Raw genomic sequence first — 57,671 nt, forward strand, 5'->3', positions numbered from 1 at the left:
GTTGTATCCGGGATTTCTTACTAATCGCCCGGAAATAACTATTGTATTCATTGGCTTACCCCTCCTATGCTTTCATTGATTTGTAACAGATACCGATACATGGTCCACATTTTCCATAGGCACATCCGTAACATTCATCTTTTTCCAACTCTTCTTGCTTCATTTCATCGGCAAACATTCCTAACAGTGTTGTGTAAATCTTTTTCATTGCCAGGAACTTTTCTTCTGCTTTTTCCATCTTCTCTTTGTAAAATGGGATCAGTTCACGAAGAACTGGATGGAAACGCTCATTTTCATCATCCCAGGCACAGGTTTTCATCATACAGCGTGGCTGTTTCTCATAATTGCCCAGATAATATGGGCAGAAGGTACAGCCTCTTTCTTTAACAATTGCCACCGGAATCACTGGCATCTGACTTTTGATTTCCTTTGTTACATGCTTACTTTCAATTCGCTCTCTCATCTTAAAAATCCTCCAAAAATATATATATTTGCAAAAGGGAATTCCCCTGAATTGCCTGTTTTTAAGCACAAAAAAAGAGGCAGACTTACGATTTTTGTTTTCGCAAGCCTGCCTCTTATCAATTTAATATTCTATTTTCCAATGACATACCGTATAAACACGTATATCGCTCTGATCACATACACTGGAATCATGATACTTCCAATCAATGCTCCAATAATGACACTTAATGCAGCCATCCCAAGCGTTGCTGTGGTATCCATTCCTCTCGGAATCAGAATCAACCGCATTTTATGTATTCCAAATGGTAATCCGGCAATAAATACCCACCAGAACCAATCCGTCTGCCCACTGACTTTCATAATTGTTTTTGTCATCCAAAACCAGAATACCATAAATGCCAGTGGCAGAATTGATTTTTTAATTACATCTTCAATCGTCATCTTTTTTTCTCCCTCTGTCTGATTCCTTCCGCCACCTCCCGATTAAGGTTTGCCAGTATTTCTCTAACCACAGGAGAATCCAATCGAAAGGTTTCCAAATCTTTCTCCGTAAGCTCCCTTCCGTTCGCATCATATCTTCGTACAATTTTTAAAGCCATACTTTCACTTCCTTCCTGCTGATAATCCTAATGTTTTCAACAAATGTTTAAATTTCTCTCTTTTTATCCGTTTAACACGTATCTTTTCTATCTTTTTCAGATAGACTTGTATTCTACTTGCCATATCTTCATTGTTCATTCTTTACCCTCTCTTTCTGCCCACGATGCCAGAAGCATAAATATAATTTCTTCCATCTGAGTCTTTGTATATGTCTCTGGAAAATATTGTTTCAATTTCTTCGCCGGAATCTGCACCTGAACTTTTCCAATACTTTCATTCATGCAAATCTGGTCAATCTCTGAATACGTCAACATCCGTTCTTTTGAAATCTGTTTAAATTCCTTTGCCTGCTTCATGGACGGTACTATATTGTGATTATGCATATACTGAAGTAATATCTGCTGCTCTTCAGTTCTCAAATAGGAAACTTCAACAGCTGTATTAAAGGGAAGCTTCTTCTCGTCTGCCAATTCTAAAAACTCTGCGATCAACTCTGTCAGATGAATATATCGAAGAATCTGTCTGGAACTATCTCCTGTATTCTGACTGACTTCTTCCGCCGCTAACTTCTTGCCAACTTGGCAAGAAGTTAAATCAGATCGTTTTCCCTGACGCTTTAACGCCTCATATTTCATTTTATAAGCAAATGCCTTTTCGCTGATCAGCAGCTCTTCTCGTTGAATGTTGGAATCTACCATAATCACCGTCGCTTCATCATCTGTAAGATCTTTGATGATAACCGGCATTTTCTCTAGTCCAGCAAGTTCACATGCTCGTTTTCGCCGATGACCAGCTACCAGCTCATAACCACCAGACTCTCTCAACCGCACAATACCAGGAACCAACACGCCATATTGTGTAATGCTTTCTGATAATTCTTCCATTTTCTTATCATCTTTTACTTGAAACGGGTGATTTGGAAATGGATGAAGGCTTCCTATTTTTATCTCGCAAATTCCATTGTTTGTTTCTTCGTTTGTTCCAAACAACGCATCAAGTGGCTGTAAGGAAATGGGAGTTGCTCTTTTTTTAGATGGCATCTTCTAGCACCTCCTCCGTCACTCTCCGATAAGCCTCTGTAGCTTTGCCTTTCGGATCATAAGAGAAAATACTCTGTCCTTCTCTGACTGCTTCCTTCATTCTTACAGAAAATGGAATATAATTATCAAAGATATGAATTTGACTTCCATATACATTTCTGAGAAGTTCCATATTATTTCTGGCATCATTTGTATGCGCATCGACCATCGTGAACAGAATCCCACCGACTTGCAACTTCGGATTAATCTGCTTACGAACCTTACCGATCGTTTTTAACAACTGCTGCAAGCCTTTGATTGGCAGGTAGGACGCTTCAACTGGAATGAGGACTTCATCTGATGCAGCCAGCGCATTGATCGTAATCATTCCCAATGATGGCATACAGTCAATAATGACTGCATCATATTGATCCTTGATACCATATAAAATCTGTTTCAATACATATTCCCTGCTCATTGCATTTACCAACTGTACTTCCGTACCTGCCAGTCCAATGTTAGAACAGATAATATCTATTCCCTCTGCCTGATGTCTGATATAACAGTCTGAAGGAATATCTTCATCTTTCATTACTGCATCCATAAGAGCTGTAAGTGTTTCATTACTGTCATCACAATCACGATATCCAAATCCTGCGGATACATCAGACTGTGGATCGGCATCTACAATCAACACTTTCATATTCTTTTGTGCTAATCCTACTGCTAAATTAGCTGTACATGCGGATTTTCCAGTTCCCCCTTTTTGGTTTACAATAGAAATAATTCTAGCCATTTTTCATCACCTTTCATCGTCGTCAATCAAAAAGAGGACTGAATTAGACAACCGGAATCTATATTCCATGCGAGCTAATTCAGTCCTATAATTACAATAATTCTGTTGTTTTTACTCTTGTCTTACACAAATCCATTTCCAGTCTGGATCTGTAATAATTCATATTCTGGAATGACAGCGCTGCCTTATTTTTCCCTTTTTCAGGGAGTTAAAAATAAGGACTAAATTAGTGCAACCCCTTGTATTTACTGGAGTTTTCTAACTTGTCCTTATTATAACTCGACCATGAGCTGTGATATTGGGAAGCTGCAGTTTGTAGATCCCATTATACTTCTTCACCACATGATTGAAGTAGTGCTGCCAGTGCATGGCAAGGGTCCTTTACCAAAGATGGCTGTTGGAAGTGATGTCCGGTAAAGAAGGTTTGCTTCTTCCAGAGCGGGCTCACCACAGTTGATCTCTCCGACAGCATCTACCTGTTCCGAATCAACCAGGATCTTATCCAGTTCCCGGACAGATACCTTTCCATCCTGATAACGGATCAGTCCCTGCCTGTCCATGGCTACGAGATAGGTGTAAGCGGTGCTACGCACAACCTCCATCGCATTGGCAATCTGCGTGATTGTCGGCATCGCACCAGCATTCTCCAGATAATATTCACTGATATACTGCTTTATCCTGTTCATTAGCTCCGGGTCCTTATGTCTCATAAAAGGATCCTCTCTTTCTAAGTTCTAATGCGAACAATTTGTTTTCGATAGGATTATTATAGAACATATGTTCTGTTGCTGCAACATGTTTTTTGCAAAAAGAAAGGAGGTGTCGCCGTATGGCAACACCTCACACATCTTACTTCTCATTTTCAGGGAAAACACAAAACTTTTTTTGAATAGAATCTATCTTATCTAAGGAAAGACATTCTACTGCATCGCCAAGGATCTGCTGAACATCAGGATCTGAAATAGAGTAACCAATAAATATGATGGAATATTCGAGGACACGACCTTGATAGAGAACTCTTAGATTTCAATTCCATAAATTCGTTAGTCTTATGACTTCCACTGTTTCTTCTATTCCCTCCAAGTCAACTGGAGATTTTGAAACAAACACATATTTATAGCAATTCATTCCTGTTGCCTTTACCTGTTCGATTTCTTCTCGAACAATTGCCGTCGGAATCGTTTCTTTTCGGAATTTTACTTCATAAAAAACATATCCGTTTTCGTCCTCTGTTACAACATCAAATTCTCCGTTTCTTTTCTCTGCCGGAAGGTCATAGTAGTATTTTCCAATTTTCTCAATCACCGGAGAAATCTCTCCTGCCCTGTTCTTTCGGATCAAGTACTGCTTACAAATTTCTTCGAAATAATGCGGAACATAGAAGGATTCAAAATCCTCGCGGATATATTTCTCATAAAAAATCGACGGATCCATGATCTTTCTTTGCGAAGCATACCGAAAAATATACCGGTAATAAAATGCTGAAAGCGGATCACTGATATGGTAGCTTGCTTTTCTTTTATTTCCCTCATCATTAATCGGCGTTCTTTTCTCGACCACCTCCATCTTAGAGAGTTTATCAAGTACATCCACTAATGTCGGACCACTGGATACATGAGATTGATCGAGAATATCTTTATACTTGGTATATCCCCTGGACAAAGCTTCAAATACCTCGTTTGCGTTTGTAATTTTGGAGATTTCTGCGTTTAAGTACATGGAAACCTCATTTTCCAAACGCGCCTCTGGAACCACCAAAAGTTCCAGCAGGTTCTCTTCAACAGAAATGGAATCATCCACTAAACGATTGTAATATGGGATACCTCCAAATACAGAATAAATCTTTATTCGGTCCTCTTCGGAAAATGCCGGATAAAACTCGGCAGACTCATAATAATCCATAGGCTTTAGGTTGATCGTAAGATCAATACGGCCATACAAAGGATTAGAGGGTTCCATCAGATTTCTCATGATTTCTACAAATGATCCCAAAATAATAAATGTGAGTTTTGCAGAGTCTCTGTATTTATCAATCATCGCCTGCAGAATGCTGTCCATTCCCTTGATGTTTTCTCTCAGATAAGGATATTCATCCAGAACAAAAATCATATTCTCTTCGCATGATCTTTGAAAGATGTACTCAAGAACCTCCTCTATGGATTGATATCCAAGTTTTGGAAGATGTAACTCTTCCGATAAAATATTGCAGATTCCCTGTGCGTTGCTTTCTTCTGCCACCTGCTTGCACTCATAATAAATGCTTTGGCACGTTGTACTTTTGAGAAGCTGCTTCACCAGCTCACTTTTTCCCACCCGTCTTCGACCATAGATCAAGACGGTTTGCATCGCTTCCTCTTTATTAGTGTTGGCAATTGCTCGATTAAGCTTTCTCAGCTGTTCCTTTCTCCCAATGAATTTCATTTTATTCGGTCACCTCCGACTCGGTTTCGTTCGAATATATTATAACATGTTTTTGTGTTTTTTCAATTCTTATTCGGTTTGTTCCGACTCGATTTTATTCGAATAACTATTTTCGGATATAACGAACCATACACAACTATGAGCTATCTTTCAGATATGCGAAGGCACATGCCTAATATCTGGATACTTCTCTAATTTTCTCCTGCTTTCTATAGTTGATTAAGTGCCTTTTGAAGCATTTCACTATATTCATTACGTGTTTCAATTGGACTCTCGATCAGGATTTTCCCACCGGCTCCAAACACCCAGCGATAAAATGTAGGACCTGCACAGACCTTAAGAAGTATGTATATGCAGCAGCGGACCGGTTCCTTTAAGGAAGGTTTTTCAAAGAACACTTTTTACCGGTTCCTTAATTCGGTAAAAACAAACTGGCTCCGTTTTACTTCTCTTCTTGCTGCGGATATCGTTAATAATGATCTCAAAGCTCTAACAGATGATAACAGGAAAAATGTGTTCATCATTGATGATAGCCTTTTTAGTCGAACCAGTTGTAAGAAAACAGAACTGGGATCAAAAGTATTTGACCATACCGATATGCATTTCAAAAAAGGGTTTCGGATGCTTACTTTAAGCTGGAGTGATGGAAACACATTGATTCCGGTAAACAGCTGCCTCTTAGCATCTGCAAAAGAAACAAATATTATCGGTCCGGTAAAGAACTTTGATAATAGGACTATTGCAGGAAAAAGGCGTAAGCTTGCTCAGACAAAAGCACCAGAAGCAATGATGACTTTGTTGGATACTGCCCTCAGTGCAGGACTAAAGGCTGATTATGTCCTTTTTGATTCCTGGTTTTCCAACCCGGCACAGATCACAGCCATCCATTCAAAAGATATGGATGTGATCGCTATGATTAAGAAAAGCAGCCGCATCAAGTATTCGTACTGTGGTGAACAGTTGAACATCAAAGAGGTCTATTCCAGGAACAAAAAACGCCGTGGCCGATCAAAGTATCTGCTTTCTGTTGACGTCATGGTAGGAAAAGAGAATCCTATTCCGGCGAAAATCGTTTGCGTAAGGAATAAAGCAAATCGCAAGGACTGGCTTGCTTTTATCTGTACAGATACGACCCTTTCCGAAGAAGAGATTATCCGTATTTATGGAAAGCGCTGGCAGATTGAGGTTTTCTTCAAGACCTGCAAATCTATGCTGAACCTGATTGGAGAATGCCGTAGCTTATCCTATGATGCACTGACAGCTCACGTGGCTATCGTGTTTACCAGATATATGTTACTTGCAATGGAACAGCGCCAAAATGTAGATCAGAGAACTCTTGGGGAATTGTTCTTTTTTCTTGTTGATGAAATGGCAGACATTACTTTTAGCAGATCACTAGGCATCCTGATGGATGCCTTAATGGCAAGTCTTCAGGAAATCTTAAAGCTCAGCGATGAGCAATTGACAGCTTTTACTGCTGATTTTGAAGCAAGACTACCGAAATATCTGCGTAACGCACTCCATCCAGAGTCTATAGGAGCATAAATCACTATTTTGTTAGCTGAAATATTGAATTTTCAAGGTGCAAAGCCCATTTTAAGTATGGGAAGTCTTAGTTAGATATATCTGAATTTCCACTCGTGGAAAAACCAGAAACACACTATCTTGTAACTGTACCTATATCGCATGACACACCTTTTGAGCAAGAGATAGAATTGGTGGTAACAGAAACAAAGAAATACCAGTTGAGGCGTTTGCATGACGCTTCTTATGGCGCCATACTGCCGGTAGAAAACCTGTATTGCGGAAATCTTAACGGCTATTCGGCCCTTTATATTGAGTTACCGTTTCCTACACACCGAAAGGGGCTTCATGTTCAACCAAAAGGAAAATATCTAAGGGCTTTTTGCAAAGGAGATTGGAACAATTTACCCGGACGTTATACGGAAATTCTCGCCTATGCAAAGGAAAACAATCTGCAATTTTGCGGTTCTGCATATGAAAAAGGTATCAACGAGCTTGTCATTGATACCTAAGACGATTATATCACTCAAATTGAGATACCCATTAAAACGGAATAGTGCGGGCTACTGTCTTTCCAGCAATGTTTCCCGAGCATACGACAGGCAAAATTAAAGTCCTTGCTCTCAAGATATTGAACGGCCTCTTCTGCTGTTTTGACAAAATGGGCGCCTTCTTCTGCTTCTTTGAAGCTCAGCACAACAACCTCCAGGTTTTCAAATACATCTTTCATAAAAAGAACCTTTGGAAAGCATGGCATCCATGGCAGTAACCCTTATTTGTTCCGGTGTGTCCGGAATGCTCGACTCCCCTCGTTGATATTGACAACCCTCCCCTTAAATGCTAATATTTTTCTGGTAAAAATGCCTCTAAAAAGGGGCGTGGTTCTCCGCGCCGGAAAGGATCAATTGTCATGAATACTCTAAAGAAAATATATTGCAGGACGTTTCAGACCGGATTAAAGATTGCCCTTCCGTTCCTGCCTTACCGGACACCAAAGGTCGTTGGAAGCGTGACTGTCCTGCCGGAAGTGATCCGCAGAAAAAACTGCAGTAAAGTCCTGATCATCACAGATGCGGGCATCCGTAAGCTTGGCCTGACGGTACGTCTGGAAAAGGCGCTGGATCGTGATGGGATTCCCTACTGTATCTACGATAAAACCGTAGCCAATCCTACTACTGTGAATGTGTCCGAGGCCATCGATCTTTATAAAACAGAAGGCTGTGACTGTATTATCGGGTTCGGCGGTGGTTCCAGTATGGACTGCGCCAAGGCAGTCGGAGCCTGCATCGCCAAACCAAAGCAGACGCTTGCAAAAATGAAGGGAATTCTGAAAGTCCACAAAAAGCTGCCGCTTCTGATGGCTGTTCCGACTACTGCCGGTACCGGAAGTGAGACGACGCTGGCCGCAGTAATCACAGACGCCCAGACTCGCCACAAATATGCGATCAACGATTTTCCGCTGATCCCGCGGTATGCGGTTCTGGATCCGAAAGTCACGTTAAGTCTGCCTCCATTTATCACCGCAACTACCGGTATGGATGCTCTGACCCACGCTGTGGAAGCATACATCGGCAATTCCACTACTTACGGAACACGCAAAGACGCTCTTATGGCTGTTAAACTGATTTTTGAAAACATTGATACGGTATATGAAGATGGAAGCAACGTGGAGGCACGGCGTAACATGCTGCGGGCTTCTTTCTATGCCGGATGTGCATTTACCAAATCCTATGTAGGATATGTCCATGCCATTGCCCATTCTCTTGGCGGGGAATACAATGTACCACATGGTCTTGCAAATGCAGTCATTCTTCCAATGGTGTTAAAGGCCTATGGCGAAACGATTCATAAGAAACTTGCACGTCTGGCTGTCGCCGCCGGTCTGGCCGACAAGGACACGCCTTGTGACGAGGCCGCCGAACGCTTTATTTCGGCCATTCAGGATATGAAAAAGAGATTTGGCATCGGTGATTATATTCCGGAAATCCGGGAAACCGATGTTCCTAAGCTGGCGCATTACGCCGACAAGGAGGCCAATCCGCTCTATCCGGTTCCGGTACTGATGAATGCGGCAGAGCTTGAGACCTTTTACTATATGCTGATGCCTGAGCCGGCAGATTCAGCAGAAGATTTTGAAGAATCAAATGAACCTGTTGTTGAGGAAGGAGTGACAAAACATGACGGAACAGGAAATTAAAGACCTTGTTACCAGACAGAGGAAATACTTTCAAACCGGAGCGACACTTCCGGTCAGTGCGCGGACTGCTGCACTTCGCAAACTATATGCTGCCATCTCTTCCAATGAAAAAGAAATTCATAACGCACTGAAAAAAGATCTTGGAAAAAGCGCGTTTGAAAGCTACATGTGTGAAACCGGACTCGTTCTGGAGGAAATCAGCTACATGCTGAAACATGTACAACGGTTTGCAGGCGAAAAGAGAGTTCGTACTCCGCTGGCTCAGTTTCATTCCAGAAGTTATCAGAAACCGTCACCTTACGGTGTTGTACTCATTATGAGCCCATGGAATTATCCGTTTATGCTGACGCTGTCCCCGCTGGTGGATGCCCTTGCTGCAGGAAATACCGCTGTCGTAAAACCAAGCGCCTATTCTCCGTACACCAGTGAGGTGCTTCAGAAAATCCTTTCACAGTGTTTTGATCCTCAGTATGTGGCTGTTGTAACCGGAGGCCGGGCTGAGAATACCTGTCTTTTGAAGGAACACTTTGACTACATTTTCTTTACCGGCAGCCAGGCCGTTGGAAAAGAGGTTATGCGAAACGCGGCAGAACATCTGACGCCTGTCACGTTAGAGCTGGGTGGAAAGAGCCCGTGTATTGTAGACAAGACTGCCGATATCAAACTGGCAGCAAGACGAATTGTCTTCGGAAAATATCTGAACTGTGGACAGACCTGTGTTGCACCGGACTATATTTACTGCCACCGTGCCGTTAAGGACAGACTGATCAAAGAAGTGCAAAAGCAGATTCAAAAGCAGTATGGAAAACAGCCGCTTCGGAATCCAAATTACGGTAAAATCATCAACGAAAAACATTTTGACCGGATTCTTGGGCTGATTGACGAGAAAAAGGTTGTGCATGGTGGAAACTTCGATCGGAAAACACTCCGCATCGAGCCTACGGTTCTGGATCATGTGACCTTTCAGGATGCAGTCATGCAGGAGGAAATCTTCGGACCTCTCATGCCGGTTCTGACATTTGACAACCTGGATGACGTGATCCGTAAAATCAATTCCATGCCTCATCCACTGGCGCTGTACTTCTTTACTTCCGACAAAGCGGCGGCAAAAAAAGTGACTTCCCGCTGCGGATTCGGCGGTGGCTGCATCAATGATACGATCATCCATCTTGCCACTACAGAAATGGGATTTGGAGGATTTGGTGAAAGCGGCATGGGCGCTTATCATGGAAAAATCGGCTTTGATACTTTCTCCCACTACAAGAGTATCGTAGATAAGAAAACCTGGATTGACCTGCCGATACGTTATCAGCCATACCAGAAGCTGCATGAAAAAATGGTACGCTTCTTCCTGAAATAGTCTTTTGGGAAACAAGATTTGAAATCACAAAACTTTTTCTATATTCAAAAACCTGCCGCACGCTATGCTGTGCGACAGGTTTTTTCATCATCCGGACACTCTTCGGGTATGTTTATTTTACCTCAACCAGTTCGATCCGGAAATTCAGTTCTTTTCCTGCCATCTCATGGTTGGCGTCAAATGTGATGGATGTCTCATCTTTTTCAACGACAGTCACCGGGATTGGCTGTCCATACTGACCGCTAAGGTAAACTTTCTCACCCGGTTCCAGATCTTCTGATCCCGGCAGCTGTGCCATTTCAATCATGAAAATGGCATTTGGATCCGGCATGCCGTATGCTTCTTCCGGCATCAGATGAATATCTACAATCTCTCCCACTTCCATATTAGCGACAGCGGCATCAAATCCACGGATCATCTGTCCTGCACCGCAGATAAATTCCAGCGGTTCTCCACGATCGTAAGAAGAATCAAACTGGGTGCCGTCGTTAAAGGTTCCTCTATAATGTGTTTTACAGATTTTACCCGCATTGCGTCCGGTAATCGGAGGCTGGTGGGATCCGCATCCGGCACAGCTTCCGCAGCTGCCGCCGCAGGAATGTTCTTCGTCATGCTGACCGCAGTCATGTTCTTCTCCGTGATGTCCGCAGCTGTGTTCCTCGTCATGGTGGTGGTCACAGGTTGCACCGGAGGAAGTCAGTTCTCCCTTCAGATATGCTTCTACTGCCTGATCCACATCGCCTTCCGCTCCGGAACATAATTCGATACCTGCTTCTTCCAGGGCTGCCTGTGCTCCACCGCCGATTCCGCCGCAGATCAGCACATTAACACCCTGTTCTGCCAAAAGACCTGCCAGTGCGCCATGTCCTGTTCCATTGGAACCGATCACTTCGCTGGAAATCACGTTCTGACCTTCCACTTCGTAAATTTTGAAATTTTCTGTTTTTCCAAAATGCTGAAAAACGTTTCCATTATCATAAGTTACTGCTATTTTCATGTCTTCTTTTCTCCTCATTGATTTCTATTTCTGATTCTGGCCATTCTATTATAAAACATCATCCTCTGATTTCCAAGTCTTTATGCCAGAATCTGCTCCGGATGAAAATTCAGGTAATCTCCCGACACGAGAAAATATCGGATTCCCCGGTAAGTTCCCCGGATGCTGTCTCCAAATCTCTGTTCTCCATGACAGTGGGAATACACAACCGCTTCCACCCCGTACTCTTCCGCGATCCGGGTAAAGGGCGAGGTTCCCTCCAAAACATTGGTCGGCGGATAATGCAGAAACATCACAAACTTCCGGTATCCGGCCTCTTCCGCCTGATGGAACGACTCCTGAAGCCGCTCCATTTCTCTTGCAACCAGCTTTTTCGCCTGCTCTTCTCGTTCCTCATCCCATCCAAAGATTCTCCCCTGAAAATCCAGATAGAATGGTCCTTCAAACGTATATCCTTTCGTCCCTACCAGCGCATAATCCTGATAGGCGGCAAAATTATTCTGCAAAAAGAAGAGCCGTCCATCATATTCCTCATTCAGCCGTCTGGTCTTCTTCGCATCCCAGAACATATCGTGATTGCCCCGAAGCAGAATCTTCCGCCCCGGCAGCCGTTCGATGAAATCAAGATCCTCCCGGCATTCTGAAAGCTTCCTGCCCCAGGAATGATCGCCGGTCAGCACAAGGGTATCCTCCGGCCTCACGATGCGATTCACGTACTTTTCTATTTTACGTTCATGGTGTTTCCACACTTTTCCAAATGCGTCCATCGGCTTGTCTGCCTGAAAGCTTAAATGCAGATCCCCCAATGCATACAATGCCATCCGGAATCACCTCCCCCTGCTCAAATCTATACTAGAAATCGTACCGGCGGATTTCGCAGTTTTTCACTCCAAATGTCGCGTATTCTTCGTTCGTCATGTCGGTAAAATACGACTGTACAACTCTGGCGATTCCGTTGTGCGCAACCAGAATGTACGTCTTTTCGTCTGACTCTGCCTTGATGTCATCCAGCAGATTATAGATTCTCTGGGCCAGCTGGAGCGTCGATTCTCCGTTTCCATGGTGGCTGGCAAACTGTTCTTTTTCCTTCTGGAAATCAGCGGCATTTCTTGGAGATGTACCCTCCCATTTGCCGAAATGCTGCTCGATCAGCCGCGGTTCTGCCTTTGCCGGAATCCCCATGATTTCAGAAATATGCCGTGCTGTCTCTGCTGCCCGGACAAGCGGAGAATACAGAATTTCATCCGCCTGGATGCCTTCTTCCAGAAATTTCCTGCCTGTCTCCACAGCCTGCTGATGACCGTACTCGGTCAGTTCACTATCTGTCCTTCCACAGATCTTACCTTCTACGTTCCAAACGGTCTGCCCGTGTCTTACAAAATAAAAATGTCCCATATCTGTTTCTCTCCTGTTTTATTTTCCATCTGAAAGGAACCGTTCCACTGCCCGGTTGAATGTCTCTGGATTTTTTGCTGCAATAAAGTGATCCCCTTTCAGGCAGACGAATTTCGCCCCCGGGATACTCTTTGCAATCAGCAGGGAATGCCGATGCCGGATCATGTCATTCTTTCCTACGAGAACCAGTGTCTTAGAAGAAATTCTGCTCAGATCTTCCGGACGGATATACGGATCCTTCACCATAAGTCCCAGTAGCTCCTTTTGCTTTTTCGCCTTTTGGGAAACCGGCGCAAGGAGCGATGCCGCGCCATATCCCGCCCAGATCGGCAGTACAATCAATGTCTTCATTCCGGAAGGATAAAGATTTGCGCCGTTCAAAATGAGTTTTCTCACTTTCTGTGGATATTGAAGTGCAAACACCAGTGCCGTATTTCCTCCATCACTGAACCCGAGAATGTCTGCCCGCTCAATTCCCTTTTCTTCCATGAAGTCATGCAGATCCTCCGCAAACTGCCGAATGGTAAACGGGGCATTTCCTCGCGGACTTTGCCCGTGTCCTCTCGTATCGATTGCGATTACTTTTCGTGTTTTGGCAAAATGCCTGATCTGACGGGCAAAGTAGCGGCTTTCTTCCCCGTTTCCGTGCAGTAAAATCAGCGGTTCTCCTGTTCCTCTTTCGATGGAATAGAGCCGGATGTCACTCATCTTGTCCCTCCCGCTTTTATAAGCTGCCAAACAGTTCTTTTGCTTTTTCCATTCTTTCCACGACCGAAACATCGAACGGACATCGTGTCTCGCAGCCTTTGCATGCAATGCAGTCTTTTGCATTGGCTGAAAGTCCTTCATAATGCGCCTTGACTGTTGCCGGCACTTCTTCCTGCATGGCAGCCAGATCATAGAGTTTGTTCACCATGGCAATATCGATCCCTGCCGGGCAAGGTGCACAGTGTCCACAATATGTGCATTGTCCACTGTAGGCATGTTGCGGCGCCCTGGCCAGCACGCTCGCATAATCCTTTTCCTCTTCTGTGGCGTTCTCATAAGCAACCGCCTCCTTGACATGTTCTGTCGTATCATATCCTGCCAGCACACTTGCCACACCCGGTCTTGTAAGGGCATAGTGAATACACTGAACCGGAGTCAGGGCCACTCCAAACGGAGAAGTCTTTTCGGAAAAAAGACGTCCTCCCGCATATCCTTTCATAACGGTGATTCCGACACCCCGCTGTTCACAGATCTGATACAGCTCCGCCCGTTCCGGATCGATGCCCTGAAGATGTTCCTCATAAGACTCCGCAAAGTATGTATTCAGATCTTCGCTTGCCGGAAGCAGATCAAACGCCGGATTGATACTGAACAAAATCATCTCGATTTCGCCGCTTAATGCCGCAAGCTTTGCCACTTTCGGATTGTGAGTACTCATTCCAATATGGTGAATGATTCCCTTTTCTTTCTGTTCCTTTACATAAGCCAGAAATTCTCCTTCCATGATCCGGTGAAATTCTGCCTCTTCATCCACAAAATGAATCATGCCAAGGTCAATATAATCTGTCTGAAGGCGTGTCAGCAGGTCCTGAAATGCTTCTTTTACCTTCGCAAGATCCCGGGTGCGGACATACTGTCCGTTCTGCCATGTTGATCCAAAATGCCCCTGAATGATCCATTTTTCTCTTTTCCCCTCCAGTGCTTTCCCGATATTGGAGCGTACATTCGGCTCCGACATCCAGCAGTCCAGAATGTTGATTCCATAGCTTTCGCAACAGTCAATAATCTCTTTTACTTCTGCTTCGTTGTGGCGCTCCAGCCACTCTGCTCCTAATCCAATTTCACTGACCTTTAATCCTGTATTTCCCAATTCACGATATCTCATTTCGTTTCCCTCCTGATGTTTCCGGCTTTTTAACCTATTCGTTTCCACTCCAGTAAATTCTTTTCTCAAACCCGCCTCGTTTTCTTCGTTTCTCATCTCGTACTTTAAGCAGATCTTCTCTGGAATATCCTCTGGCCTTACAGATGGCGGATAACACTTCCAGAATATCTGCCAGTTCTTCCAGAGACTTATCCGCCTGATACTCTGCCACCTCTTCCTGCAGCTTTCTATCCAGTTCATTCAGATACTCTTCCTGATCCAGAATACGGGTGACAGGCGTCTTCCCATCCGCCCGAATGATATCCGGTATATTGTCCCGAACCAGCTTTCCTTCTCTCATTGTGTCACGTCCTTTATAATTTGTCGTATTCACTGTTTCTTGCTTTTTCTGAGTAATTTCATCCAGATCCAGTCCACTTACTCCATTATATCATTCCCCTTTTATTTATAAAAGGCGGAAAGCCCAATCCTTTAACAGTTCCCGGTATACACATACTTCAGGTATTTCTCTGCAATCTGCTTCATCCTGTACACCTGCCTGACCTCTGTTGCTTTCCGATCGGTCATCTGATATCTTGGGAAAAATCTGGACACATGCAGTGGGATCTCCGGACTCAGTGAGGCAATCCATGCTGCCTCCTGTTCCATTTCTTCTTTTGAATCATTTTCACCCGGCACAATGAGTGTCGTCAGTTCCACATGGCAGTCCTTTGCCGCTCTTTCAATAAACGCTTTTACCGTATTCAGATTTCCACCAAGTTTTCTGTAATAATCTTCTGTAAATCCTTTCAAATCAATATTCACCGCATCTATATATGGTAAAATTTCTTCCAGGATTTCCAGTTCCACTGATCCATTGGTGACCACTACCGTTTTCATTCCATTTTGTTTTACCAGACAGGCTGTGTCCCGGACAAATTCGTATCCTACAAGCGGTTCATTGTAAGTAAATGCCACTCCGATATTTCCGGCATTTTGATACCCGGAAGCAAGCCGGGCCAGCTGAGCCGGTGTCACGTCCTGCCATCCAATCTCCGTCTGTCCGGCCATGGAAATCTCATGATTCTGGCAGAACGGGCAGAAAAGATTGCACCCAAAGCTTCCTACCGAAAGGATTTTGCTTCCCGGATAAAACCGGGCCAACGGTTTCTTTTCGATCGGATCCAGCATTGCGGATGTTACTTTTCCGTAATTCACACTGATAATCTTGCCATTTTCGTTCTTTCTTGCCCTGCATCTGCCGTACTGTCCTTCCAGAAGCGCGCAATAATGCATACAGACCGGGCATACTTTCCTGCCATCGGATGAATTTCCCATCTCATTACGTTTTTCTTCTCTGCTCAAAAATGTCTCACCACCTCAAAGCGTTCCAGTTTGATATCTTCTGCCTCTTCCGGGATACCTGCTTTTCTTTTCGCAATGGCAATCTGCTCGTCTACGGTATCAACTCCTTCCAGATTCGGAAGCAGAAGTCCCCGTTTGATTCCTTTGCTTACGATAACGCCGTAGCGTTTCACATCCAGCTGTTCCGGCGAAGCAATTTCTTCCGTCTCTCCCAGAACATCCACACTGTACACAAGCCGGTCCAGTTCTTCTGCTTCTACTGCGTCAAATCTCGGATCTTTCACCGCTGCGCTGATAGCATTCTCAACAATCTCCTCCGCAAGCGTTCCCCGTACCGGCGCAATTGTCCCGATGCACCCGCGCAGTCTTCCCTCTTCTTTGAGAGATACAAAGGCTCCAGCCCTCTTGTGATACAATTCTTCCGGCAGACCTTCCGGAATGGAAATCTTCCTGCCGGTCCTCACATATGTTTCGATTGTCTGCCGTGCAAGCTTTACATAAGGATCTTCCTTTTCGCTCCGCTCTTTTGCTTCTTTTTTCACATTTTCCTCATGCTGATGCAAAAAATCTCTTTGCGGATCCATACCTTCTACTTCAAAGGTGCAGATCCCATATCCTACTCCAAATGGGCCTTCATAGGAAAGTCTTTTCGCACGAACTTTTCTACGGTCCAGCGCTCCTGCCAGGATCAGGAACGACCGCTGTCCGCACTCTGCCGCCTGTCCGCAGAAATCTTCTGTAAAATCAAAGAGTTTTCCAAACTCTGCACTTCCCATCACCTGCATGATCCGCTCATCATATTCCGGTCCTTCTTTCCGGAAGCCATACGGACCGTCTGCCTTTAATCTATGAGACAGATCCCCGCTTCCGATCACCACAATTTTTCTGCCACACAGTTCCGCCGCTTTCTGAATACATTGCCCAAGCATGTAGTGCATTGAAAACGGGAGTCCGGAAAGGCCAATCCGAACCACCTTGTATTCCCGGTCATAATGATTGAGAAACCAGAGCGGAATCATAGTGCCGTGATCCAGCCTTCTGTCCTGCTCACCCAATGTTCCTGCCGGAATCTCCCTTGCCTGCGCTTCCTGCGACAGTACTTTCACAAATTCGGTATCATACTGCACCGGAATCTTCACTTGAGAAGCCCCAAACCTACCAAAGCTTCCTTCCGCGCTTTTCCCCGGCGAAATATGAAAATAGTCTGCATACATTACCGTGTGCGGTGATAACACCACAACAGTATCCGGCTTCCACTCTGCAATCTTTTTTACCGCTTTGTAATATGAATCAATCGTATCCTGAATTCCCCGTTCCTGTCCGCATCCAACCTCCGGTATAATCAAAGGCGGATGAGGAACCATCACTGCTCCTGTTACTGCCATCGTCTCTCCTCCTTCCTTTTATTTTCCATGGCTGTTCTGTTTTTTCCTGTTTCAGCAAGCATTTCCAACTCTCTTTCAAGTTCCGGCGGAATGCTTCGAGCACTTCGCACCGGACCGACTCCATAAAGTTTCATCCGTTCTCTATTCATTTCATCCGGCATAAATCGATGCTTCAATTTCAGTTCCATGGTCCGGCTCTTATCCTGATTCCCTCCCGGATCTTCAAATCCTCCTGTACCGGTTACTTCACACTGATACAAAACAGCAGAAACCGGTGCTGCCATATAAATATAGACCAGATCTCCGGTATGAATATTGCCACGCTGATGCCAGTCAATAGTGCTGCTTTCTGCAAAAGCTGCTTCCAAATCAAAGTATCCGGGATTAGCAGGGATCAGCCAGGCCCGTTTCCTTTCACAGTGCAGCTTTTCTTTTGTCTTTTTACTCGCTGTCAGAAGATAGCTTTGATCCAGCAGTGCAAGAATCTGCTCTTTTTCTACCGTTCCATCAAGAAGAATGGAAATCCAGTTTTTCTTATTCATATGATACCCCGGCAGAATTCCCTTGCCTGACACCAGAAATCCAGCCATATCCGGATCACACTTTACATTCAGTACTTCGATATATCCTGTCCCGTGTAGTCCCATGCTCTCCTTTCGGACTTCCAGCATCACCCCGTACCATTTTCTATTATCATTATGACGCAGCACAAAATCCGGAGTTTTCCATGGATAATCCGGGCTTGTGCCGTAAGTATGCAGGACATAGTCCAGGATTTCTTTTTTCAGACACGCTTTTTGCGATTCTGCCCTCTTCATCTTGATCACCTCTTTTTTATTTTAACACTATGCTTCAGAGGTTTCATCTGCTTTCCAAAAGAAAATGACACAGAGTCCCGTTCTCTCTGTGTCATCTTGTACTGCTGTTTTTGTATGATCATTCCGGTATCAGGAAAGAATGGTCCGAACCATCTTTTCATCAAATTGAACCGATTTCACATGATCAACTTCAATCTGATAAAGTGCGTTTGCCGCAAGGTGCTCTGCCGCCTGCTCCAGATCCCGGATACCGCTTGTCTCTTTGTGCAGGTCGATGACTGCATCCAGACCATCATCCGTCAGTGTGCATTCATTCTCCTGCATGCCGATTCTTTTCAGTACCTTTGGAAGTGCATACTGAGAGAAAATCACCTTTTTCTCCTCCGGTGTGTAATCCGGAAGCTCAATTACCGCAAACCGGGACATGAGCGGCGCGCTGATCTGATCTTTATCGTTGGCCGTCGCAATCGGATAAACTCCTACGGTCGGAATCATACATTCGATATAATTATCTGTAAATCCAAGGTTATCAAGCAGTGTCAAAAGCACATCTGCCGGATTGCCGTTCCCTTTTCCGGATGCCGCCTTGTCAAGCTCATTGATGATAAATACAAGGTTGGATTCCCCTGCCATGGAAAAAGCATCCATAATGATTCCCGGCTTTGCATTGGCATAAATCCGTGAGCTCCCGGTCAGCTGTTCCGGATCGTTGATGGAACTCATATCCAACGTAGTCCATGGGAGTTTCAAAATCCTTGCTACCGCATAGGCAATCTGAGACTTTCCGGTTCCCGCAGGTCCTACCAGAAGCAGACCGTAGGCCGGAAGGGTGTGAGTCCGGTTGATCTGGATAATCGTTTCAATAATCCGCTGCTTTACCTGCTCCATTCCATAAAGTTCCTCATCCAGAATTCTCCTTGCTTCTTTCGGATCAATTGCCTGGAAATAATTCCCTTTCCACTGGATGTTCATCATAATAGAAAGCGCTCTCTGTGCATGCCGGCGCTCCTCCGCTGAAACCTCGTGAGAGCGGGCTACAGCAAGGTTTCTCCTTGCCCAGAGCCGGATATTATCCGGAAGCGTCCTACCGGCACAGGTGATAAAGTCCGTAATACTCTGGATACTGGTCAGCTTCATGCTGTCTCCTGTCTCCTCCTCATCTTCATCCGGGATTTCTTCGGACGGTGCATCACTTGTAAGAAGACGTTCAATCATAAACTGCAGGAAGCCATCCTCCGCTGAAAGCTTGGATCCTCCGCCAAAGGCAATCTCACGGATCTTATACACAGCATATCCGTCCTCCCGGTCCGCCCCGGAAAGCCGGACATTAATATGATTTTCTCCCATCCATTTGAGAAGACTTACAAAACGGGCATCAATCTGTAAAATATCGGCGCTGACCGTTCCTTCTTCTCCTTTGAATTCAAAGGCAGTCCGGCGGACCGGATTCGTAAATACTCCGATCGAATGGTGCTGAAGCTTTCCCTTACTGTTGTCAAGTACAAGCATCGGGTGCTCCGTCGATGCTTCCTGTTCGCTGGAATAAAATACTGTATAAGTACATTCCGGTGTTTTTCCCTCTTCCGGCGTATTATTAAAATCAAAAACTGGCATGGTGCATACTCCTGTCTTTTGTCGAATTTTCTTTAGTTTAGCATAAAATAGGAGATGGTACAATCCATGTTTCTTTTTCTTCCTCCTTTCATCAATTCCACCAGATATCTCTGCGCTTTTTCAGTATAGAAAAAGATCTCATACGGATTCCCTTTTTCACTGATCCGTTCTTCCGGCTCAATTCCGGCCTTTCTTCCTTTTTCTGTCAATACTGTTCTGGCATATCCGTTATAAAACTGTTGTTTCAGACAGCCTTCTTCCAGAAGTCTTTCTGTAAGCCATTTATTTGTCAAACGTTTCATCTGTTTTTCATCTCTTAATTCATTCACCTGCGAAACAAATTCGCTTAATGTCATTCTTGGCGTATACTGAATGCCAAAAAGAATCTCTTTCGTCAGCCGAAAGTCTTCTTTTCGCCCTTTTCCCCGCCTTTCCGTCAATGGAATTTCATCTTCCGGACCTGAATTTTGATTTTCTTCTGTATCCCGCTGCCCTCCGGTTACGCTTTGAATTTTTTGTAAAATGGCTTCTCCGTACTGCTCTGCTTTCCGTTCACCCATGCCATTTACTTTCAGAAGTTCTTCTTTTGTAAACGGCATGCGTACGCACAGATCACGAAGCGTTTTATCCGAAGCCACCATATATGGAGGTATCGACCGTCTTCTTGCAAGTTCTGCGCGAAGTTCCCGCAGTGATTCAAACAACTCTTTCCCCTTTTCCGATAAATCCATCGCGAGAACGGATTTTTTACTGTCCCGCTTTTTCTCTTCTTCTTTTTTATATGCGATGATAAAAGGAGTATTTTGCTCCATCAATTCTCCAGAAGTTCCCGTCAGATGGAGGATGGCATACTTATCCTCCGTCTGTCTCAGATATCCTCGCTCCACCATTGTACGGATAATTTCCTTGATCCTCGTCTGTCCAAGCTTACTCTGTTTTCCATAAGCAGGGTTTTCTTCCATTCTGTAATTACGTATTTTTGCCGTGTTTTCTCCCAGAAGAGTCCCGGCGATCATGTTCATTCCAAACCTCTGTCCGGATGTCCTGACACATAGGATGACATCTGCTGCCGCTTCGGAAGCATCCATTTCTTCAAACTCTTCCTGACAGTTGGAACAGTTCCGGCACTGCTCTTTTGCCTTTTCTCCAAAATAATGAAGAATATATGCCCTGAGACATTTCGTCGTTGTGCAGTACATCTCCATCTTTCGCAGGCGGTCCATGTCCTGTGCCTGAATCGTCCTTAGTTCCTCTTCCGTATATTCTCTGTCCTGTTCCTTACTCTCCAGAAGGAATCGGTTAATGACCGTATCCTGCGGCGAATAATACAAAATACATTCTGCCGGTTCGCCGTCACGTCCTGCTCTTCCGGCCTCCTGATAGTAATTTTCCATACTCTGGGGCATATTGAAGTGAAGGACAAACCGTACATTGGATTTGTCAATCCCCATCCCAAACGCATTGGTGGCAATCATTACCTTTGTCCGGTCATAAATGAAGTCCTCCTGACTGATTCTTCTTGCCTCCGTGCTCATTCCTGCATGATAACGCCCGACAGAAAATCCAGCGTTCTCCAGCTCCAGATATAATTCATCCACGCCCTTTCTGGTAGCACAGTAAATGATCCCGCTCTCTTCTATGTGATCTTCCAGATAACGGCGGATCCTCTCCTTTTTCTGCTTTGTTCTCTGTACTTCAAAGTACAGATTTTCTCTGTCGAATCCGGTTACCGTCTCATAAGGATGTTCCAGCTCCAAAGAAACGCGGATGTCAGTTCTGACCCGCTCGGTTGCAGTAGCTGTAAATGCCGAAACAACCGGGCGGACCGGAAGCATATGTACAAAAGACAGAATTCGAAGATAGCTTGGTCTGAAATCCTGACCCCACTGAGAGATACAGTGGGCTTCATCCACCGTAATCATGGAAATCTCCGCGTGACAGGCAAAATCCAAAAACCGGGGCGTCTCAAGACGCTCCGGCGCCACATAGATAATCTTATACTGTCCGGTCTTTGCCAGCTCCATCGCTTTTACAATCTGATTTTCCGTCAGAGCACTGTTAATATAGGCCGCATGCACGCCAGCTTCATTCAACGCCTTCACCTGATCGATCATCAGGGAAATCAGAGGCGACACGACAATCGTAATCCCAGGAAGCATCAGTGCAGGAAGCTGATAGCAAAGTGATTTCCCTGCTCCGGTGGGCATGACTGCAAATACATCTCTTCCAGAAAGGATCTGTCTGATGACCGTCTCCTGTTCTGGTCGAAATGTGTCATAACCAAAGTAGGTTTTGAGGGTGGAGTGCAGTTGTTGGTCAAGTAACTCTTGCATCTATAAAACTTCTCCTTCTTCGTAACATGCAGCTATATAGTCTCTGGACTGATAATAGAAATCTGTATTATAGTCTGAAATCCGGGCATCAATCCATGAATGATATACTTCCCATAATCCCTCCAGAATTTCTTCATCTTCAAAGCAGTCTTCAATCAGCCTTTCATAAACTTCTCCGATATCCCAATAATCAGGGACTGTATATCTGCATATTTTCTCATTATCAAAATCGCCTATGGAGATCTTTGCTTCTTCTATAAACTCATCCGCTGTTTTTGCAATAGGTTCGCAGCGAAAAACATCCGCATATTCATAGATTCTCCCAATTCTTTCTTTCCCAAGAAAATCTGTTACTTCTTTTCTTCTCCTTTTTACATTCCTTCCGATATATTCAATCAGACTGCATGTATAAAATAGAGCATCATTGTTTTTACTCCCCATATATAACCTCCCGATACCCCGGATATCCATACGCGCTTTCAGCACTCTTCACTGCTTTTATGATTGCTTCGCTCATTACTTCCGCCGCGAGTGTTCCGACCAGATCCTGGTCTGCCAGAATTTCTCCTGTGGATACCGCATAGATGCTGTCTCCATCTGCTGTCGTATGAACCGACCGGATGGATCTTGCGTATCCGTCATGGGCCATTCCGGCAATCTTGCAGAGCGCAGACTTCTCAAACTTTGCGTTGGTGATAATTACTCCGATTGTAGTATTTCCTGTGAATTTATTCTCCACCACTTCTGTACTGGCATACATTAACTCTTCTGTCGCACGGAACGACCGATGATCTTCCGAGAGAAGCCCTGCCAGTTTCGTTCCGGTTTTCCAGTCATAGATATCTCCAAGGGCATTCACTGCAACGATAGCACCGACCTGTAATGTCCCGATCTGAACGGCATAGCTTCCGATTCCGGACTTCATGCAGCAACCCATTCCGGCAAATTTGCCGACAGTTGCGCCGCATCCGGCTCCGAAATTTCCATCCTGATAATTTCCCTGTTCTGCATTCAGGCACGCTTCATATCCCATCGCTGCATCCGGGCGGATCGAAGCATCTCCCGCGGTCAGATCAAACAGATCCGCCTGACAGACCAGCGGTACTTTCGTAACTCCGACATCAAATCCAATATCATGTTCTTCCAGATAGCGCATCACTCCATCAGCCGCGCCAAGGCCAAAAGCGCTGCCGCCTGCAAGGACGATACCGTGAATCGCGTTTGCTGCCGCAAGCGGTTTCAGAAGCTCCGATTCTCTTGATGCCGGTCCTCCTCCCCGCACATCCAGTCCTGCACACATTCCCTGCCCGGACTCTGACAGAATGACCGTACATCCGGTTCCTGCTTCTTTGTTTTCCGTCTGTCCAATCCGGATTCCTTTGATATCTGTAATTGTTATTTCCTTTTTCATCATCTTCTCCTTTTACTGCGATTCCTGCTCCAGACCTGCCATAAACAGCTCGTAAAAATCGTCTTCACCCGCCAGCATCGGGGAATTTTCCCCTCCGCCGTTGGTACTTCGCTTCATTGCCGCATGGAATTCTTCTCCCGCACATATCAGATCCATCTCATAAATTTCATATCCCAGTTCCCGGCAGGTTCTACAGAACGCGCCAAAGGGATCTTTCTCCTGTCTCGTTGCGAGAAGCTGCCTCCGGACTTTAGGATCATGAAATGCCCGGTGCTGGAGTGCATCCAACAATTCAACACAACTTGCCATTTTATCTTTTCTCCGCCTTTATTTAGTACTGTCCCATCCAGCTTTCCAGATCAGACTGGTTTAAACGACCGTTCAGCAGTCTACCGTCTTCTACCTCGGCATCTGGAACTGCTTTTCGTATCGCTTCTGCTGCTTTTTTAATTCCGCTTCCGCCGGATGTTGCAAATGGAACGATCATTTTCCCTCCGAAATCATAGGTCTCCAGAAACGTATTGATAATGGTCGGTGCCGTATACCACCAGATCGGAAATCCGATAAAAATCACGTCATAATCAGAAACTTTCGCCTCCTTGTCCGCCAAAGCCGGACGGAAAGAAGAATCCTGCATTTCAATCGTGCTTCTGCTGTTCTTGTCTGTCCAGTCCAAATCTGCTCTTGTATACGGAACTTCCGGTCTGATTTCATAGAGATCGGCATTTCCTGCTTCTGCCAGTTTTCTCGCTACTGCTTCTGTGACTCCGCTTGCGCTGAAATAAGTTACTAACTTTTTACTCATACTGATTTCCTCCTTAATATATATCCTGTCATTCACTGGACACCGGCCCTTTGCTACAGAAAAGCTCCGGTCCGGCTGTCCGGATTGGTCTTTACATTTTCCGGTGTTCCGGCCGCTACAACCGTACCGCCGTCTTTGCCGCCTCCCGGCCCCATATCAATGATATAATCCGCACATCGGATCACATCCAGATCATGTTCAATAACTACGACAGTCGCCCCATGATCGATCAAGGTCTGAAACACATCCATCAAAGTATTTACATCCAGCGGGTGAAGCCCGATCGTCGGCTCATCGAAAATAAAAACCGAATCCGACTGGGCTCTTCCCATCTCACTTGCCAGTTTCAGACGCTGCGCCTCCCCTCCGGAAAGTCCGGGTGTTTCCTCTCCAAGCGTCAGATATCCAAGGCCCAGATCTTCCAGTATCTGAAGGCGCTGATGGACCAGCTTCAAATCTTTGCAGGCTGTGAGAGCAGTATGAACGTCCATCGCCATCAGTTCCGGCAACGAATAGGCTTCTCCGGTCTTTGTCTGATAATGAATGGTTTCCGCCTCTTTTGCATATCGTGTGCCCCGGCAGTCCGGACATGGGATATCTACATCCGGAAGGAACTGTACATCCAGGCTGATGACTCCGGTTCCATCGCAGACAGGGCAGCGCAGCTTTCCTGTATTGTAGGAAAAATCTCCCGCCTTATACCCTTTCTCCTTCGCGTCCGGAGTTTTTGCAAAAATCTTCCTGAGTTCGTCATGCACATTGGCATACGTTGCAACAGTGGAACGTACATTGATTCCGATCGGAGCCGCATCAATCAGCTTGACATGACTAATCCCTTCTGCCCGGATTTTCTTCACATGTTCCGGCAGCTTTCTCCCCTGAATATTGGCCGAAAGTGCGGGAACAAGACTTTCCAGTATCAATGTTGTTTTTCCGGATCCGGATACTCCGGTGACTACCGAGAGTTTTCCTTTTGGAATATCCACTTCCAATGGCTTGACTGTATGAATAGCATCCGTTGAAAGATGAATGAGTCCCTGATCAAACAGTTCTGTTTCCGAACATTTTTGGGATCTACGGATTCCAGAACGGCCGGATAAAAACGGACCAATCTGAGATTTTGGATGATTCATCAGTGTGTCCGGTGTTCCCTGCGCCAGAATTTCTCCGCCTTTTGCTCCCGCCTCCGGACCCATCTCGATCAACCAGTCAGCCTGCTTCAAAATCTGAGTATCGTGATCTACAAAAACTACGGAGTTACCGTCCTCAATCAGATCGTGCATGACACCAGTCAGCCCGGCAATATTTACCGGATGCAGACCAATGGATGGCTCATCCAGTACATACAGAACTCCTGTCGTCCGGTTTCGAACCGCTCTTGCAAGCTGCATTCTCTGCCGTTCTCCTGTCGATAAAGTGGAAGAAGCCCGGTCCAGAGACAGGTACCCAAGCCCCAGATCCAGAAGACGTCTTGCGGAAGTCTGGAATGATTCACAGATGCTCACCGCCATCGGACGCATGGATTCGGGCAGCGAATCCGGCACCTGCTCTACCCATTTCACTGCTTCATTCAGTGTCATGGTACAGACTTCATCGAGAGAATATCCATTCAGTTTTGGCATTCTTGCCCTTTCCGAAAGTCTGGTTCCATGGCAGTCGGGACAGATATCTCTTTTTAGAAATTTTTCCACCCGCTTCATACCTTTTTCATCTTTTACCTTCGCGAGGGCATTTTCTACCGTATAAACAGCATTAAAATAAGTGAAATCCAGTTCACCGCCCTGATCGGAGCTCTTGGGCTTATAAAAAATATGCTTTTTCACCGCCGGGCCATGATAAACGATCTCCTTTTCTTCTTCGGTCAGGTCCCGAAACGGAAGGTCTGTCCGGACGCCCATAGCACGGCAGACGTCTGTCATCAGTGACCACATCAGAGATTTCCAGGGCGCCACAGCACCTTCATCTATCGAAAGAGATTCATCCGGAATCAGCGTAGATTCATCTACTGTCCAGACCACACCTGTTCCGTCACATTTCGGGCATGCTCCCTGGCTGTTGAAAGCCAGTTCCTCCGCAGAAGGAGCATAAAACCTTGTATTGCAGACCGGACAGGTCAGTTCATGTCCTGCTGCGACTTCCAGCGTTGGCTCCAGGTAATGCCCGTTGGGACAACAGTGTCTGGCCAGCCTGGAAAACATCAAACGCAGACTGTTCAGAAGCTCTGTTCCGGTTCCAAACGTGCTTCTGATTCCCGGGACTGACGGTCTTTGATGCAGCGCAAGAGCTGCAGGCACATACAGTACTTCATCCACCTGAGCCCTGGATGCCTGAGTCATCCTCCGTCTTGTATAGGTGGATAGTGCTTCCAGATATCTTCGGGAACCTTCCGCATAGAGAACCCCCAGCGCAAGGGAGGATTTTCCGGATCCGGAGACACCGGCAATTCCTACAATCTGATTCAACGGAACATTTACATCAATATTCTTTAAATTGTGCACTCTGGCCCCACGTATTTCTATATTCTGAATCATATACCGCTCCTTTCTGACATTTACGTTATCACCATTTCACTTTACCGTCAAGCGCATCAAAAAGGCTTTCTTTTCTTTCATCATCAAAAAAATTTCTGCCGGAACTGCTATTGACAAATCCGGACATAGGATACTATTATAAAGAAACTCATGATACCAAGGAGGGAAAGAGCATGACAGAAAAAGAACTGATGCTGTCAGAACATTTATACATTGCAAAGGATATAGAACTGGCAAAGGACAATAAAAAAGCCCGGAAACTGACCAGGCTCATCAATGCATCAACAGAAGAAGATACTGATGAACGGCTGACGCTCTTCCGGGAGCTTTTTGGGAGTGTCGGCGATCATTTCTGGGTGGAGCCACCGTTTCACACGGATTATGGCTGCCATACCTACATTGGAGAAAACTTTTATGCAAATTATGACTGCATCATTATTGATGTGGCCGAGGTCCATATCGGGGACAATGTATTCTTCGGTCCAAGAGTCGGCATTTACACAGCCGGTCATCCGATTGATCCTGTCATCCGCAATAAGCAGCTGGAATACGGAAAAGAGATTCATATCGGAGACAATGTCTGGGTCGGCGGCAACACGGTGATCAATCCAGGCGTCACCATTGGAAACAACGTAGTAATCGGTTCCGGTTCCGTTGTAACAAAAGACATTCCTGACAATGTCGTCGCCGCAGGCGTTCCATGCCGGGTAATTCGGGAAATCACCGAGAAAGATACTGCCTATTGGAAGGAACAGGAAGCTTTTTACTACGAACATATTGACAAGAAGCAGAAAGAAAGGGACTGACAAACAGTCCCTTTCTCTTAGCAGTCCAATATGGCCTTGGCTATGGATCCATGGCCGTTTGCACTGGTATCAAGCATGCACACACCAGACCGGCTGATCGGTTATTCCAGTGCAGAATGATGCGGCAGATTACGGCCTGCATCTTCCGCAGGGATCGTATCCCATTTGGATCACATCTTCCCTGCTTCCGCTGTACTCCCTCGTATTAGAGGCTTTCATATCCCCGACACTTGCACAGTCCGGATCATGAAACTTCATTGTATTTGTATTGAGTATATAAGTTTCCTCTGCTGCCTGACCGTTTTCTGTCCCTGCCTCTGTCTGTGTATCCTCCGCTTCACGGCTTTCTCCCGTGACATAGTCTATCTCAATTCCCGGCTGTACATTATACACATAGACGTAGAAAGAAATGCCTGCCCCGTCATCCTCCACAGACTCTGCTTCCATCAGAACACCGGACGCCACCAGATTGTCATCTTCAAAAACCGGTGTCACTTCGTACAGAACATGGTTATCCGTCTCTTTGATATAATCTGCTACCATATTTTCAAACGGAAGCATTCCTTCCGTATTCATATATCTGGTACCGGTAATCAGATTCTCTTCGTTTGCATTCTCCGCGGTCAGCTGAAAACCGATCAGATGGCAGCGATTATAAAGATACCCTCCGTCCACATCATCGTATTCCTTATTGATCCATCCCGACGGTTTGATCTCCGAAATACTTTCCCGGTCTTCTGTCGGCATCAATTCCTCTCCGATATTGGCCTTTGCTGTCCCGCACCGGCCAAGCTCATCCAGTTCACTGTATTCTTCGTAAGCTTCCGTCTGAAGTTCCGAATCTGAAAAATCCGGTTCATTGTCTGCCACAACAGTATAGGGCTCGCCGCTGTATTCCGGCAATTCTTCAACAAGCGCTTCCGCTTCTTTCCGGACGGCAGTATCGATCTGCTCTGTTTTGTTTTCCAGACCGCCGGCAGATTCCCCGTGGGAATTTTCTGAAATACTTCCACAGGATGAAACCGTCAAAAGAAATATCAGCCAGAAGACCGGAAGAAAAATCTGTTTTAGTCGCTTCATGACTTCTGCTCCGGACAGGAAAGAACTGCAATCTGTTTTTCCATATCAGGACAGACGATCAGCGTATTGGTATCGTATGTTACCACCGGGTCTTCCGCTTTTAAAAATCCATCCAGTGTCCCAATTACATCGTAACCGAATGTCTCACTTCTGTAGTGCATCGGAATGATGACTTTCGGATCCAACTCTTTTAAAAGTTCTCTGATTTCATCCGGCTCCATCGTATAAAAGCCTCCCACAGGTACCATTACTGCATCCAGACCTGTAAGTACTTCCATCTGCTCCGGGGATGGCATACATCCGATATCTCCCAGATGAGCGATCCGGATTCCTTCCGATTCCAGAACAGTCATGATGTTGAACCCTCTTTTCTCTCCGCGGCAGTCGTCATGGAAACTTTCCAGACGGATCATCTGAAACGGACTGTCTTTCTTCTCGCTCCGGAGCTCCACCTTTTTCCTTGCATTGTGGTCACCATGTTCATGGCTTGCGATGACTTCATCTGCCTGCAATGTTTCCAGTGTCAGACCCGGTACATTGTTATCCTCGTATGGATCAAAAACAATTGCATATCCATCCTTTGTAATTCTGAAACAGGAATGTCCAAACCACTCTACTTTTATTTCACGCATGCTTCTTTTCTCCCTTCTGTCATCTCCCGGAACATCTGATCCAGTTCCGGAAAGCTTTTCTTCATCCGGATCGGTCTGCCGTCATGATCCAGGAAACAGTGTCCGGAATGTCCGACAGCAACCTGCTCTCCCCGGCAGCTCATCTCGTAGGCGATCTTCATTTTCACACCATTATACTCTTCAATGTGTACCATAATTTCGACTACATCCTGAAATGTCGTTGTTTTCTTGAAATCACAGTCCACGTGAATAACAGGAGATACAATGCCTTCTTCCTCCATCCGGTCAAATCCCCATCCCGCCTGGTCAAGAAAATCCACTCTGGCTTCCTCCATCCAGCGGATATAATTGGAATGGTGCGTGATCCCCATCCGGTCAGTTTCATAATAATGAACTTTGTGTACATATGCATTCATAATAATCCCTCCTGTTTCTAAACAATTCCAGTCTTTTTATGCTTGTAATAATAATACCCGATAAAAATCACAGCGGTCAGGATCCAGGTCACCGGATAGCTGAAAATAATTGCCGAAATCGTCGGACTGATTTTCAGTGCAACCGCAAGCCAGACGATACGAAGCACACAGATTCCTCCCAGCGTAATGATAACCGGAACAATCACATCTCCGATTCCCCTGAGTGCTCCTGCAAGAATCTCAATAAAAACATAGACAATATACCATGGTGCAATCAGAACAAGCATGTCGCTTCCAATCTGAATGACATTGGCATCTGATGTAAACATACGGAACAGAAATCCTCTTGTAGCAATCAAAAACACGACCATCACGAAAGCTGTTACAAGTTCCATTCCAAGGCAGACTTTTACACTTTTTTTAATGCGGTCTGTCTTTCCTGCTCCATAGTTCTGACCGACAAATGTTGTAATGGAAATTCCAAACGCTGTATTAATCATCCAGAAAATAGCATCCAGCTTTCCATATGCCGACCACGCCGCCGTTGTATCTGTCCCGAAGGAATTCAGAGACGCCTGAATCGCGATATTGGTAATCGCAAACAGAATCGATTCTATTCCGGTCGGAATACCAAGTTTAATCTGTCCGATAAACGCGGTACGGTAAAAACGGATTTTGGAAAGCTTCAGCTGTAACATTCCCTCTGAGCGCATCAGCTTCAGTGTTACAAGCACAGCGCTGAATGCCTGTGCCAGCAAAGTTGCAAGGGCAACTCCAAATACACCTTCATGAAAAACAATCACAAAGACGAGGTCCAGAACAATATTTACAATACAGCAGGCAATCAGAATATAAAGCGGTGTTCTGGAATCCCCCACTGCCCGCAGAATACTGGAACCAATATTGTAAACAAAAGTAAAAACAAGTCCTGAAAAATAAACCCGGAGGTAGACCGTTGAGTCATGTACAATCTCGGACGGTGTATTCATCATGCTGAGCATGGACGGCGCCAGCACAATTCCCAGAATACTGAGTCCGATTCCCCCGACTATAGCGATAGCGTAGGCGTTATGGATTCCCTGCCGTACAAATTGTGCATCTCTGGCCCCATAATACTGGGCAATAATGACCGATGCTCCGGAAGAAAGCCCTGTAAAGAAACCGACGACAAGGTTAATCATCTGGGCTGAGGATCCTCCTACACTTGCAAGTGCCCTGGTCCCTACAAACTGTCCGACTACCACCGTATCGATGGTATTGTAAAGCTGCTGAAAAAAGGTTCCGATCATAATCGGAAAAAAGAATACTAAAAGCTGTTTCCAGATCACTCCCTCTGTGATCTGATTTTTCATCTGAACTGTGTTTTCCATTTCAATCCTCTCTTCCTTCCACACCATTTCATTCCACTAAAAAGGTCCGTACCCGATCTGATTGGCAATCACTACCAGAAGAAACGCTGCTGCCATCATAGACACGTAAATTTTCCAACAGAACTTCATCCAGGCGCCATATCCTACTTTACAAAGTGAAAGCTGCACAAGACTTCCTCCCGGCCAGAAGCTGTTGGTAATCCCGTCACCGTACTGGTAGGTCAATACAAGCACCTGTTGATTAATATGAAGAATCTTTCCAAGCGGCTGAAGAATCGGCATAACCATAACTGCTTTACCGCTTCCGGATACCACAAAAAAATTAAATAGCGTAACAAATACAAAGATGGTAAGCAGTGCAAAAAACGGGCCTTTGTTTTCCAGAAAAACAGACATCCCATGGACAATCGTATCCATAATGCATGCCTGATTCATCAGTACCATAACTGCCTGTGCAAGTCCTACCGCAAATGCAGCGCCAAACACACGGACAGCCCCCTGACAGAACAGGTCACATGCCTTACTTGGATTCATTCGGAAGATAATCACGAGCGCAACACCAAGTATAAGATAAACTGCCGCGACCTGAGGGAATGACCACCCAAACCGGGTACATCCGATCCCCTGAACAACAATGACAATTCCAAACGCAAGAAGTCCAAGAACTCTCGGAACAGTCATTTTCTCTTTGATTTCCTCTCTGTCTTTTCCGGACCGGCTAAGGTATTCTTCTTTTAAAATACTGGTGTTCGGATTCTTCTTGATCTTTCTGCAGTACCGGTAAAGACCGGTCAGACCGATCAGATAAAACACAAGAAGTCCCGCACACCGGTAGGCCATTCCGGAAAAAATCGGCAGCCCTACGATTTGCTGTGCGACTCCGGTCGTAAACATATTCATCAGACCGGCCGTAAATCCTACTGTACTTCCGACAATCGCAAGACCGGCTCCTACCATCCGGTCATATCCCAGAGCAAATCCGATTGTGATGGCAAGCGGATAAAACGGATATGCCGCCTCTCCATAACCCAGAACCCCGAAGATTACAAAAATTGTATAAAAAATGAAAACGACAGAAAACTCTTTTCCTTTAGTCTTTTGCAGAATCTTTTCGATGCCGGCCGCAAATGCGCCGCTCACTTCAAGAAAGTAAATCACCCCGGAACAGATAAAAAGTGTTCCCATAATCGACGCACCGTTTACAAATCCATTATAGACAGCCTCGAAATAGTTCATAAACGTAATCGGATTCTCATTTTCCACATATCGGAAAGTATCCGGATCAATGATGTTCATGCCGGAGAGTGTATCCTCAACTCTCTCGTAGCTTCCGCTTGGTATCATATAAGAAAGCGCTGTAATCATCAGCATAATAAAAAGTAAAATAATAAAGACATGAGGCATATGAAAGCCTCTTGATCCTTTTCTGGTCTGATTCATGTTTTACTCCTCGTTCCTTTTTTTCTTCAGCCATGACACGGCCGCATCCGCGTAGATGGCTGCCCCGATCGGTAAAACCTCCTCGTCAAGTACCATGTGTGCATTGTGAAGCGGGGCATTCCCCTCTTTTCCCGCCCCGATAAACACAAACATTCCCGGTACTTCTCTTGTGACATATCCAAAATCTTCTGTCCCGCTCATCGGCGGAATTTCCTCTACATTTTCTCTGCCTGCGGTCTCTTCTAGAAAAGGCAGCATTTCTTTTACAAATTTTCTGTCGCTGTATGTACACGGCGTCTGAAATACTGTCATTTCATAATCCCCGTTCCAGGCCCGTACATAATGGTCAATGACCTCCGGAATCCGTCTGCGTAGATGCTCCGATGCTCCTAAATCCAGAGTACGGACTCCAATATGGAGTTCTGCTGTATCAGGAATGATATTGACAGCTGTTCCTCCCTTTACGACTCCGCAGGTCAGAGTTGCCATGGCAGCCGGATCCACCTCTCTTGTCACAAGCAGGTTGACCGCCTGATATACCTGATTCAAAATCATCAACGGGTCCACGCAGATCTGAGGCTGGGAACTGTGTCCGCCTTTTCCTTTGATTTTTAGAATAAAGGTATCAAGCGATGCAGAATTTACCCCTCTGCAGTAACCGACCCGCCCTGTTTCCTGAAGCGGCTGCACATGCAGTCCGAAAGCCGCATCAACATCCGGATTTCTCAAGGCGCCTCCCGCGACCATCATCTTTGCCCCCGCGCCTGTATCTTCTCCCGGCTGAAATAAAAGCTTGACGGATCCGCAAAGTTCACTCTCCATTTCTTTCAAAATTCCTGCGGCCCCAAGAAGCATGGCCGCATGACTGTCATGTCCGCACATGTGTCCGTATCCATTCGCAGAACAATATGGAAGGCCCGTCTCCTCACGGATCGGGAGTGCGTCCATATCCGCCCTTAAAAGAATACACGGACTTCCCTGTCCGATCACTGCCGTAATTCCTACTGCTTTTTTCATCTCCGGAAATCCTGCTTCCATATAATCTGCAGTCATTTTTTCCGAAAGTTCTCCTCCACAGAAGTTCCATTTAATTCCCATCTCTGAGAGACGTTCACCGATATAGGAAACCGTCCCGGGAAGATCCATTCCGATTTCCGGATTCTGATGCAGGTATCTTCTGTCCCTGCAGATCTCTTCCCTCTTCTCTTGCGCACGCTTTCTAATCTGATTCATTCTTTCACTACTCCTTTTTTCTGGCGTTTCCCATCTCTCCCATACATCCATCTTTTATTCTACACGATCCGGGCAAAATGTAAAATGTTTTTTTCTTCCGAAGACCATACTCAGAACAGAAGATCTCATATTGTACTTTTCTTTGGTCCATGTTATAGTAAAACAAAAAAGGAGCATATACGGTATGAAAGTCATTATTTATGGTTCTGATATTTGCGGAGACTGCCTTGATACAAAAGCATACTTAAAAGAGCATGCAGATGACAGTATCCAGTACAATTATTTTGATATTACAAAGTCAACAGCAAATCTGAAACGGTTTCTGAAGCTTCGCGACACAATGGATCTTTTTGAAGAAGTCCGGAACGGACATACGATCGGGATTCCTCTCTTTCAGTTCGAAGATGGAACCTACACATTGGATCCTGAAGAGGCTTATAAGAAAATGGAGATCTGATTTTCTTTCGCTGCGATTGTAAAGACAAACAAAACAGACTGCCCCGCAGTCTGTTTTTTATCGTTACGAACAGGAAACGGAATCCTGCTCCCGTGTATATGCTTTTGCCCTCACATCCTGAATCACAAGGAGCACTGCCCCTGCCAGAAGAGGAATGCTCCCGAACCAGACACTGTGAATTCCATACTGCAGCCATATCAGATAACAAAACCCGACACCAATATGAAAACTGAGAAGCGTACCTCCAAAAACAAGAGCCTTTTCCGCTTTCTCTTTACGGACTTTCTCTTCTTTTCTGTATAGGAAATATTCTGTTATGGCAAAGACGGTCTGTTTTAGATTATTTGTAGAAAAAATCGTGGAGCTTGTATATCCTTTTGCTCCCTGAAACACACACCACTGAAAAGCCGTGACAAAAAAAACCGGATAAAGCGCCATCACCGGATCCATATTCTCCGGAAAATATCCAACTGCCAGAATTGCAGAAGCGTCCAGAAAAATTGCCAGATACTTCAGATTCCATTGTACTTTTTTTGCGAGAACAGCCGCAACGACCATTGCGCTCATGTATACCAACAGTGCCGCCACCCTGGTCAGCACCTCCTCCGGATTCCTTCCCAGAACACTGCACACCAGCTCAATCAAGTTTGCTGTCTGCGCAGATCCGAACACCTCCATCCTTGCAAGTATGGCATATGCACCTACAAATCCTCCGAATACCGCCATGATAAAATGTACCGGCAGCTCAAACTCATTTGCTCTTTCCATAAAACCGCCCCCTGACTTCCACCTATTATAATCATCTTTTTTCTATTTGTAAAGCGTCCACCCTCCATTTAGAATAATTTTGGGGACGTGTACCGTTACACCGGAACACGTCCCCAAAAATGATGTATGCGATTCTTTTAGTCCTTATCCCTCATCAGCTATGAGTTTTGATGTAGAAGGCGAACATGTCTATAAACTCTGCATTTGTTGGAATTCTTGTTATTTTACAGCCCGCAATTTTGCTGAAGCCTTCCGGCCCGCTCTGCCTCCAGCATACTTCTATCGCTGTCCGGATATTCCGCTCTACACTCTGCGAAGTCACCTTCAGCCTGAATGCCACCTCCGGATAAATATTCTTCGTTACATTCAGCATGAAGTTGTCGTTTTCCAGTACGATCTTTGTTGCCTCGGCCAGCTGCTGATATCCCTGATATTTTGAAGTCAAACCCAAACTTCTCAATGTTTCGTAAATCAGCTGCATGTTTTCCTCCTTCCAACCTCCGCTACTATCATAACGACTTTCTTTGAAAATAACAGGAAAAACTACACTTATCGACAAAATGCTGCTGAAAAACGACAAAAAGCTACATTCCTTTTTCCATCGCTTCAATAGTCCGGTACCAAGAGGATATGGTCCGGTATGTACACCAATGGTGGCACCGATCTGAATATCTTCCCACTGTGCCACATGAAAACCGGCTTCTTCCAGTCTTTCCGCCAGCTGGTTTTTAAACTGCTCATACTCTTCCACCCACAGCCCGACTCCGGTCACAATATAATAATCCTCCGGATGAATGTCATGCTCTTCCATATATGTCTCCATTTTTTCGATGAGCTTTAAAATTGACTTCTTCCTCCCCCGGCAAAGCTCTGCCGGTCCGAGCTCTCCGTCATAAAACTGCAGAAGAGGCTTGATCTTCAGCACGCTTCCTGCGACAGAAGCAGCTTTTCCGATTCTTCCACCATGTTCCAGATATTTTAAATCATCTGTTGTAAAGAAAATATGACCGCTTTTACGAATTTCCCCCAGACATCTGACTGCCTCATCGAGGGATTCTCCCACATTACGGATTTCCACAGCTGCTTTTACAAGCATTCCCTGTAATGCAGTTGCAAGGGCCGAATCCAGAATCTCAATTCTTGCCCCCTCATACTGCTCTTCCACTACCTGTTTCGCATTGATGGCGGCCTGCATGGAGCCGCTCAGCTTCTTGGAAAGGCAGATACATAGTACCGGCATTCCGTCTTTGACAAATGGGACAAATGCATCCACATAGTCCTGAACAGATGGCATGGATGTCTTTGGAAAGCAGTCCGGATTGTCTGCCATCTTCTGATAAAAATCCGGAATAGAGATCTGCTTTCCCTCCTGATAATAATTTTCTCCGTCAAAAGAAATATAAAATGATACTATCTGTACCTGTTCCGCCTGCAAATATGCCTCAGGCAGATCACAGGAACTGTCACTTACAATACCAAACTGCATGATCCATCCTCCCGTATCTCTTGCTTTTCCCCAGTTTTTCTGCTAAACTACTGGCATATTACTAAATGTTACAATTGTAACATTTGCTTTTAGGGAAAGCAAGATACTTTTACATTTTTGTTACAAATCAGGAGGTTTTGTTCATGAATTCATCCAGCCGGGTACGCAAAGGCCCTTCTTTTACAAAACGCTGCATCATGGATGCGCTTTTGCAGCTGATGCACACAAAGGATTATGACGACATCACCATTACCGATATTACTGAAAGAGCCGGTGTATCCCGGATGTCCTATTACCGCAATTATCATTCCAAAGATGAGATTCTGATGGACTATATGTTTCGCATCATTAAAGAATATGCTTTGTCGCTTGCCAATGATTTTCCAGAACTTCAGAACGGCTTTCAGACTTATGATCACATTCTCCACGGTCTGCGCTATCTTCAGAAATATGCAGACTATGCGCTTTGCCTGAAAAAATCAAACCGCTCCGAAATCATCCTGCACGGTCTGGACTTTTATATGCTGACCATTGCGGGTATGGCAGATTCGGATTCCCCGAGGAAATACGAGCTCTACTACTATTCCGGAGCGCTTTATAATATTTTTCTGCACTGGATTGAGGATGGTATGAAGGAGGATATCGAAGTTATTGCTTCACTGATTTACCGTCATATTCAGAAAAACCCGTTTCTCTCCTCAGCTAATCAAGATTCTTCAGGACATCCTTCAGATCAACCGAAATAATCCGGTCGACACAGTTGACCGGGATGCCGCGGTAAACATAAGCACCGGATTCAAACAGCATATAGAGCCGTCCATCCTGAATACAGATCTGTTCCATACGGTTGGGAAGCGAAAAGCTTTTAATCTCTTCTTTCTTCTTCAGACTGTATTTCTCTGATTCAATGACAGATCTTTCATAAATACGGAGTTTGGAATCTGAAAATCCGTAGGACTGGGAAAGGAACAGATAGTTTCCGAACACCTCCAGTCCCTGAACCTGAGAAAGAATATCCGCCCATTCCTGGTCAATTGCAACATTGCTGAACAGTTCCCTCTCCCTGTTCAGCTCCTCATATTCCTCCTTATTCTGTTCATTGATTTCAAAATCCACCGAATACCGATTGATGATGCTGTCCCCGGAAAGAGAAAAATATCCAGCATAAAGGCTCCCTCCCCGAAATGCCATGAAAGAATTTCTTGCAAGCCCCTCCAACGCATGGGTTTCCAAAAATGGAAGGGGCTTTTTTGTCTTGTCATACTGATAGTTTTCCAGAGCTTCCATTGTATACAAGCTTACCGCTGCCTCCCCGTTTAGCATATCTGAAACCCACAGCACCTGATTCAGGTTGTCATACGCAATGCCGCCGGCATGAGTCCTGTTTGGCATAATAATTTCTTTTACAAACCGCCCGGATTTTTTGTCAATCTGATACAGTACGGAATTGTGTTTTTTAGTATGGCAGTACGCGCTTACAAAAATAGAGTCTTCCGTCACATCCATTCCCTGCGGCGTCATGGAAGTGCAGATGTCTGACTGACCTGTTTTACTGTTTACCGTTCTGGTGGATTTCAGGCCAGGAATAATATAAGTACCAAAATTCTGTTCGAGAGAGAGGTGTTCCACCATCTCTTCTGTAAAGAAATCATCATATTGCATAAGAATTTCGGTCACTTCTGATAATGTATGAACGGCGGGAGCCGCATTGGTCCGATCCAGTACGGCAACCGGTTCATTCGCCTTGCGGTAAACACCAAAATAAAACACGACACAGCCAATCAGAAGAACAGCCGCTATCAGCAGGTTTTTCCAGGTGACTCCTTTCGCTTCTTGTGTTTTCATTCTTTTCACTTCTTTATTTTATCCACCATTCCAGAATCGTCTGAATCTGCTCATCCCAGTATTTCCACTGGTGGTCTCCGCTGGAACTTGTGGTTGTAACTTCATATCCGAGCCGCTTCATTTCTTCCCACATATCCAGGTTGTTCTGATACAGGAAATCCTCCGTCCCGCACCAGGCAAACAGCCTTGGCTCCGGTTTCTGTTCTTCTTTCAGTTTCTTTGCCAGATATTTCAGATCATTTGACGATCCGGCAATCCTGTCCGGATTTCCAAAGATTCCTTCCCAGAAACCGGACGGTTTTCTCGCAATGTCCGCAGCCTCTTCTTTTACCCTTCTTGCTACATCCAGTACTCCGGACATAGATGCCGCTGCACCGAATGTCTCCGGTGCTCCAAGGCCAAGTTTCCACGCTCCGTATCCTCCCATGGAAAGTCCGGCTGCCAGCGTATCCTCCCTCTTTTCCGACAACTGTGGAAAAAATTCACGGCAGATTTTTGGAAGCTCCTGTGAAAAAAAAGTCCAGTAAGGAAGTCCGTATTTCGTATCTGTATAAAATCCAAGCCCTGCATCCGGCATAACTACCGCAATCCCGTATTCACTGACATATCGTTCAATGGACGTCCTCCGCTGCCAGGTTGTATGATCATCACTCATTCCATGGAGCAGATAGACTGTTTTGTATTTTCCAGCCTTTGCATTTCCTTTCATTCCAATCTGACTGGTCGTATTCTGCGGAAGGATCACATCCATATTCATACACTTTTCCAGAACTTCCGAGAAAAAATCCACATGTAATAATGCCATTTCCTTCTTCCTCCTTTTCCTCGCTTTTCTTACTTTTAATTATAGCTTAAAAACAAGAGCAGGGACACAGTAAAATACTGCATCCCTGAACTCTTCTCCTTCATCCTTAACAGGTTGCTCCGCCTTTCAAATGTTTCTGTGCAGCCAGATTTTCCTGCTTTCTTTCAAGAAGTTCATCAGAAAGAAGCTGACTCTGTACGTTTTCAAATCCGAGACGTTCAATCGTATCGGCAAAACGCTCTCCGGTAATTCCCTGTTCACGGAAGAGAAGAATTGCCTTTTCTACAACATCCAGTACTTCTTCTTCACTTGTAAATACCCTTTCCAGAGCACGTCCGTGAGCCACTTTCTTGCCCCATCTTCCTCCGATGTAAACTCTGTATCCTTCCGTCTCCGTATTCACTGCGCCAAATGGGCATTTCCCCACACAACGTCCGCAGTGATTACACTGACTTCCATCGATCCGGATCTTTCCGTCTTCCATCCTTGCCACATGGATCGGGCAGTTGTTTTCCACCTGGCAGACTTTACAGCCGCGGCACCTGGAGAGATCCACAGCCGGAACTCTCTGCCCGATAATTCCAAGATCATTAAGATCCGGTTTCACACAGTTATTCGGACATCCGCCTACCGCAATCTTGAACTTGTGCGGAAGCTTCACCTGATTGTAGCCGTGATAAAACCGCTCATGGATCACTTCCGACAGATGGAAGGTATCAATCAGTCCATACTGGCAGGTCGTTCCTTTACAGGATACCACCGGACGTACCTTCGATCCGGTACCGCCCGTTTCCAGTCCTGCATCCGCCAGGAATTCCCGCAGCGGTTCGATATTCGCATATGGTACTTTCTGAATCTCAATGGTAAGCCGAGAGGTCATGGTGATTTCCCCGCTTCCGAACTTCTCTGCCGCCTCGGCAATTACACGGCTTTCCTCCGCGGTAATCTTTCCGTTTCGTGTGATGACGCGGGCGTTAAAGCAGTCCTCGGTCCGCTTATCCTGAAGAAATCCCAGAGCCTTTACTCTCGTAATATCTTCCGGGGAAACCTTGAATTTTCCCCCTTCTACTTTGACATCATTAAAGTACTGGGCACCTTCAAGCACGACTGTGTTTGTATATCCATATGCCTTTAACCGGTTCTGAAGGAAATAGCTTCTTTTGCCTTTCAGGCAGACAAGCAACAGCTTTTCGTCTTTGTCAAGCCCGTCAATCGGTCCGTTGACTGAGGAAAGATTCACATAAAATGCTCCTGCAATCTGCGGATTCGGGCAGACATCTACCACCTTATAGCCTTTTGCTTTTCCTTCGGCATACTCCGCCGGAGTCATGCTGACCATTTCTCCGCTGATTTTGTTTTCCAGAATATACGCTGCCTGTACAAGCGGATGGATCGCCGTGGAAAACGGCGGCGCATAGGCCAGATCCAGATTTTCCAGATCTTCCAGCCGGGCATCCATCGCAATTGCCGTTGCAGCAATATCTGTCATCTTATCTGCTGCTCCGGCCCCAAGCACCTGGATTCCAAGAAGTTTGTGGGTTGTACGGTCTGCAATCATCTTTGTCGCAAAGGAATCTGCATCCGGATAATAATGGGCTTTATCATCTGTCACGGCAAGAACCGTTTCTACATCATACCCTGCTTCCTTTGCCTGCACCTCGGTAAGGCCGGTTCTTCCTACATTCATTCCCGGGAGCTTTACGACGCCTGTCCCAAGTACGCCCGGATAGTTCTTTTCTTTTCCGGCAAGAATCTGTGCCAGTGTTCTTCCTTCATAGTTTGCGGAAGATCCCATGGCTGACCACTGCGGTTTCCCGGTAATCCGGTTCTTTACGACAACGCAGTCTCCTGCCGCGTACACGTCCGGAAGGTTCGTCCTCATCTGTCCGTCCACTACAATGGTTCCTCTGTCCATCTTAATTCCGCTGTCCTTCAAAAATGCAGTATTCGGACGGATTCCGATTGAAACAACGACCATATCTGACTGAATCGTTCCCTGATCCGTCTGAATACCGGACGCCTTTTCTCCGCCAAGTACTGCTTTCAACGCAGTGCCTGTCTGAATCCGGATTCCCTTCTTCTGAAGATGGCGCTTCGCATAGGCCGCCATTTCCGGGTCCAGAACATTTGGCATGATCTGAGGCGCCATATCAATGACCGTCACTGCAATTCCTTTGGCATGCAGGTTTTCCGCAATTTCCAGTCCGATGAAACCGCCTCCTGCCACCACCGCACGTCTGACCTCATGCTCCTCCATATAGGACCGCATATTTTGGGCATCCTCCGGTGTCCGCATCTGAAATACCCCCGGAAGGCGGATTCCCGGCACATCCGGGACAATGGCAGACGCTCCGACAGCAAGAATCAGGTTGTCGTAGGTATACTCCTCTTCCGTGCCGTCATCCAGATTTTTTACATGTACGGATTTCCGTTCCGGATCAAGACCAACCGCCTCTCTCCCGGTCAGCACCTGCACACCTGTCAGACCTGCAAATTTTTCCGGTGTATTAACAATCAGCTCCTCTTCTGTTTCAATCAGTCCTCCTACATAATATGGAAGACCACAGCCTGCATAGGAGATCTCTCTGCTTTTTGTAAGCAGGGTCACCTCTGCGCTGCGGTCTTCTCTTTTCAGTTTTGCAGCAGCCTTAGTTCCGGCCGCGACACCTCCGATCACGAGTGTTTTCATTTCTTCTTTTCCTCCTGTGGATGAATCTCTTTCTTTTCCAGTGTTACATCCATTATATACCCGAATCACACTCGTGACATATTATGATTTTTAATTATATTATAAGTATTTTTTATGATCTTTCTTCTATCAGACACTCAGCTTCTCATCTGCAATCCATCCGGTCAGGAAAAATGCCAGGACTGTCATTACAATATAGAAAATGTAGTCAAAGAGGCTGACTCCGCCCATCCCGCCAAGCGGTGCCATATCAATGAGGGAATCGAAAAGTACATAGATCCTCTCAATCCCGATGTTGATCAGGAAGAATACGATCACTGCAATCACTCCTCCAAATCTTGCATTCAGCAGCACCGTTCTTGTCAGAATGATTGCGAGAAAACCTACCATCATTACATTAATCCAGGAGATCAGAAGAAGCAGGCAGACTCCGAAAAAAGCCCCCCAGTCAACATTACTGTTTGTGACTTCCTTAAAGAGCCGTCCCAAAGATCTCAAAAGATCTCCCAGAGATCCTTCACTTGCCGCTGTCACAGTGACGGTTACCACTCCTGCAGCAAAAAATGCAAGAAAGACAAATACCATCTGAAGAATTCCTGCAATCAGTTTTGCTCCAAGAATCTCGTATGTGGAATGCGGTACCATCCAGAGCATATAACTCTGCTTTGTCTTCAGGTCCCTGTTTAAAATCACCAGATTTTCAATTCCTACGTAAAAGATGCCAAACATCCCTGCGAATGTGATAATTAAAATACTGACCGCAACTATGGTTTCATTTTTGACCAAACCGCCGATTAAAAAAAGTACAATAAAAGCCAGAAGGCAGGCCAAGATCAAAATTCTAGTCAGTCTTTGCTTTCTCCATTCATACTTAATCAGATTTCCCATTTTCCTTCCCCCTTTACATCAGTTCCCTGTACAGATCAGCCGCGCTTCTTCCGGAACGCATTCGTTCTTCTTCTACGTCACATTCATAAATCACACTGCCGTCTTTCATAAAGATGGCGTGGTCGATAAAGGACTCAATCTCCTCAATCAGATGTGTAGAAATGATCACTGCATTTTTCTCGCTGACTGTTGTCAGAATGACATCAATAATCTCTTCTCTTGCCTTCAGATCGATACCATTTAGCGGTTCATCCAGCATATACAGCATCGCTTTTCTCGAAAGCGTTGCGATCACCTTCAGCTTTGCCATCATACCGGTGGAAATCTCCCGCATTTTCATTTCTTCCGAGAGACCTACTTTAGCAATCAGATCGTGGAACTTTTTCTGATCAAATTCTTCAAAAAAGTCGCTGTAGTATTTTCCTACCATGCCGATATTCATAAAATCGTAGTAAAACGGCTCTGTTGACATGTAGGCAACCTGATTCTTCGCCCGGTAATTCCATGGAGCCCCGTCAAAAACAACTTCCCCCTGTGTCGGCTTGATAAATCCTGTCATCATCTTCATCCAGGTTGTTTTCCCGCTTCCATTCGGTCCAAGAAGCCCGTAAATTGATCCACTTCGTATCTTCAGCGAAACATCCTTTACCGCTTTCTTTCCCATAAATGCCTTGGTCAGTCTTCTGCTTTCTGCAATCATAACTCTTCCTCCTCATCAAATGCTTCTATCCGGGTAATGATTTCGTTTTTACTAAATCCAAGATCCAGCATTTCTTTTATAAATCCACTTAATAGTGCCTCTGCCATCTCTTTCCTTAACTCTTCCTGCATCTTTTCGTCCTCCGTAATGAAAGTTCCAAGTCCCCGCTTTGTATAACAATATCCTTCCGCTTCCATCTCTTTATAGATTCTTGCTGCCGTATTCGGATTCACCTTATAAAGAACGGCAAGCTCTCTGTTGGACGGAAGCTTTTCTCCGGGAAGCAGCTGTCTGCGGACGATCCGCTTTTTAATATCTCTGATAACCTGCATGTAGATCGGTGCTTCAACACGATATTCCATTTTTGTCCTCCTTTCTGTATCAGTGAACTAGTTAAATAGTACACTAGGATATTATGTTTGTCAATCTGCTTCGACCAATCTTTCGTTTTTCTTAATAATCTTCATAAATGCGCAAAAAAGCTCCGGTCTGAATGTCCTGTGTATCGGACAGTTCAATACCGAAGCTCTCTTTGTCTTAAAAGGCATACAGCCAGTTTGCCTTTTTATAGTAGATAAAAAATGCGACAGAACTCAAAGTCCATGTCAGCGGATAGATCCAGTAAACTACCGCAATGGACGGAATCAAAATCGACACGCCTGTCAGCACCGCCACACGGATCACGCACCAGAAAATCATCATGACAATCATAGGTATAACGGATTTGCCGGCTCCTCTCAGTACCGCCGCTATAGAGTGCGAATACGCCAGCAGGAAGTAGAACAGCGCAGATGTCCGTGCCCGCTCGGTTCCAAATACAATCACCTCCGGTGTCCGGTCAAATGCCCCAACAAAAACAGGGGCAGCAAGAAAGATCACGATTCCTACTATTTCCGCAAGGATCATGGCACAGGCAATACCGAATCTTGCACCCTTTTTCGTGCGCTCATAATTCTTCGCTCCCAGATTCTGACTGACAAATGTGGTAAGTGCCATTGTGAAGCTGGTGATCGGCAGGAATCCGAACCCCTCGATTTTGGAGTATGCTCCGCATCCTGCCATGGCCATTTCGCCAAAGGAATTAATATTGGACTGTACTACAACATTTGCAATGGCGATGATGGAATTCTGAAATCCGGATGGAAGACCGAACTGAATCACCTGTTTAAAGATATCCCATTCAAACCGGATTTTCCGCAGGTTCAGCCGGTATTCCGCTTTGGACCGCATCAACTGGATCATACAGAGTACAGCGCTGACCACCTGAGAAATATCGGTAGCAAAGGCAGCTCCGCCCACTCCCATATCAAATACCGTAATAAACACAATATCCAGAACTACATTAATTATGGATGACAGAATCAGATAATACAATGGATGTTTGCTGTCTCCCACTGCCTGCAGGATTCCTACGAACATATTGTACATGACAAATCCCGCGGATCCCATAAAGTAGACCCGGAAATATTCCGTTGACTCCGGCATGACATTAGCCGGCGTCTGCATCCAGACAAGAATCTGAGGGGCAAAGAATACTCCGACAATCGTCAGGACAATACTCGCCGCGATTCCGAAAGCTACCGTTGTATGTACTGCCTTCTCCACGTTCTCCTGGTCTCTTGCCCCAAAATATCGCGCAATCACAACTCCTGCTCCAAGTGCGATTCCATTGAAAAATCCGATCATCAGATAGATCAGATTTCCTGACGAGCTGACCGCAGCCAGCGCATTGCTTCCAAGAAAATTACCGACTATCAGCGAATCCGCTGTATTATACATCTGTTGAAACAGATTGCCCAGAAAAATGGGCACTGCAAAAAAAGTAATCTTCTTCCAAATTAATCCCTCAGTCATTAGTGTAGCGGAATCACTCTCTCTCATACCATCATTCCCCTTTCTCTTTCCATATTCTTTCGTATGCCTGATACTTCTCTTCCATCTCCGCACGTCTTGCTTTCGGCATATGAGGAATCGCCTCTTTCAGCTTTCCAAGCGTCTCCTTCAGAGCACCCCAGTCCTCTTTTGCCTTCAGCGCTTCTGCCTCCCAGACAAGATAATACGCCTCTTCCTCCGGCCGTTTCTTCATGCACGCAAGCAGTTCCAGTGCCTTATCATATTCCGAACTCTGGCAGAGTGCAATCGGAAGATAGATCTGCAGTGTCGGAATCATACTTTCCCACCGTCTTTGGGCCCTGCTATAGTAGCACAGGAAAAAGGTAATCATCTCCTGGCTCTGCTGCCTTTCCACAAATTCTGACAGAATTCTTGCCGTGTGGATACTGTCTCTTCCGCAAAGCCACGCAAATCCCACTGCAATGACCAGCCCAAGGGCCCAGATCTGCCAGTCCCCTCTAAGATTCGCCGCCAGGCCTGCAATCAGTCCCACGGCCAGAAGTCCAATACACCATCTGAGCTCCCAGATCTGCATTTTCACCAGAAGAGTCTTCTGCACCTGCTCATCAATCCGGGGGGCTTCTGTAAGCTGAGTCTGATCGCGGCATTCCGGGAACAGCCCCATCAGTGTCTTTTTCATCTTTTCTTCCTGCAACTGTCTGCTTTTTCTGCTGAACAGGCTCTGCCAGATAAAAACCAGAGCCGCACACAGTACAATTCCGGCAGTCCTCAGCTGAAAACCCAACGGCTGATACCGGAATACATAAAGGGCCGCCCCTGTGGAGACAAGTGCAGCACTCCCTTCCGCAAGAGCCATCTTCCAGGTTTGGTATTCTTTCTGTCCTTCTTCTCCAAAGCTTCTCACAAATGCAGTCAGGAAAAACAGTGCGGCACATCCTCCTGCAAAAGCGGAGTAAAGGCCTTCCCGTCTTGCCCCATACTGAAAAAACAGGATTCCTCCTTCAAATAAAAGCATTCCCGCAAGAAACAGCGAAAGAATGCAAAGTAATCTCCAAATTTTCTTCGTCATCTTGTCCTCCTATCCTGCTTCCTGCAAAGAATCTGTGATTTCTTTTTCAAATGTAAACTGTTCTCCATCCTCGGACCGGAACAATGCTTTGATCAGATTTCCCTGATCCGTATAATCTCCATCGTCCCCCTGCCCAACGACCATATAATAAACACCGTTTTCCAGATAGAACTGCTCCACCTGGTCAAATGGATTGTATCCCATCTTTTCGATAACCGCATCCGCCTGAGGAAGCGTGATTTCCTGCCAGGTCTGTCCCTGATCGACAGTCCGGTAAAATACACTCTGCTCCTGTCCGGATGCATAATATCCTGTCTGAGCATCGACCCAGAACGCGGCACTTACATTGGGCATCATGCTCTCGCCAGTGGAAATCTGTCTCCATGTTTTCATATCGTCCGTCATCCAGATCCCATAATAATCCGTTCCGAGCGACCGGTCCATAGCAAAAACCGCCACACAGCCATCTCCGATTCTTGACAGGTACGTACCCGCTTTATATCCCAGATCTGTGATCCTGCTCTCCTGCCAGACTGCTCCCTGATCGGTACTGTAAATCATAACAGTCCCCTCACTGTCAAATCCGAGAAATGCGGTAAACTCCGGAGATATCAGATAACTTCCATCCTCCAGGTTTTCATCATACAGGCCGTTTGTCTCCCGGCAGACTCTTTCATAGCCATCCGGTACCTCTGCAAAGGTCTCTCCGCCGTCATAGGTAACATAAAGCACTCCGTCATCAATATAATAGGTCTCTTCTCTGTCTGTCCGCATCGCATAATGCTGGGTTTGAGGTGTCCGGATCTCCTCCTGAAATTCCGGAGACTGAATCTGATAATCCACCGGACGCATTTTTTCCGTAATCTTATAGATTCCGTTTTCCTCCTCCAGTCTTACTACCATCTGTCCCCGGTAAAGATATCTTGAATCAATACCGGACAGGGCATGGTCCGCTCCCTGACCGCCCAGATACACCAGTTCCAGATTCTGAATAATTTCACTGTTCACAGCGGCCGGTACCATGGTGTAATCCAGCTGCACATAACCATTGCCGTCCAGCACTTCCACCTGATTCAGAACGGCATCGTAAATCCGGTATTCGTACGGCACATTCATTCCCTGAAGCGCATCTGTATAATCTGAAAACAATTCCCGGCATGCTTCATCCTCGGATTTTCCCACACCGGCAATTTCCGAACCAATAATCTCAGGTATCTCAAACTGATTCCAGCGAAATTGCGTCCAGGCTCCACAAAGGAGCACCGCTCCTGCAAGGCAGAGAATCCCCGCAGCCAATCGTTTCATCCTTCATCTCCTTTTTACTTTAAGTCGCTGTCACTTTAAGTCACTGTCTTGGAACATTATATCACCTTTTGTTGTGTTATAAAAGCGGTCAATTTTCTTCGATACAAAAAAAGCCCTTGAAAATCCCGCAAAACGGGTATCTTCAAGGGCCCTAATACTTTTAAAAATTACATACCAGCCTGAGCTGCTACTTCTGCTGCAAAGTCGTCAACTTTCTTTTCGATTCCTTCGCCTGTTTCAAAACGAACGAATTTCTTAACAGTAACTTCTGCGTTGTTCTCTTTTGCAACTTTTTCTACATATTTTCCAACTGTCAGGTCACTGTCCTGAACGTATACCTGATCTAACAGACAGAACTCTTTGAGCTCTTTGTTGAGACGTCCGATGATCATCTTTTCGATAATGTTGTCCGGCTTGTTCGGATTTTCTTTCTTAGCCTGAGCAAGAAGGATTTCTTTTTCGTGATCCATGAATTCCTGAGAAACTTCATCACGGGATACATACTTCGGAGACATAGCTGCTACCTGCATTGCTACGTTCTTTAAGCATGCTTTGATTTCATCGTTTACAACGTTTGTATCAGCTTCTACAAGAACACCGATTCTTCCGCCGCCGTGAATGTATGCAACAACGCATCCTTCAGATGTGATTTTCTCAAATCTTCTGATGTTCAGTTTTTCTCCGATCACAGAGATCTTTTCTGTCAGAGCATCCTGAACTGTCTTGGACGGATCTGCGTTCCATGCCTCAGCCATGAATGCGTCCATATCAGCTGCATCTGTATTCAGAGCCTGATTTACTACAGCATCAACAAATCCCTGGAACTCTGCGTTCTTTGCAACGAAGTCTGTTTCAGAGTTTACTTCTACGATTGCTGCTACCTTGTCATCTTTTACAGCTGCTTTAACAAGACCTTCTGCTGCAATTCTTCCAGCTTTCTTTTCAGCCTTTGCCTGACCATTTTTTCTTAAATATTCAACGGCTGCGTCCATATCGCCGTTTGTTTCACTAAGAGCTTTTTTACAGTCCATCATTCCTGCGCCTGTCATTTCTCTTAATTCTTTTACCATGCTTGCTGTAACTGCCATTTTGCTTTCCTCCTGAATCTTAGTCGAAATGGATTATTCTTCTACAGTTTCTTCTGCCTCTTCAACTGCCTCTGTATCTTCGCCTTCGAATACTTCTTCGCCAGTTGCTCCCTGATTTGCTTCTACAACAGCGTCTGCCATCTTGGAAACGATCAGTTTGACAGCTCTGATTGCATCGTCATTTCCCGGGATCACATAGTCCAGTTCTTCCGGATCGCAGTTTGTATCAGCGATACCGATCAGCGGAATTCCAAGTGTATGTGCTTCCTGAACACAGATTCTTTCTTTCTTAGGATCTACTACGAAAATAGCGTCCGGCAGTCTCTTCATGTTCTTGATACCGCCAAGGTTTTTCTCAAGTTTTTCCCATTCTTTCTTTAATGCGATAACTTCTTTCTTCGGAAGCACGTCAAATGTTCCGTCTTCAGCCATTGCTTCGATCTCTTTTAAACGCTCGATTCTGCTCTGGATTGTCTTGAAGTTTGTCAGCATACCGCCAAGCCATCTTTCGTTTACATAGAACATTCCGCAACGCTCTGCTTCTGTTTTGATAGCATCCTGAGCCTGTTTCTTTGTTCCTACGAAAAGAATTGTTCCGCCTTCTGCTGCAATATCGGATACTGCCTGATAAGCCTCATCTACTTTTCCAACGGATTTCTGTAAGTCGATGATGTAGATTCCGTTTCTCTCTGTGTAGATGTACTCAGCCATCTTAGGGTTCCATCTTCTTGTCTGATGTCCAAAGTGAACACCGGCTTCCAAAAGTTGTTTCATTGAAATAACGCTCATGTTTCTTCCTCCATATGTTTTGGTTTTTTACTTCCGCATGTTTCTGCCCTCCGGAACCGCACATTCTGCCGGCACCGCCGAAAGTAACCGCATGCGTGTTTTTTTGCAACATTCGTAGTATAACATAGAAAAAACGGCCATGCAAGCCGTTTTTTCATGAATTCCTTTATTTTACCTTGATTTTACCAGTATCTTCTGTACCATGGGCTTCCGTAAACGCTCTGAACCTTTACGACTTCACCCGGCTGAGGGGCATGAATCATCTGTCCTCCCCCGATATAGATACCAACATGTCCGACATAACATACTACATCTCCAGGCTGCGGACTGGATACCGCCTTTCCGCCTGCTCCAAGAGCAGAAGATGTTCTCGCTACACTGATGCCAGCCACACTGTGGCAGTATTTTACGAGTCCGGAACAGTCAAGTCCTGATCCCGGTGTGTTGCCGCCCCATACATACGGTGTACCAAGACAGCTTCTTGCAGCGCTTACAATCACACTTGCAGCACTTGCATTGCTTGTGCTGGATCCGCCTGAACTGCTGGAACTGGATCCGGAACCTGTACTCGGTTTGGATGTGCTGCTTCCGCTGTTAGATGTTCCACTATTAGAACTTCCACTGCTGGAACTTCCGCTGCTGGAACTTCCGCTGTTAGAACTTCCACTGCTGGATGTCGTATTCCCCGAGGATGAACCAGAGGATGTATTGCTGTTCTGGTTTCCCGATGAACCTGACTGGCTGGAAGTCGTATTGGAACTGGAAGAGCTTTCCGCTGCTGCAGCCGCTTCCTCCTGCGCCTTTCTCCGGGCTTCCTCTTCCGCCTTTCTTCTTGCCTCTTCTTCTGCTGCTGCCTGCGCAATCGCTGCCTGAAGTTCCTGATCAAGATTTTCTACTTCTGCCTGTTTCTCAGCCAGTGTCTGACTTAATTGTTCTTTCTGGCTTTCGAAAGATGTCTGCATCTCTTCCAGATTTGCAAGATCTTCTTCCAGGGTCTTTTTCAGGTTTTCAATCTTTTTTGTTGTTTCTACATATTCCTGAAGCTTTTCTCTGTCGTAATTATGTACGGTTTCAATATAGTCTGCCTGATTCAGAAAGTCTGCAATGCTGTTTGATGTAAACAGATCTTCCAGAGCTTTCGTATCGCCCTGTTCATACATATATTTAATCCGGACTTTCATCGACTCATACTGCTGCTGCTGTTTTTCCTCAGCTGCGGCGAGATCTTCTTTCGCCTTCTGGATTTCCTCTCCTTTGCTGACCAGCTTTTCTTCTGTCTCAGAAATCTTGGAAACCATCGTCTGAAGCTGTGCCTGTACAGACTCGACTTCTTTTTCTTTCTGTTCCTTTTCAGCTTTGATTTCATCGGTATTCGGTGCCGCATAAACCGGAGTTGCAAGCATTGAGCTAGCCATCAATGCTATCACCAGTCTCTTCCCAAATTTGTTCATTCTCTTCTCTCCTGTCTAAAACTGCATGTCCGAACTCTTTCGGTCCTTCTTTTTTCACTACAAGGTCTAGTATATCTTATTCTTCTATTCTTTGCAATGTTTTTTAATAATTTTGTAACATTTTTTATGACTATTCCTTCATACAGCCTGAAATCTATGGCTGGCCATGCCCGCTTTTTTTTGTGTTCTCCATATTTCGAATCTGTACAAAGAACACAGACGCCGCAAATGCACAGACAACAGTAATAATTCCCATCCTCAGCGGTGTCTGGAATATCCATTCATACGCATTCGTTTCCGTCAGAAGCACTGAGCCAAGATTTGCTGCACAGTGCAGCAAAACCGGTGCTTTGATACTTTCGTAAGTCTCATAGGCATATGACAAAAGCAGTCCGAATACAAACGCATACAGAAACTGTACAATATTTCCATGCACAACGGCAAAAATCAGCGCGGAAAACAAAATGGCTTTTCTGGCATCTACCATGTCTCGGATTCTTCTGAAAATAACTCCTCTGTACAGGCACTCTTCAAGAACCGGTACAATCACTCCGAGTCCAATCACTTCGATGATCACCGGTGAAGCGTAAAGTCCTGCTGACGTTGTCTGATAAGAAACGCTGATGCTGCTGATATTGCTCAGAATCAGGATATTGTTCAGCGCAACTCCGGCTGTCACTCCAAGCAGAACTGCATACAGATAGGTCCATGCCGGTGTTTTGCCGGAATCCGGATCCGGTACCGTAAACAACCTTCGGTATTTCTCATCCTTTCTCATCATGTAGATATAAATTGGAAGCGCCAGCACTGCCGCCGCCGACGTAATTTCCGTCGAATGGCTCAATGCAAATGTCAGTGTTTCTTCCATAAATGTCTGAAACGCAGTCTGGCTTTCATAGGCATGCAGCAGATCCTGTGCACGCGCAGCCAGATAAGCCGCGACAACAACAATATCCACAAGGAAATTGATCCCCCAGTAAATCAAAATCGGAATAATGATTCTCGCAAACGGATTTCCCGGCTGTCTGTTTGGCTGATTATTGAACATTGATTATCTCCTCAAAATATGCTTTGATTTCCTCTTCGTCACCTGTAAGAGAGCCCTGGATCATGCCCGGCTTTCCGCCGCCCCGTCCATGAAATCTCTCGTTCAGCTTTTTGCCCAGATCACGGATATCCCTTTTCTGGCTTCCGATTACATACTGGTACTGCTCGCCCCGTTTCAGGAAAACAGCGCACACAGCAACACTTCGTTCCAGAACGTGATTCATCAGTTCCCGGATGCCGGTCTGATCCAGATCCGTCTCAAACAGGCACTGGCTGTATGTTCCTTCCGGAACCTGCTGTGCCTTCAGGGCAGTCATTTTTCTCTGCAGTTCAATGATCTGATGCTTCTGGTTTTCATTTTCATCCTTCAGTCTCCTGACTGCCTCCGGAAGTTCATCTTCTTTTGCAGAAAGCATCGCCGAAATCTCTTTCATATCTTTTTCGCGTTTTTCATGATCTGCCAGAGCTCTGTCCCCACTTACCATTGTCACGCGGACTCCACCCTTATAATTCATCATGGCGATCACTTTGATCTGTCCGATTTCTCCGGTAGAGCCGACATGGGTAGCGCAGCAGGCACACCGGTCATACCCCGGGATCCAGACAATGCGCACCTGACCGTCGATTTCAATCTTGCTTCGGTACTCCATTCCTTCCAGTTCTTCTTCGGACGGATAGAGAATCTGAACCGGGATATTCTGGTAAACAGCCCGGTTGGCCTCCTGTTCAATCTCTTCCATCTGCTCTTTTGTGACCGGTCCGTTAAAGTCCATGGTGCACAGATCATCTCCGAGATGAAATCCTACATTCTGATATCCGAACCGTTTATGTACCAGCCCGGACAAAATGTGCTCTGCTGTATGCTGCTGCATTCTGGAAAACCGGATCTTCCAGTCTATCTCTCCGTCGATCGTGCTTCCTGCTTCCAGCGGCTCTTCCGTATAATGGATGACTTCCCCGTCTTTCTCCTGTGTATCCGTCACCCGGATCCCGGAAAGCCATCCGATATCTCCATACTGCCCTCCGCCTTCCGGAAAGAAGGCGGTACGGTCCAGAATTACTTCATATCCATCCCTGCCGGATGCTTCCTGGCAGGAACGAACCGTTGCAGTAAAGGTTTTTGTATAGACATCCTGATTATACAGTCGTTCTGTCATAGTCCTACATCCTTTCCGGCGCTTCAAATCCAAGCAGATCGATGGAGGTCTCCAGAATCGTCCTTACCAGATCAAGCAGTGCGATATATCCCTGCTTCTTTTCTTCATCCTCTTCGCCAAGGATTCTGTTATCATGGTAGAAACGGTTGAAGCTGTTTGCCAGATCGTAAATGTAACCGCAGATCTTATGAGGAGCAAGCTCTTCATATGCCTGATCCAGAACTGCGGTAAATTTCGCTGCTTCCAGCATCAGCGCCCGCTCAGAATCAGAGTGCGGTGCTTTCACGGAACATGTATCCAGATTTCCTCCGTTTTCGGCGTATTTATTCAGGATGGATTTGATCCGGACAATGGTGTACAGAATGTACGGTCCTGTATTTCCTTCAAAAGAAGAAAACTTATCCAGATCAAAGACATAGTCTTTTGATGCCTGGTTGGAAAGGTCTCCGTATTTTAATGCTGCAAGTCCGACCATCTGAGCTGTCTTTTCAGCCTCCTCCGGAGCAACTGTCCGGTTTTCCGCAATCTTCTGGGACATCTCTTCGTTGATTTCACGAATCAGATCGGAAAGACGCATGACACCGCCTGCTCTTGTCTTAAACGGCTTTCCGTCTTTTCCATTCATCGTTCCAAAACCGATGAAAGTCAGCTTGGTATCCTCCGGAACAATTCCCGTTTTCTTTGCGCAGCGGAACACCTGTACAAAGTGAAGTTCCTGACGCTTGTCAACCACATAGATTACTTCATCCGGCTGATAGAGTTCTTCTCTTTCCACAAGTGTGGCAAGATCTGTCGTATCATAGAGGGCTGCTCCGTCTGACTTCAGAATCATGCACGGCGGAATTTCCTTCGTATCTGTCTCCTCCTTGACATCGACTACGAGAGCCCCCTGATCCAGATGAGCGAATCCTTTTTCTTTGAGCATTTCCACCATATCCGGAATATACGGCTGTGCATCTGCCTCTCCTTTCCAGAGGTCAAATGTTACATTCAGGTTTTCATAATTCTTTTTCAGATCGGCAATCGATACGTTCATGATGTGCTTCCAGAGTGCACGGTATCCTCTTCTTCCGTTCTGAAGCTCAAATGTCGCTTTCAGAGCTTCTTCTTTATAGTCCTCGTGCTCCTTTGCATAGGCACTCGCATATGGATAGATTTCTTCCAGGTCATTGATTGTAAACGGTGCTTCTTCCGGGTATTCACCGGTGAACTGCTCGTCAAAATACGGAAGATCCGGATTCCGTTTCTGAAGCTCGGTAATGACAAGTCCCATCTGGTATCCCCAGTCTCCAAGATGAACATCTCCGATAACCTCATGTCCCTTAAACCGCAGAATCCGCTTTAAACTTTCCCCAATTACTGCTGAACGAAGATGTCCCACATGAAGCGGCTTTGCCACGTTTGCGCCTCCAAAATCCATAATGATGCGTTTCTTCTGAGCCGCATGCTCTACCCCAAGCTGCTCGGACTTTCTCATCTCTTCTGCATAGGAAGAAAGAAACTCTTTTTTTACTTTCATATTGATAAATCCCGGATTTACCGCCTGTACATCCTCCAGTGCTTCACTCTCTTGAAGGTGAGTCAGTACATCCCCTGCAATCATAATCGGAGCTTTGTGGTAGGTTTTGGCTGCTGCCATCGCTCCATTGCACTGATATTCACATAAATCCGGACGATTAGATAAGGTCACTTTCGCAAAGCTTCCGTCATATCCTGCTTTTTCAAATGCTGCTTTCATTTCCTCTTCCAGAAAATCTACCAGTTTTTTCATCTCATTCGTCCTTCTTTCTTTATTTCTCTGATTTTTATATAAAATTACGTTCCTTATATTCTAACATAGGAAAGAATCTCCAACAACCATATTTTTGAGCTCTTGCGCTTTTTTCTCTTTTAGTATATAATAACAGAAATCATTATTGTTTTGAGAGGAAATCACTATGACAAAAGAAAAAAGACAAACTCCGCTTCTCGGCTCCCATGTCGGGATGAGCGGAAAAGATATGCTGCTTGGTTCAGCCAAAGAAGCGGCCTCCTATCAGGCTGATACCTTTATGTTTTATACCGGCGCGCCTCAGAATACAAGACGGAAAGACATCAGCGAGCTTCGTATCCCGGAAGCGTGGGATTTTATGAACTCCCATCACATTTCTGATATTGTCGTTCACGCACCTTATATTATCAATCTTGGGAATTCTGTGAAACCGGAGACTTTTCAGCTTGCGGTCGAGTTTCTCGCTCTGGAAATCGAACGTACAGCAGCATGCCAAAGCCGCACGCTCATTCTTCATCCGGGTGCCCATGTCGGCGCCGGTGTGGATGCCGGGATTGCTCAGGTCATCAAAGGGCTTAATGAAGTACTGACAAAAGATACCCCTTGTCAGATCGCGCTGGAAACGATGGCAGGCAAAGGCTCAGAGCTTGGCCGCTCCTTTGAAGAGCTGGCCCGGATTTATAGCGGCGTCACCTATAATGAAAAGCTTCGTGTCTGCTTTGACACCTGCCACACACATGACAGCGGATATGACATCCGGAATGATTTTGACGGTGTCATCGAAACCTTTGACCGGATTCTCGGAAAAGACCAGATTGCGGTCTTCCATATCAATGACAGCAAAAATCCGCAGGGTGCACAAAAAGACCGCCATGCCAATATCGGTCAGGGCGAAATCGGATTTGAGGCTCTTGCTTCCATCGTACACCATCCGGATTTCATGGAAGTACCAAAGATTCTGGAAACACCTTATATCCCTTCCGTCGAAAATCCAAAGAAAACGCTCCCGCCTTACCGCCGCGAAATTGAGATGCTCCGAAACCGCAAGTTTTCTGAAGAACCTGCGTAACATTTCCCGGACAACAACAAAAAAACCTGTCGGAAAATCCGACAGGTTTTTACACACCTAGGCGGATTCGAACCGCCGCACCCGCCTCCGGAGGGCGGTGCTCTATCCCCTGAGCTATAGGTGTATTTCTGCGTCATGTGAACGCATTGATTATAATACCACATCTTTTACAGATTGTAAAGAGAAAAAATTCGACGAAATTCCGGATATTTTTCAGTTTTTCATTGAAATTTTTCTTTCCATTCAGTATGATATATGTTAAATAAAAAATCTTGTAAGGAAGGAATTATCATGCAGCTTCTTAAAGAACGTATCTTAAAAGACGGGGTTGTCAAGCCGGGAAATGTCCTGAAGGTCGACAGCTTCCTGAATCATCAGATGGACATTGACTTAATAAATGAAATCGGAAAGGAATTCCGCAGACGGTTCCCTTCTGAAAAGATTACAAAAATATTGACAATCGAAGCTTCCGGAATCGGGATCGCCTGTATCGCGGCACAGTATTTCCATGTTCCGGTTGTTTTTGCGAAAAAGGCACAGAGCATCAATATCGACGGAGAAGTTTACCATTCCAAGGTAGAGTCTTTCACACACAAACGTACTTACGACGTGATTCTCTCCAAGAAGTTCCTCGGACCGGACGATCATGTTCTGATCATCGACGATTTTCTGGCAAACGGATGCGCCCTTCTCGGGCTGATCTCCATCGTCAAGGATGCGCAGGCTACCATTGAAGGTGCCGGAATCGTTATTGAGAAAGGCTTCCAGCAGGGCGGCGACAAGATCCGTGATCTTGGTATCCATCTGGAATCTCTTGCGATCATTTCATCCATGACCGACACTTCTCTCACATTTAAAGAAGATTAGATAAGGCAAAGCAGAAACCAGCGAGGACTGTGCCATCCCGGCACAGTCCTCGTTTTTTCTTTCTATCTGTTTTTTCCCGTTTCCATCAGGACTTTCACATGTCCTCCGCATACGAGCCCTTCATCGGCCGCATCCCGGTTATTCAGGTCAGACTCTTCGATTCTCCAGTCCTCTCCCTGTTTCATCATTTCCTGCGATGCACGGACGATATCTGCCTCCAGCTTTCCTCCGCCGATGGTTCCAAAACAGTTCCCGGATTCCGACACAATAAAATGCGTTCCTTCTTTTCTTGGGGCGGAACCTCTTCTTTCCAGAATCGTGGAAAGTACAAAGCGTTCTCCCTCCTGTATGTTCTCGAGGGCATGACGAAATACTTCGTAACCGGTCTTCATGGAGCATCCGGCCTTGCTCCTCTCCTGAAGAATCTCTGCCATGACAGACACCGCAATCTCTTCCGGCGTCTGCGCGCCGATTTTCAGACCGATCGGTGCATGCAGCCTCTTAGTCCATTCCCGGTCAATTCCGGCTTTTTCCAGTTCTTCCCGCATCATGGCGGCCCTCGTTCTGCTTCCCATCATCCCGGTATAGTAGGATTCTTTTTTGGCAATCTCCATCAGACATTTCTGATCATAGGCATGCCCTCTTGTCATGACAACATAGGCGGTATTTTTTTCATCGTTCAGACTTCGCACCGCTTCATC

General features: G+C 45.6%; 58 protein-coding genes, 1 tRNA gene and 1 pseudogene (2 of these 60 running past the window's edge). 9 read left to right on the plus strand and 51 right to left on the minus strand.

All coding sequences use genetic code 11. The annotated features are described in order from the left end of the window. The 9 genes from Selli1_RS00865 to Selli1_RS00905 form a co-directional block, all read right to left on the minus strand. On the minus strand, nt 1-51 hold the beginning of the coding sequence (locus Selli1_RS00865) for a single-stranded DNA-binding protein (RefSeq protein ID WP_117470892.1). It extends 348 nt beyond the left edge of the window; only the first 51 of its 399 coding nucleotides appear in the window; the start codon lies at nt 49-51; its stop codon lies beyond the left edge, outside the window. Between the two features lie 13 nt (nt 52-64). Beyond that, nucleotides 65-463 carry a hypothetical protein gene (locus tag Selli1_RS00870; RefSeq protein ID WP_008688044.1) on the minus strand — a complete coding sequence of 133 codons (399 nt, stop codon included), beginning with the start codon at nt 461-463 and terminating at the stop codon, nt 65-67. 131 nt (nt 464-594) lie between these two features. Continuing rightward, nucleotides 595-906, minus strand: coding sequence for a DUF6050 family protein (locus Selli1_RS00875; RefSeq protein ID WP_022068206.1), 312 nt, complete (start codon nt 904-906; stop codon nt 595-597). Further along, nucleotides 903-1,064 (minus strand): hypothetical protein, encoded by a 162-nt coding sequence (locus tag Selli1_RS00880; protein WP_164468309.1) that lies wholly within the window; start codon nt 1,062-1,064, stop codon nt 903-905. Before Selli1_RS00880 ends, Selli1_RS00875 begins: the two co-directional genes overlap by 4 nt. A 4-nt stretch (nt 1,065-1,068) precedes the next feature. After that, entirely contained in the window at nt 1,069-1,203 is a 135-nt protein-coding gene (locus Selli1_RS00885) for a hypothetical protein (protein WP_255420280.1), read from the minus strand. After that, nucleotides 1,200-2,105: a ParB/RepB/Spo0J family partition protein gene (locus Selli1_RS00890; RefSeq protein ID WP_281872061.1), complete on the minus strand. Its 906-nt coding sequence runs from the start codon at nt 2,103-2,105 to the stop codon at nt 1,200-1,202. Before Selli1_RS00890 ends, Selli1_RS00885 begins: the two co-directional genes overlap by 4 nt. Then, complete coding sequence (locus Selli1_RS00895) at nt 2,095-2,880, minus strand: ParA family protein (protein ID WP_015529850.1); 786 nt, start codon at nt 2,878-2,880, stop codon at nt 2,095-2,097. Before Selli1_RS00895 ends, Selli1_RS00890 begins: the two co-directional genes overlap by 11 nt. A 335-nt stretch (nt 2,881-3,215) precedes the next feature. Then, entirely contained in the window at nt 3,216-3,590 is a 375-nt protein-coding gene (locus Selli1_RS00900; protein ID WP_281872062.1) for a LexA family protein, read from the minus strand. A 316-nt stretch (nt 3,591-3,906) separates the two neighbouring features. Then, nucleotides 3,907-5,301 carry an ATP-binding protein gene (locus Selli1_RS00905; RefSeq protein WP_281872064.1) on the minus strand — a complete coding sequence of 465 codons (1,395 nt, stop codon included), beginning with the start codon at nt 5,299-5,301 and terminating at the stop codon, nt 3,907-3,909. A gap of 330 nt (nt 5,302-5,631) precedes the next feature. Between Selli1_RS00905 and Selli1_RS00910 the strand changes: the two are divergent. Together Selli1_RS00910 and Selli1_RS00915 are read left to right on the plus strand one after the other, a co-directional pair. Further along, nucleotides 5,632-6,846: pseudogene (locus Selli1_RS00910) on the plus strand (IS4 family transposase); the annotation flags it as partial. A 173-nt stretch (nt 6,847-7,019) separates the two neighbouring features. After that, a complete protein-coding gene (locus Selli1_RS00915; protein WP_281872066.1) occupies nt 7,020-7,337 on the plus strand; it encodes a hypothetical protein in 318 nt (105 codons plus the stop codon). Nucleotides 7,338-7,351: 14 nt separating this feature from the next. Here Selli1_RS00915 and Selli1_RS00920 read toward each other — a convergent pair whose 3' ends face one another. Continuing rightward, nucleotides 7,352-7,555, minus strand: coding sequence for a hypothetical protein (locus tag Selli1_RS00920; RefSeq protein WP_138373997.1), 204 nt, complete (start codon nt 7,553-7,555; stop codon nt 7,352-7,354). 180 nt (nt 7,556-7,735) lie between these two features. On the opposite strand from Selli1_RS00920, the gene Selli1_RS00925 reads away from it, so the two are divergent. After that, nucleotides 7,736-9,022, plus strand: a complete 1,287-nt coding sequence (locus Selli1_RS00925) for an iron-containing alcohol dehydrogenase (protein ID WP_281872067.1) — start codon at nt 7,736-7,738, stop codon at nt 9,020-9,022. Next, the gene (locus Selli1_RS00930) at nt 9,003-10,382 is read left to right on the plus strand and encodes an aldehyde dehydrogenase (RefSeq protein ID WP_281872068.1); all 1,380 of its coding nucleotides are present in this window, start codon (nt 9,003-9,005) and stop codon (nt 10,380-10,382) included. Before Selli1_RS00925 ends, Selli1_RS00930 begins: the two co-directional genes overlap by 20 nt. A 112-nt stretch (nt 10,383-10,494) precedes the next feature. Here Selli1_RS00930 and Selli1_RS00935 read toward each other — a convergent pair whose 3' ends face one another. The 16 genes from Selli1_RS00935 to Selli1_RS01010 form a co-directional block, all read right to left on the minus strand. Beyond that, complete coding sequence (locus tag Selli1_RS00935; protein WP_204863620.1) at nt 10,495-11,379, minus strand: NifB/NifX family molybdenum-iron cluster-binding protein; 885 nt, start codon at nt 11,377-11,379, stop codon at nt 10,495-10,497. Nucleotides 11,380-11,459: 80 nt separating this feature from the next. After that, nucleotides 11,460-12,200 carry a metallophosphoesterase gene (locus tag Selli1_RS00940; RefSeq protein ID WP_204863619.1) on the minus strand — a complete coding sequence of 247 codons (741 nt, stop codon included), beginning with the start codon at nt 12,198-12,200 and terminating at the stop codon, nt 11,460-11,462. A gap of 31 nt (nt 12,201-12,231) precedes the next feature. Beyond that, nucleotides 12,232-12,774, minus strand: coding sequence for a histidine phosphatase family protein (locus Selli1_RS00945; protein WP_191436011.1), 543 nt, complete (start codon nt 12,772-12,774; stop codon nt 12,232-12,234). 18 nt (nt 12,775-12,792) lie between these two features. Next, nucleotides 12,793-13,482 carry an alpha/beta fold hydrolase gene (locus Selli1_RS00950; protein WP_138373993.1) on the minus strand — a complete coding sequence of 230 codons (690 nt, stop codon included), beginning with the start codon at nt 13,480-13,482 and terminating at the stop codon, nt 12,793-12,795. Nucleotides 13,483-13,498: 16 nt separating this feature from the next. Further along, nucleotides 13,499-14,647, minus strand: coding sequence for an aldo/keto reductase (locus tag Selli1_RS00955; RefSeq protein ID WP_281872070.1), 1,149 nt, complete (start codon nt 14,645-14,647; stop codon nt 13,499-13,501). 34 nt (nt 14,648-14,681) lie between these two features. Next, nucleotides 14,682-14,987 (minus strand): nucleoside triphosphate pyrophosphohydrolase, encoded by a 306-nt coding sequence (locus tag Selli1_RS00960; protein ID WP_138373991.1) that lies wholly within the window; start codon nt 14,985-14,987, stop codon nt 14,682-14,684. 131 nt (nt 14,988-15,118) lie between these two features. Continuing rightward, nucleotides 15,119-15,964 carry an AmmeMemoRadiSam system radical SAM enzyme gene (gene amrS, locus Selli1_RS00965; RefSeq protein WP_138374003.1) on the minus strand — a complete coding sequence of 282 codons (846 nt, stop codon included), beginning with the start codon at nt 15,962-15,964 and terminating at the stop codon, nt 15,119-15,121. A gap of 23 nt (nt 15,965-15,987) precedes the next feature. Beyond that, nucleotides 15,988-17,376 (minus strand): AmmeMemoRadiSam system protein A, encoded by a 1,389-nt coding sequence (gene amrA, locus Selli1_RS00970; RefSeq protein ID WP_281872073.1) that lies wholly within the window; start codon nt 17,374-17,376, stop codon nt 15,988-15,990. Beyond that, entirely contained in the window at nt 17,367-18,194 is an 828-nt protein-coding gene (locus Selli1_RS00975) for an MmcQ/YjbR family DNA-binding protein (protein WP_281872075.1), read from the minus strand. The genes amrA and Selli1_RS00975 overlap by 10 nt, the downstream gene beginning before the upstream one ends. Nucleotides 18,195-18,323: 129 nt before the next feature. Then, complete coding sequence (locus tag Selli1_RS00980) at nt 18,324-19,808, minus strand: AAA family ATPase (RefSeq protein WP_087255110.1); 1,485 nt, start codon at nt 19,806-19,808, stop codon at nt 18,324-18,326. A 32-nt stretch (nt 19,809-19,840) separates the two neighbouring features. Further along, nucleotides 19,841-22,141, minus strand: a complete 2,301-nt coding sequence (recQ, locus tag Selli1_RS00985) for a DNA helicase RecQ (RefSeq protein ID WP_281872078.1) — start codon at nt 22,139-22,141, stop codon at nt 19,841-19,843. Continuing rightward, the gene (locus Selli1_RS00990) at nt 22,142-22,582 is read right to left on the minus strand and encodes a hypothetical protein (protein WP_191426924.1); all 441 of its coding nucleotides are present in this window, start codon (nt 22,580-22,582) and stop codon (nt 22,142-22,144) included. It lies immediately after the preceding gene. Continuing rightward, nucleotides 22,572-23,552 carry a P1 family peptidase gene (locus tag Selli1_RS00995; protein ID WP_281872079.1) on the minus strand — a complete coding sequence of 327 codons (981 nt, stop codon included), beginning with the start codon at nt 23,550-23,552 and terminating at the stop codon, nt 22,572-22,574. The genes Selli1_RS00990 and Selli1_RS00995 overlap by 11 nt, the downstream gene beginning before the upstream one ends. Nucleotides 23,553-23,564: 12 nt before the next feature. Continuing rightward, nucleotides 23,565-23,861, minus strand: a complete 297-nt coding sequence (locus Selli1_RS01000; protein ID WP_087168568.1) for a hypothetical protein — start codon at nt 23,859-23,861, stop codon at nt 23,565-23,567. Between the two features lie 22 nt (nt 23,862-23,883). Beyond that, nucleotides 23,884-24,357, minus strand: a complete 474-nt coding sequence (locus Selli1_RS01005; protein ID WP_087255124.1) for a flavodoxin — start codon at nt 24,355-24,357, stop codon at nt 23,884-23,886. Between the two features lie 53 nt (nt 24,358-24,410). After that, nucleotides 24,411-26,888: an excinuclease ABC subunit UvrA gene (locus tag Selli1_RS01010; protein ID WP_281845205.1), complete on the minus strand. Its 2,478-nt coding sequence runs from the start codon at nt 26,886-26,888 to the stop codon at nt 24,411-24,413. Nucleotides 26,889-27,061: 173 nt separating this feature from the next. On the opposite strand from Selli1_RS01010, the gene Selli1_RS01015 reads away from it, so the two are divergent. Beyond that, nucleotides 27,062-27,694 carry a sugar O-acetyltransferase gene (locus tag Selli1_RS01015; RefSeq protein ID WP_087168571.1) on the plus strand — a complete coding sequence of 211 codons (633 nt, stop codon included), beginning with the start codon at nt 27,062-27,064 and terminating at the stop codon, nt 27,692-27,694. Between the two features lie 129 nt (nt 27,695-27,823). Here the strand turns inward: Selli1_RS01015 and Selli1_RS01020 are convergent, their stop codons facing one another. The 6 genes from Selli1_RS01020 to Selli1_RS01045 are packed head-to-tail and all read right to left on the minus strand — an operon-like array spanning nt 27,824 to nt 33,865. Next, nucleotides 27,824-28,774: a DNA/RNA non-specific endonuclease gene (locus tag Selli1_RS01020; RefSeq protein WP_281845207.1), complete on the minus strand. Its 951-nt coding sequence runs from the start codon at nt 28,772-28,774 to the stop codon at nt 27,824-27,826. Next, nucleotides 28,771-29,406 carry an MBL fold metallo-hydrolase gene (locus Selli1_RS01025; RefSeq protein ID WP_191433529.1) on the minus strand — a complete coding sequence of 212 codons (636 nt, stop codon included), beginning with the start codon at nt 29,404-29,406 and terminating at the stop codon, nt 28,771-28,773. Before Selli1_RS01025 ends, Selli1_RS01020 begins: the two co-directional genes overlap by 4 nt. Beyond that, entirely contained in the window at nt 29,394-29,822 is a 429-nt protein-coding gene (locus Selli1_RS01030) for an acyl-CoA thioesterase (protein ID WP_087168574.1), read from the minus strand. The genes Selli1_RS01025 and Selli1_RS01030 overlap by 13 nt, the downstream gene beginning before the upstream one ends. 17 nt (nt 29,823-29,839) lie before the next feature. Next, nucleotides 29,840-31,192 carry an MATE family efflux transporter gene (locus Selli1_RS01035; RefSeq protein ID WP_281845209.1) on the minus strand — a complete coding sequence of 451 codons (1,353 nt, stop codon included), beginning with the start codon at nt 31,190-31,192 and terminating at the stop codon, nt 29,840-29,842. A 36-nt stretch (nt 31,193-31,228) separates the two neighbouring features. Next, nucleotides 31,229-32,632 (minus strand): YfcC family protein, encoded by a 1,404-nt coding sequence (locus tag Selli1_RS01040; RefSeq protein WP_087168576.1) that lies wholly within the window; start codon nt 32,630-32,632, stop codon nt 31,229-31,231. Nucleotides 32,633-32,635: 3 nt separating this feature from the next. Beyond that, nucleotides 32,636-33,865 (minus strand): M20 metallopeptidase family protein, encoded by a 1,230-nt coding sequence (locus tag Selli1_RS01045; RefSeq protein WP_281872081.1) that lies wholly within the window; start codon nt 33,863-33,865, stop codon nt 32,636-32,638. 184 nt (nt 33,866-34,049) lie between these two features. On the opposite strand from Selli1_RS01045, the gene Selli1_RS01050 reads away from it, so the two are divergent. Next, the gene (locus Selli1_RS01050) at nt 34,050-34,322 is read left to right on the plus strand and encodes a hypothetical protein (RefSeq protein WP_087168578.1); all 273 of its coding nucleotides are present in this window, start codon (nt 34,050-34,052) and stop codon (nt 34,320-34,322) included. Nucleotides 34,323-34,385: 63 nt separating this feature from the next. On the opposite strand, the gene Selli1_RS01055 is transcribed toward Selli1_RS01050, so the two are convergent. Beyond that, on the minus strand, nt 34,386-35,090 hold the full coding sequence (locus Selli1_RS01055; RefSeq protein ID WP_204863609.1) for a YoaK family protein: 705 nt from the start codon (nt 35,088-35,090) through the stop codon (nt 34,386-34,388). 154 nt (nt 35,091-35,244) lie between these two features. Continuing rightward, nucleotides 35,245-36,576 carry a DegV family protein gene (locus tag Selli1_RS01060; protein WP_281845211.1) on the minus strand — a complete coding sequence of 444 codons (1,332 nt, stop codon included), beginning with the start codon at nt 36,574-36,576 and terminating at the stop codon, nt 35,245-35,247. 143 nt (nt 36,577-36,719) lie between these two features. Here Selli1_RS01060 and Selli1_RS01065 point away from each other — a divergent pair, with 143 nt between their 5' ends. Further along, nucleotides 36,720-37,322: a TetR/AcrR family transcriptional regulator gene (locus Selli1_RS01065; protein WP_087168581.1), complete on the plus strand. Its 603-nt coding sequence runs from the start codon at nt 36,720-36,722 to the stop codon at nt 37,320-37,322. On the opposite strand, the gene Selli1_RS01070 is transcribed toward Selli1_RS01065, so the two are convergent. The 15 genes from Selli1_RS01070 to argS form a co-directional block, all read right to left on the minus strand. Continuing rightward, the gene (locus tag Selli1_RS01070) at nt 37,279-38,421 is read right to left on the minus strand and encodes a YncE family protein (protein WP_281845212.1); all 1,143 of its coding nucleotides are present in this window, start codon (nt 38,419-38,421) and stop codon (nt 37,279-37,281) included. The two genes, Selli1_RS01065 and Selli1_RS01070, sit on opposite strands and share 44 nt — an antisense overlap. 13 nt (nt 38,422-38,434) lie before the next feature. After that, nucleotides 38,435-39,226: an alpha/beta hydrolase gene (locus Selli1_RS01075; protein WP_087168583.1), complete on the minus strand. Its 792-nt coding sequence runs from the start codon at nt 39,224-39,226 to the stop codon at nt 38,435-38,437. Nucleotides 39,227-39,332: 106 nt separating this feature from the next. Continuing rightward, complete coding sequence (locus Selli1_RS01080) at nt 39,333-41,915, minus strand: FAD-dependent oxidoreductase (RefSeq protein WP_281845213.1); 2,583 nt, start codon at nt 41,913-41,915, stop codon at nt 39,333-39,335. Between the two features lie 129 nt (nt 41,916-42,044). Continuing rightward, nucleotides 42,045-42,803: an ABC transporter permease gene (locus Selli1_RS01085; RefSeq protein WP_281845214.1), complete on the minus strand. Its 759-nt coding sequence runs from the start codon at nt 42,801-42,803 to the stop codon at nt 42,045-42,047. Between the two features lie 13 nt (nt 42,804-42,816). After that, nucleotides 42,817-43,503 carry an ABC transporter ATP-binding protein gene (locus Selli1_RS01090; protein WP_087168586.1) on the minus strand — a complete coding sequence of 229 codons (687 nt, stop codon included), beginning with the start codon at nt 43,501-43,503 and terminating at the stop codon, nt 42,817-42,819. Then, entirely contained in the window at nt 43,500-43,865 is a 366-nt protein-coding gene (locus tag Selli1_RS01095; RefSeq protein ID WP_087168587.1) for a GntR family transcriptional regulator, read from the minus strand. The genes Selli1_RS01090 and Selli1_RS01095 overlap by 4 nt, the downstream gene beginning before the upstream one ends. A gap of 175 nt (nt 43,866-44,040) precedes the next feature. After that, a complete protein-coding gene (locus tag Selli1_RS01100) occupies nt 44,041-45,384 on the minus strand; it encodes an MATE family efflux transporter (RefSeq protein WP_281872082.1) in 1,344 nt (447 codons plus the stop codon). A 4-nt stretch (nt 45,385-45,388) separates the two neighbouring features. Continuing rightward, complete coding sequence (locus Selli1_RS01105; protein WP_281872084.1) at nt 45,389-46,426, minus strand: hypothetical protein; 1,038 nt, start codon at nt 46,424-46,426, stop codon at nt 45,389-45,391. Nucleotides 46,427-46,435: 9 nt separating this feature from the next. After that, complete coding sequence (locus tag Selli1_RS01110) at nt 46,436-47,731, minus strand: WD40/YVTN/BNR-like repeat-containing protein (protein ID WP_118635921.1); 1,296 nt, start codon at nt 47,729-47,731, stop codon at nt 46,436-46,438. A 167-nt stretch (nt 47,732-47,898) separates the two neighbouring features. After that, nucleotides 47,899-48,819, minus strand: a complete 921-nt coding sequence (gene tsf, locus Selli1_RS01115) for a translation elongation factor Ts (protein WP_087255165.1) — start codon at nt 48,817-48,819, stop codon at nt 47,899-47,901. Nucleotides 48,820-48,852: 33 nt separating this feature from the next. Continuing rightward, nucleotides 48,853-49,608: a 30S ribosomal protein S2 gene (gene rpsB, locus Selli1_RS01120; protein WP_087169689.1), complete on the minus strand. Its 756-nt coding sequence runs from the start codon at nt 49,606-49,608 to the stop codon at nt 48,853-48,855. Nucleotides 49,609-49,790: 182 nt separating this feature from the next. After that, a complete protein-coding gene (locus Selli1_RS01125) occupies nt 49,791-51,059 on the minus strand; it encodes a C40 family peptidase (RefSeq protein ID WP_281872086.1) in 1,269 nt (422 codons plus the stop codon). A 154-nt stretch (nt 51,060-51,213) separates the two neighbouring features. Further along, a complete protein-coding gene (locus Selli1_RS01130) occupies nt 51,214-52,107 on the minus strand; it encodes a CPBP family intramembrane glutamic endopeptidase (RefSeq protein WP_138372434.1) in 894 nt (297 codons plus the stop codon). Next, nucleotides 52,097-53,263, minus strand: coding sequence for an alanyl-tRNA editing protein (locus Selli1_RS01135; protein ID WP_281872090.1), 1,167 nt, complete (start codon nt 53,261-53,263; stop codon nt 52,097-52,099). The genes Selli1_RS01130 and Selli1_RS01135 overlap by 11 nt, the downstream gene beginning before the upstream one ends. Nucleotides 53,264-53,267: 4 nt before the next feature. After that, complete coding sequence (gene argS, locus Selli1_RS01140) at nt 53,268-55,034, minus strand: arginine--tRNA ligase (RefSeq protein WP_191426875.1); 1,767 nt, start codon at nt 55,032-55,034, stop codon at nt 53,268-53,270. A 166-nt stretch (nt 55,035-55,200) separates the two neighbouring features. Here argS and Selli1_RS01145 point away from each other — a divergent pair, with 166 nt between their 5' ends. Beyond that, nucleotides 55,201-56,103 carry a deoxyribonuclease IV gene (locus tag Selli1_RS01145; protein WP_191433501.1) on the plus strand — a complete coding sequence of 301 codons (903 nt, stop codon included), beginning with the start codon at nt 55,201-55,203 and terminating at the stop codon, nt 56,101-56,103. Nucleotides 56,104-56,155: 52 nt separating this feature from the next. On the opposite strand, the gene Selli1_RS01150 is transcribed toward Selli1_RS01145, so the two are convergent. After that, nucleotides 56,156-56,227 (minus strand) — tRNA-Arg (locus tag Selli1_RS01150). Nucleotides 56,228-56,394: 167 nt separating this feature from the next. Between Selli1_RS01150 and Selli1_RS01155 the strand changes: the two genes are divergently transcribed. Beyond that, on the plus strand, nt 56,395-56,970 hold the full coding sequence (locus Selli1_RS01155; RefSeq protein ID WP_087169687.1) for a xanthine phosphoribosyltransferase: 576 nt from the start codon (nt 56,395-56,397) through the stop codon (nt 56,968-56,970). Between the two features lie 62 nt (nt 56,971-57,032). Here Selli1_RS01155 and Selli1_RS01160 read toward each other — a convergent pair whose 3' ends face one another. After that, nucleotides 57,033-57,671 carry the 3' portion of an XdhC family protein gene (locus Selli1_RS01160; RefSeq protein ID WP_281872093.1) on the minus strand. It continues 426 nt past the right edge of the window, so the window shows 639 of its 1,065 coding nt (coding positions 427-1,065); its start codon lies beyond the right edge, outside the window; its stop codon occupies nt 57,033-57,035.

It is taken from the genome of Sellimonas catena (assembly GCF_027924685.1).
Taxonomy (GTDB): Bacteria; Bacillota; Clostridia; order Lachnospirales; family Lachnospiraceae; genus Sellimonas; species Sellimonas catena.

Coding starts and splice junctions, on each gene's coding strand:
- Selli1_RS00870 (WP_008688044.1), bottom strand. CDS start 463: ATGAGAGAGCGAATTGAAAGTAAGCATGTAACAAAGGAAATCAAAAGT.
- Selli1_RS00875 (WP_022068206.1), bottom strand. CDS start 906: ATGACGATTGAAGATGTAATTAAAAAATCAATTCTGCCACTGGCATTT.
- Selli1_RS00880 (WP_164468309.1), bottom strand. CDS start 1,064: ATGGCTTTAAAAATTGTACGAAGATATGATGCGAACGGAAGGGAGCTT.
- Selli1_RS00885 (WP_255420280.1), bottom strand. CDS start 1,203: ATGAACAATGAAGATATGGCAAGTAGAATACAAGTCTATCTGAAAAAG.
- Selli1_RS00890 (WP_281872061.1), bottom strand. CDS start 2,105: ATGCCATCTAAAAAAAGAGCAACTCCCATTTCCTTACAGCCACTTGAT.
- Selli1_RS00895 (WP_015529850.1), bottom strand. CDS start 2,880: ATGGCTAGAATTATTTCTATTGTAAACCAAAAAGGGGGAACTGGAAAA.
- Selli1_RS00900 (WP_281872062.1), bottom strand. CDS start 3,590: ATGAGACATAAGGACCCGGAGCTAATGAACAGGATAAAGCAGTATATC.
- Selli1_RS00905 (WP_281872064.1), bottom strand. CDS start 5,301: ATGAAATTCATTGGGAGAAAGGAACAGCTGAGAAAGCTTAATCGAGCA.
- Selli1_RS00920 (WP_138373997.1), bottom strand. CDS start 7,555: ATGAAAGATGTATTTGAAAACCTGGAGGTTGTTGTGCTGAGCTTCAAA.
- Selli1_RS00925 (WP_281872067.1), top strand. CDS start 7,736: ATGAATACTCTAAAGAAAATATATTGCAGGACGTTTCAGACCGGATTA.
- Selli1_RS00930 (WP_281872068.1), top strand. CDS start 9,003: ATGACGGAACAGGAAATTAAAGACCTTGTTACCAGACAGAGGAAATAC.
- Selli1_RS00935 (WP_204863620.1), bottom strand. CDS start 11,379: ATGAAAATAGCAGTAACTTATGATAATGGAAACGTTTTTCAGCATTTT.
- Selli1_RS00940 (WP_204863619.1), bottom strand. CDS start 12,200: ATGGCATTGTATGCATTGGGGGATCTGCATTTAAGCTTTCAGGCAGAC.
- Selli1_RS00945 (WP_191436011.1), bottom strand. CDS start 12,774: ATGGGACATTTTTATTTTGTAAGACACGGGCAGACCGTTTGGAACGTA.
- Selli1_RS00950 (WP_138373993.1), bottom strand. CDS start 13,482: ATGAGTGACATCCGGCTCTATTCCATCGAAAGAGGAACAGGAGAACCG.
- Selli1_RS00955 (WP_281872070.1), bottom strand. CDS start 14,647: ATGAGATATCGTGAATTGGGAAATACAGGATTAAAGGTCAGTGAAATT.
- Selli1_RS00960 (WP_138373991.1), bottom strand. CDS start 14,987: ATGAGAGAAGGAAAGCTGGTTCGGGACAATATACCGGATATCATTCGG.
- amrS (WP_138374003.1), bottom strand. CDS start 15,964: ATGGGAAATTCATCCGATGGCAGGAAAGTATGCCCGGTCTGTATGCAT.
- amrA (WP_281872073.1), bottom strand. CDS start 17,376: ATGGCAGTAACAGGAGCAGTGATGGTTCCTCATCCGCCTTTGATTATA.
- Selli1_RS00975 (WP_281872075.1), bottom strand. CDS start 18,194: ATGAAGAGGGCAGAATCGCAAAAAGCGTGTCTGAAAAAAGAAATCCTG.
- Selli1_RS00980 (WP_087255110.1), bottom strand. CDS start 19,808: ATGCCAGTTTTTGATTTTAATAATACGCCGGAAGAGGGAAAAACACCG.
- recQ (WP_281872078.1), bottom strand. CDS start 22,141: ATGCAAGAGTTACTTGACCAACAACTGCACTCCACCCTCAAAACCTAC.
- Selli1_RS00990 (WP_191426924.1), bottom strand. CDS start 22,582: ATGGGGAGTAAAAACAATGATGCTCTATTTTATACATGCAGTCTGATT.
- Selli1_RS00995 (WP_281872079.1), bottom strand. CDS start 23,552: ATGAAAAAGGAAATAACAATTACAGATATCAAAGGAATCCGGATTGGA.
- Selli1_RS01000 (WP_087168568.1), bottom strand. CDS start 23,861: ATGGCAAGTTGTGTTGAATTGTTGGATGCACTCCAGCACCGGGCATTT.
- Selli1_RS01005 (WP_087255124.1), bottom strand. CDS start 24,357: ATGAGTAAAAAGTTAGTAACTTATTTCAGCGCAAGCGGAGTCACAGAA.
- Selli1_RS01010 (WP_281845205.1), bottom strand. CDS start 26,888: ATGATTCAGAATATAGAAATACGTGGGGCCAGAGTGCACAATTTAAAG.
- Selli1_RS01015 (WP_087168571.1), top strand. CDS start 27,062: ATGACAGAAAAAGAACTGATGCTGTCAGAACATTTATACATTGCAAAG.
- Selli1_RS01020 (WP_281845207.1), bottom strand. CDS start 28,774: ATGAAGCGACTAAAACAGATTTTTCTTCCGGTCTTCTGGCTGATATTT.
- Selli1_RS01025 (WP_191433529.1), bottom strand. CDS start 29,406: ATGCGTGAAATAAAAGTAGAGTGGTTTGGACATTCCTGTTTCAGAATT.
- Selli1_RS01030 (WP_087168574.1), bottom strand. CDS start 29,822: ATGAATGCATATGTACACAAAGTTCATTATTATGAAACTGACCGGATG.
- Selli1_RS01035 (WP_281845209.1), bottom strand. CDS start 31,192: ATGGAAAACACAGTTCAGATGAAAAATCAGATCACAGAGGGAGTGATC.
- Selli1_RS01040 (WP_087168576.1), bottom strand. CDS start 32,632: ATGAATCAGACCAGAAAAGGATCAAGAGGCTTTCATATGCCTCATGTC.
- Selli1_RS01045 (WP_281872081.1), bottom strand. CDS start 33,865: ATGAATCAGATTAGAAAGCGTGCGCAAGAGAAGAGGGAAGAGATCTGC.
- Selli1_RS01050 (WP_087168578.1), top strand. CDS start 34,050: ATGAAAGTCATTATTTATGGTTCTGATATTTGCGGAGACTGCCTTGAT.
- Selli1_RS01055 (WP_204863609.1), bottom strand. CDS start 35,090: ATGGAAAGAGCAAATGAGTTTGAGCTGCCGGTACATTTTATCATGGCG.
- Selli1_RS01060 (WP_281845211.1), bottom strand. CDS start 36,576: ATGCAGTTTGGTATTGTAAGTGACAGTTCCTGTGATCTGCCTGAGGCA.
- Selli1_RS01065 (WP_087168581.1), top strand. CDS start 36,720: ATGAATTCATCCAGCCGGGTACGCAAAGGCCCTTCTTTTACAAAACGC.
- Selli1_RS01070 (WP_281845212.1), bottom strand. CDS start 38,421: ATGAAAACACAAGAAGCGAAAGGAGTCACCTGGAAAAACCTGCTGATA.
- Selli1_RS01075 (WP_087168583.1), bottom strand. CDS start 39,226: ATGGCATTATTACATGTGGATTTTTTCTCGGAAGTTCTGGAAAAGTGT.
- Selli1_RS01080 (WP_281845213.1), bottom strand. CDS start 41,915: ATGAAAACACTCGTGATCGGAGGTGTCGCGGCCGGAACTAAGGCTGCT.
- Selli1_RS01085 (WP_281845214.1), bottom strand. CDS start 42,803: ATGGGAAATCTGATTAAGTATGAATGGAGAAAGCAAAGACTGACTAGA.
- Selli1_RS01090 (WP_087168586.1), bottom strand. CDS start 43,503: ATGATTGCAGAAAGCAGAAGACTGACCAAGGCATTTATGGGAAAGAAA.
- Selli1_RS01095 (WP_087168587.1), bottom strand. CDS start 43,865: ATGGAATATCGTGTTGAAGCACCGATCTACATGCAGGTTATCAGAGAT.
- Selli1_RS01100 (WP_281872082.1), bottom strand. CDS start 45,384: ATGAGAGAGAGTGATTCCGCTACACTAATGACTGAGGGATTAATTTGG.
- Selli1_RS01105 (WP_281872084.1), bottom strand. CDS start 46,426: ATGACGAAGAAAATTTGGAGATTACTTTGCATTCTTTCGCTGTTTCTT.
- Selli1_RS01110 (WP_118635921.1), bottom strand. CDS start 47,731: ATGAAACGATTGGCTGCGGGGATTCTCTGCCTTGCAGGAGCGGTGCTC.
- tsf (WP_087255165.1), bottom strand. CDS start 48,819: ATGGCAGTTACAGCAAGCATGGTAAAAGAATTAAGAGAAATGACAGGC.
- rpsB (WP_087169689.1), bottom strand. CDS start 49,608: ATGAGCGTTATTTCAATGAAACAACTTTTGGAAGCCGGTGTTCACTTT.
- Selli1_RS01125 (WP_281872086.1), bottom strand. CDS start 51,059: ATGAACAAATTTGGGAAGAGACTGGTGATAGCATTGATGGCTAGCTCA.
- Selli1_RS01130 (WP_138372434.1), bottom strand. CDS start 52,107: ATGTTCAATAATCAGCCAAACAGACAGCCGGGAAATCCGTTTGCGAGA.
- Selli1_RS01135 (WP_281872090.1), bottom strand. CDS start 53,263: ATGACAGAACGACTGTATAATCAGGATGTCTATACAAAAACCTTTACT.
- argS (WP_191426875.1), bottom strand. CDS start 55,034: ATGAAAAAACTGGTAGATTTTCTGGAAGAGGAAATGAAAGCAGCATTT.
- Selli1_RS01145 (WP_191433501.1), top strand. CDS start 55,201: ATGACAAAAGAAAAAAGACAAACTCCGCTTCTCGGCTCCCATGTCGGG.
- Selli1_RS01155 (WP_087169687.1), top strand. CDS start 56,395: ATGCAGCTTCTTAAAGAACGTATCTTAAAAGACGGGGTTGTCAAGCCG.